Origin of the sequence: Brevundimonas sp. UBA5713 (assembly GCF_002419815.1) — a bacterium.
Lineage (GTDB): Bacteria > Pseudomonadota > Alphaproteobacteria > Caulobacterales > Caulobacteraceae > Brevundimonas.
In genome coordinates this window covers 1-57,493 of sequence record NZ_DIGV01000049.1, presented here as the reverse complement: position 1 = coordinate 57,493, position 57,493 = coordinate 1, and the positions used below count along the sequence as shown (strand labels likewise).

Below are 57,493 nucleotides of genomic sequence, written 5' to 3'. Positions count from 1 at the left end.
CCCGGCCCGCTAAGGCACAGCGCAAATGACCGATCTCGCTCAACTCGAACTCGAACTTATCAATGCCATCGGCGCGGCAGAGACAGTCGCCGCGCTGGAAGAGGTGCGCGTCGCCGCCCTTGGCAAATCCGGTACCATTTCCGGCCTGCTGAAAGGCATGGGCCAGCTCAGCCCCGACGAGCGCCGCGAGCGCGGTCCGGTGCTGAACGGCCTGCGTGACCGTGTGACCACGGCCATCGCCGCCAAGAAGGCAGAGCTGGAAGCGGCTGAACTGAACGCCCGCCTGCTGGCCGAGCGCGTGGACCTAACCCTGCCGTCGCGCCCGCGCCGCAAGGGCGGGGTTCACCCGACCATGCAGGTGATGGACGAGATGATCGCCATCTTCGCCGAGATGGGCTTTGCCGTGGCCGAAGGTCCCGACATCGAGGACGACTTCCACAATTTCACCGCGCTGAACTTCCCGCCGAAGCATCCCGCGCGCGAGATGCACGACACCTTCTTCCTGAAGCCGGATGCCGAGACGGGCGAGCGCAAGGTTCTGCGCACCCACACCTCGCCGGTTCAGGTGCGCACCATGATGTCGCAAAAGCCGCCGATCCGTATCATCGCGCCGGGCCGCACCTTCCGTAAGGATTCGGATGCGACGCACACGCCGATGTTCCATCAGATCGAAGGTCTGGTCATCGATCGCGACATCAATATGGGTCACCTGAAAACGACCCTCGAGACCTTCATGGCCCGCTTCTTCGAGCTGGATGATGTGCAGGCGCGTTTCCGCCCGCACCACTTCCCGTTTACCGAGCCGTCCGCAGAGATGGACATCCGCTGCGACCGTTCTGGCGGCAAGCTGGTGCTGAACACCGGCGAGGACTGGCTGGAGATTTTGGGCTGCGGCATGGTTCACCCGAACGTGCTGATCGCCTGCGGCCTCGATCCGAACGAGTATCAGGGCTTTGCCTTTGGTATGGGCGTCGACCGTCTGGCCATGCTGAAATACGGCGTGCCGGACCTGCGTCCGATGTTCGATGCCGACACCCGCTGGCTGGCCCACTATGGCTTCTCGGCTTTCCAAGCCCCCAATCCGGCCTCGGGCCTGAGCTGAGGCACTGACGTTCATGACTGATACCCAAGACATCACCATTCCGGCCATCGGTGCGGGCCCCGAGTACGAGGGGCTGAATATCTGGCTTCCGGCTCTGGCCATCGAGGCCGCCCGTCGCGGCGAAGCCATCATCGAGGGCAAGACCTATCGTAATTGCGTGATCGAAGGTCCGGCGGTTCTGCTGCCTCTCGGTGCCTGCAATTTCGACGGCTGCAACATGGGTGACGCCCAGGGCGACATCCGCAACCTGCTGCTTCAGCCCATGGGCCCGCAGCGCGTAACCGGCACCATCGCCTTCAAGGACTGCCAGTTCATCAACTGCCAGTTCATGCGCGTCGGCTTCACCGGCACGCCGGAGTTTCTGGCTCAGGTCCAACAGGTTCTGACCGGAGGGGCCGTCCAATGAAATTCACCCTTTCGTGGCTGAAAGACCACCTCGACACCACGGCGGATGTGAATGCCGTGGCCGAGGCCATGACCATGGCCGGTCTGGAAGTGGAAGAGGTCGCCGATCCGGTGTCGAAACTGGCACCGTTCAGTGTTGCCAAGATCGTTTCGGCCGAGCGTCACCCCAATGCCGACCGCCTGCAGGTCTGTCAGGTCGACACTGTCGATGGCCGCAAGGAAATTGTCTGCGGCGCACCGAATGCCCGTCCGGGCCTGACCACCATCTATGCCCCGATCGGTGCCTATGTGCCGGGTCTGGACGTGACGCTGGTTGAAAAGCCGGTGCGCGGCATCGTCTCCAACGGCATGCTCTGCTCGGGTGGCGAACTGGAACTGCCGGACCAGAATGATGGCGTTCTGGAACTGTCGGACGATCTGGCGGTCGGCACCTCGGCTGCCGAGGTATTCGGCCTCGAGCCGGTCATCGATTTTGAAGTCACCCCCAACCGTCCCGACTGGCTGGGCGTTGCGGGTATTGCCCGCGATCTGGCTGCTGCCGGTGTCGGCACGCTCAAGACCCCTGCCATCGAGCCTGTAGCAGGCAAGAGTGCATTGAGCATCAGCGTGCGTATTGATGCGCCGGAACTGTGCCCGACCTTCGCGGGCCGCGTGATCCGCGGTGTGAAGAACGGCCCGTCGCCCAAATGGCTTCAGGACCGCCTGACCGCTATCGGCCTTCGCCCGATCAATGCGCTGGTGGATATCACCAACCTGATCTCCTATGACCGCGCCCGTCCGCTACACGTCTATGACATCTCCAAGCTGGAAGGCTCGGAGATTGTCGTGCGCGGCGGCCAAGAGGGCGATGCCCTGCTGGCGCTGGACGGCAAGGAATATGCGCCGCAAGCCGCTGACTGCGTGATCGCCGACAACGGCGGCGCTCGCGCCATCGGCCTTGGCGGCGTGATGGGCGGCGAAAGCACCGGCTGCTCGGAAGAGACGGTCGACGTCTTCGTCGAAAGCGCATGGTTCGAGCCGATTGTGATCGCTCAAACCGGTCGCTCGCTCGGCATCAACTCTGACGCCCAGTACCGTTTCGCCCGCGGCGTCGACACCCACTCAGTCGTTCCGGGTCTGGAACTGGCGACCAAGCTGATCCTCGACCTGTGCGGTGGCCAGCCGTCGGAAATCGTGGTGGCGGGTGAGGCTCCGGCTGCGCCGCAAGGCTTTGCCTTTGATCCGGCCTTTGTGAAGCGCCTGTCGGGTATGGACCTGACTGAGGACCGCATTGCCGAAATCCTGACCGCCCTTGATTTCAAGGTCGAGCGCGGCAGCCCGTGGACCGTCACCCCGCCGACCGCGCGCCGTGATGCCCATGGTCCGGCGGATCTGGTGGAAGAAGTCGCCCGCATCGAAGGCTTTGCCTCGCTGCCGTCGACCCCTCTGCCGGTGCAGGCTCCGCCCGCTGGCGGCATCCTCAGCGCACGCCAGTCGCGTGTGCGCACCGCCCGTCGCGCACTGGCCTCGATGGGCTATGCCGAGGCTGTGACGTGGTCGTTCACCAAGCAGTCCAAGGCGCAGCTGTTCGGCGGCGGCGACGACAAACTGGTGCTGGAAAACCCGATTGCGTCGGACCTCGACTGCATGCGTCCGTCGGCCCTGCCGAACCTGATCGAAGCAGCGGCCCGCAACGCCGCGCGCGGCCATGCCGATGCAGCCCTGTTCGAGATCGGCCCGATCTATCTGGGCGATGGTCCCAAGGACCAACGCACCACCATTACCGGTCTTGTGGCCCCGCATGCGGACCGTCACTGGCAAGGTGCGGGCGATGATGCCCTGTTCACCCTCAAGGGCGATCTGGTCGAACTGCTGGAACTGATCGGTGCACCTGTCGGCTCGCTGCAACTGGTTCAGTGCCAGAACCGCGAATGGTGGCACCCGGGTCGTTCGGCCCGTCTGCAACTGGGTCCGAAGAACATCATCGTCGAGTTCGGTGCCCTGCACCCGTCGGTCCTGAAGACGCTGGATGCCGATGCACCCATGCTGGCCTTCGAGATCGTTCTCGACAACGTGCCCGAGCCCAAAGGCAAGGGTGGCAAGGCGCGTGGTGCGGCCAACCTGTCGAACCTGATGCCGCTGACCCGCGACTTCGCCTTTGTGGTGGATGAAGACAAGGCTGTCGGTGATCTGGTGCGTGCTGTGGCGGGTGCCGACAAGGCGCTGATCACCGAGGTGCGTGTGTTCGACGTCTATCGCGGCAAGGGCGTGCCGGAGGGCCAGAAGTCGATCGCTCTGGAAGTCGAACTCCAGCCGCGTGAAGCCACCCTGACCGACACCGAGATCGACGCCGTCATGGCCAAGATCGTTGCCGCCGCCACCAAGGCCGGCGCGGTCCTGCGGAGCTGATATGACCGAGAAGAAACCTTGGGCAGAAACCGCCTTCGAGCGGAACCTGTTCCGTGCTCGCTGGCTCATGGCCCCCTTCTATCTGGGGCTGGTACTGGCGCTGGTCATGCTGCTGTCGGTCTTTGTGCAGGAAGTGGCCTACTACCTGCCCAAGGCCTTTGTGTTTGGCGAAGGCCGCATGACGGCCGATCAGGCGATCCTGGCCCTGCTGACGATGGTGGACCTGTCGCTGGCCGGTAACCTGCTTCTGATCGTGCTCTATTCGGGTTACGAGAATTTTGTCTCCAAACTCGATCTCGACGAGAACCATGTGGACCGTCCGCCGTGGATGGGCACGGTGGATTTCTCGGGCCTGAAGATGAAGCTGATCGCCTCTATCGTGGCGATCTCGGCCATCTATCTGCTGAAGTCTTTCATGAACATCGGCAAGCCGGGCTATGTGGTGGACGAAGCCGCCATGCTCTGGGGGGTGGTCATTCACCTGACTTTCGTCGGCTCCGGCGTGCTGCTGGCGCTGATGGACTGGATCGCTTCCAAGACCGACAAGCACTAGGGATCACATCCTTTTGCAAAGGCCGGAGCCCCGCGTTCCGGCCTTTTTTACGTCTGAAGGCCGATGTTTTGCGCAGTTGCAATGTTTGGTTAACCAAGAGGCCCCAAGTCTGCCGCAAAAGGTCGTGACGGTTCAGTCCCTCGCCCGATAAGTCGGGCTCCGTCCAGCCTTCGGGAGTTTGACGACATGCATCGCCGCCAACTGATCCGCACCAGCATTGGCCTTGCTGCCACCAGCGCCCTGCCGCTGGGTCTGGGTGCCTGTGCAACCCGTGGCCAACCGGCCAACCCCAACTATCCGATAGCCTCTGACCAGACGGCCAACGCCTATTCGTTCGACGAGCTGGTGGCTGCCGGTTCGCGCGAGCTGGGTATCGCTTCCGAAGCCATCGGCGGGGCCATTGAACGTATCTTTGCCGATCAAGGCGGTGCGCCCACGGCCTATATCGCCGGTGAAGAAGGTGCGGGTGCCGTGGTGGCCGGTCTGCGATATGGCCGCGGTGCGCTGCACATGAAGGACCTGTCGGCTTCGCAGGAAGTCTTCTGGCAAGGCGCGTCCATCGGTTGGGACTGGGGTGGCAATGCCAGCCGTGTCTTTACCCTGGTGTACGGCCTGTATCATCCGGACATGCTCTACCGCCGCTATCCGGGCGTGGAAGGCTCGGCCTATGCTATCGCCGGTCTGGGCGTAAACTATCAGCGCGCCGACGGCATTGTTCTGGCCCCGATCCGCACCGGCGTGGGCCTGCGTCTGGGGGCCAATGTTGGCACCATGAGCTACAGCCGCCAGCGCAATATTCTGCCGTTCTAAGTCGATCTGGATCGCTAAAGAACAAAAGGCCGGAGGCGTCTCCTCCGGCCTTTTTCTATGACAGGGTCGGGATCAAGGCTTCCAGCCCCTCGCGGAAGCTGGGGTAGGCCGGTCTCCATCCCAGTTCGGCCTTGGCGCGGGCGTTGGAGACGCGCTTGCTGTCCAGATAGAAGCGGCGCATGCCCTCGCTGACCGACGGGTCGGTCCATTCGACCTCCGGCGGTGCAGCCACGCCCAGCCGCTCGGCAGCCCATAGGGTCTGGGCTTCCGCGCTGGAGGGGTGGTCGTCGGTCAGATTGTAGATGCCACCGGGGCGCGGGCGGGCCATGGAGGAAAAAAGGCCCGACACCACATCATCGACATGGATGCGATTGAACACCTGGCCGGGCTTGCGCACCAGACGGGCGCGGCCATCCTTCAGGCGCTGGAGGATATTGCGGCCCGGACCGTAAAAGGCCGGCAGGCGAAACACTTGCACCGTCAGCCCCATGCCCTGACCGCTGTCGAGCCAGTCACGCTCGGCCTTCACGCGTCGGGCACCCTCGAGTGAAGCCGCATATAGGGCATCGCCCTCAAAAGCCCACCCGCCCGCGCGGTCACCATAGACGCCGGTCGAGGAAATATAGCCGATCCAGTCGGGCCAGGCGTCGGCGGCCCGCAGGTGCGACAGGGTGTTCAGGCCCGGACATCCCTTCGCATCCGGCGGGGTGGTGACCAGTACACTGTTGGCCCTAAGACCCGCACTGGACAGAGCCGCCTCGTCGTTGGGATCAATGGCGGTAAACCCAAGACCTTCAAGCGCCTGACGGCGCTGGGCATCGCGTGATGTCGCCGTCACGCTCCAGCCGCGCCGAAGGGCCTCGCGCCCCGCCGCCTCCCCCAGATAGCCACCGCCAAAGATCAGCAAATGGTTGGAGGCAGAGGTGGTCATCATGATCGGCGGGGGCTTTCTTTGGATAGGTCAGCGTGGCAGTGCGCCGTCGCCCTGTTCGAGTGCTTGGGCGCGGCCTTCGTTCCATGCCGAAACGCACGGAATGGCCGAGCGGTCGCATCGATCGGCAAAGCGGCGGGCGATTTCGGTCACATCGGCCATCAGACCCTCTTGCAGGGTGATGGGTTCAAGCCCGAGCGCCCTGAAACCGTCATTGGCCACGACCAGCTCGTTCTCGTCTGCTTCCTGACGCGGGTTGGGCAGGTTGGCGATAGTGGCACCGGTCATGTCCGCAACCATTTGGGCCAGATCACGCACGCGGCGGCTCTCGGTCATCTGGTTGAGGATTTTCACGCGGTCACCGCGCGCAGGCGGGTTGTTCAGCGCCAGCTCCACACAGCGCACCGTGTCCTGAATATGGATGAAGGCTCGCGTCTGTCCGCCTGATCCATGTACCGTCAGCGGATAGCCGACAGCGGCCTGCATCAGGAAGCGATTGAGCACGGTACCGTAATCACCGTCGTAGTCGAAGCGGTTGATCAGACGCTCGTCCAGGCGGGTCTGCTCGGTCTGGGCCCCCCAGACGATGCCCTGATGCAGGTCGGTGATCCGCAGCCGGTCGTTCTTGGCGTAGAACTGGAACAGCAGGGCGTCCTGCGTCTTGGTCATATGATAGATGCTGCCGGGGTTCGGCGGGAACAGGATTTCCTGCTCGGTCGGGCCGAAATCAGTATCGACAGTGACCTTCAGATAGCCCTCGGGGATTTTCAGCCCGGCGGTTGTGTAGCCGTACACTCCCATGGTGCCGAGATGGGCCAGATGGATGTCCAGCCCGCTGTCCACCATGGCGGCCAGCAGGTGATTGGTCGCGTTCAGATTATTGTCGACGGTATAAAGCTTGTGGCGCGCCGACTTCATCGAATAGGGGGCCGCACGCTGCTCGGCAAAGTGGACGACGCTATCAGGCTTCCACGATGTGATAAGTCCCAGCAGGCGCTCATAGTCCTTGCCGACCGTCAGGTTCTCGAAGTGGATGGTGCGGCCAGACACCTCTTCCCAAGCCTTGAGGCGCTGCTGGATCGGCAAAATGGGCGTCAGGGACTGGATGCCCAATTCGTTGTCGATGTTGCGGCGGCTGAGGTTGTCAACGATCAGAACGTCCCAACCCTTAGCCGACAGGTGCAGGGCCGTGGGCCATCCGCAAAAGCCGTCGCCGCCCAAAATCATTACGCGCATCTGGTTAGCCTTTACTCGTCCGATGGAGGGGAGAGGGGGTGCGCGCCGCAAGAGCCCGCCTTGCCCGTGACGATGGCAGTCCGTCACAAGGACAGTCCATCACAGGGGTAGGGCGCGGCTCTACGCGACGGATAGTCACAGAAGCAGTGTCGCGACAGCCTCCCGTGCCGCGTCGCCCAGATCGGGGCGTTTCAGGGCCAGCGCCACATTGGCGCGCAGCAGTCCGATTTTGTCGCCGCAGTCGTGGGTGACGCCTTCGTACTCATAGGCGGTGAAGGCCTGATCATTCATCAGGCGGGCCATGGCGTCCGTCAGCTGGATCTCGCCGCCCGCACCGGCTTCCTGCGTGGCCAGCAGGTCGAAGATTTCCGGCTGAAGGATATAGCGGCCCGAAATCGACAGATTGGACGGGGCCGTGCCCTGGGCGGGCTTTTCAACCATACCCTTCATGGAGATGCGACGCCCGTCGCGTTTGGCAGGATCGACAATGCCGTATTTGTGGGTCTGGCTGTCCGGCACCTGCTCGACGCCGATGACATTGCCACCCACCTGGGCATAGACCTCGGCAAGCTGTTTCAGGGCCCCCGGTTGGCCGTCCACAATGACGTCCGGCAGGATGACGGCAAATGGCTCGTGGCCGATGATATCACGCGCGCACCAGATGGCGTGGCCCAAGCCCTTGGGCTTCATCTGACGGGTGAAACTCATTTCACCGGCGCGGGCCAGTTCGGCATTCATCATGTCGAGAATGTCGTGCTTGCCCTTGGCCTCCAGCTGCGCCTCGAGCTCGATCTGGTGGTCGAAATAGTCCTCAATGGCCTGTTTGGCGCGGCCCGTGACGAAGACGATGTGCTCGATACCTGCCTCACGCGCCTCTTCGACGATGTAGGACAGAATGGGCCGGTCGACGACGTTCAGCAGTTCCTTCGGGGTGGTTTTGGTGCCGGGCAACACGCGGGTGCCCAAACCGGCAACAGGAAGAACCGCCTTGCGAAGGCGCGCGTGGGAGGTCGACATGAGGTATCCGAAAAAGCCTATGATGGGGCAGTCATAGGCATATTTCCGGTTGCGTCCAACGACTGTTGTTAGTCGGGCGCTATTCGACGGTCACCGACTTGGCCAGATTGCGCGGCTGGTCCACGTCTGTGCCCTTTTGCACGGCGGTGAAATAGGACAGCAACTGCATCGGCACCGCATAGACCAGAGGGGCCGCAATCGGGTGAACAGCGGGGGCTGCAATACGCTCTATGCCTTCACCATGCAGTTCAGGCGCATCGGCGGGCGCGATCATGATGACCGGACCGCCACGAGCCGCCACTTCCTGAAGATTGGACGCGGTCTTCTCGTAAAGCTCGTCCAGCGGGGCCAGGGCGATAGTCGGCGTGTATTCGTCGATCAGGGCAATCGGGCCATGTTTCAGCTCGCCGGCGGCATAGCCTTCAGCGTGGATGTAGCTGATTTCTTTCAGCTTCAGCGCGCCTTCCATGGCCAGCGGATACATGGCACCGCGGCCGAGGAACAGCACGTCGCGGGCCTTAGCCAGTTCCTGAACCAGCTGGCGGATCGGCTTGTCCATATAGAGGGCTTCGGAGATCAGGCGGGGCGCTTCGAACAGGGCGCGGACCAGTTCGGCCTCTTGCGCCTCGTCGATGCGGCCACGGGCCACACCGGCGGCAATCGCCAGCGATAACAGGGCCGCGACCTGAGCGGTGAAGGCCTTGGTGGAGGCCACGCCAATTTCCGGACCGGCATGGGTCGGCCACAGAATCTCGGCCTCGCGTGCCATGGAGGAGGTGTGGACGTTGACCACGGCGGCGGTCTTGAGCCCTTGCGCCTTGCACCAGGTCAGGCCCGCCAAGGTGTCGGCGGTCTCGCCCGACTGGCTAACGGCAACGGCCAGCGTGCCCGGGGTCAGGGCCGGATCGCGATAACGGAATTCCGAGGCGATTTCGACATCGCACGGCAGGCCCGCATATTTCTCGAACGCATAGCGACCGATCTGGCCAGCGTAGAAGGCGGTGCCGCAAGCGATGATTTGGATGCGGTCGATATGAGCGAAGTCGACAGAGGCAGGCTTTGCTTTGCCCTTAACCAGATCGAGGTACTCTGACAGGGTGTGCTGGACGCTGTCCGGCTGTTCATGGATTTCCTTTTCCATGAAGTGACGGAAGCTACCCTTTTCGACGAGGGCGCTGGAGGCCGCGACCTTGACGATGGGGCGGTTGGCCAACTGACCTTCGGCGTTGAAGATGCGGGCGTCATCACGCGTCATGGCGACATAGTCGCCTTCTTCCAGATAGGAAATTTTCTGGGTGAAGGGGCCCACCGCCAAAGCGTCCGAGCCGAGGTACATTTCGCCCTCGCCCCAGCCAACCACCAGCGGGCTGCCGCGGCGGGCAGCGAGGATCAGCTCGCGCTCGCCCTCGATCAAAACCGCCAGCGCATAGGCACCGGTCAGACGATCCAGGGTGGCCTTGAAGGCCTCCAGCGGTGCCAGACCCTTGGACAGGTTGTGATCCATCAGGTGGGCGACGACTTCGGTATCGGTCTGGCTTTCAAAGACGTGACCGGCAGCGACCAGCTCGGCCTTCAGTTCCGCAAAGTTTTCGATGATGCCGTTGTGCACCAGACAGACGCGGCCCGACTTGTGCGGGTGGGCATTGGACTGGGTCGGCGCACCGTGGGTGGCCCAGCGGGTGTGGCCAATGCCGACGGTGCCCGCGATGGGATCTTCGGCCAGAACAGCTTCCAGGTTGCGGATCTTGCCCTTGGCGCGACGGCGACGGATGCCAGTCTCGTCCTGAACGGCAACGCCTGCCGAGTCATAGCCGCGATACTCCAGCCGCTTCAGGCTGTCGATCAGACGGGGAACGGCCGGTCCGTTACCGACGACACCAATGATACCGCACATGGGATTACTCCGACGGAGCCGGACGCCACTTTGCGTCTACAGCCAGAAATGGGTAAGCGAGAGGATTGCTCTTCTCGCCGTATAGCTTCCATCTAGGCATTGTGTGGGCGTACGGCATCAAAAAATGGGTTTCGGAAGGTTTCGAAATCCCGATAGTTCGAGGACACGCCTTTGGGCGAAAGAAAATATTTCGGCACTGACGGCATTCGTGGACGCGCCAACAGCCACCCGATGACAGCCGAGGTGGCCCTGCGTGTCGGTCTGGCCGCAGGACGTCTGTTCCGTACCAGCGATGACCGTCGCCATCTGGTGGTGATCGGCAAGGATACCCGACTGTCCGGCTATATGCTCGAGCCTGCCTTGGTGGCGGGTCTCGCCTCGGTCGGCATGGACGTGCGCACCTTTGGTCCGCTGCCGACGCCGGGTGTCGCCATGATGACCCGTTCCATGCGTGCGGATCTCGGCATCATGATTTCGGCCTCGCACAACGACTATGCCGACAACGGAATCAAGCTGTTCGGCCCTGACGGCTATAAGCTGTCGGACGAGATCGAGATGAAGATCGAGGCCATGATGGACGAGGCCCTTGGCGAGGATCTGGCACAATCCGATAAGCTCGGTCGCGTCAAACGTATCGACGACGCTCCGCCGCGCTATATCGAAATCGCCAAACAGGCCTTCCCGAAACGCTTAAGCCTCAAGGGTCTGCGTATCGCGATCGATTGCGCCAATGGTGCAGGTTACCGCGTGGCACCAACCACCCTGTATGAACTGGGTGCCGAGGTCTTCTCGGTGGGCGTTGAGCCGAATGGTCTGAACATCAACGCCGACTGCGGTTCGACTCATCCGCAGACTGTGTCGGATGCGGTGAAACGCTATCGTTGCGACATCGGTATTGCGCTGGACGGAGATGCCGACCGCGTCATCATCTGTGACGAAAAGGGTCAGGTCGTTGACGGCGACCAGATCATGGCACTGATCGGTCTGGACTGGGCCAAGCGCGGTAGTCTGAACGGCAATGGCGTGGTCGCAACAGTCATGTCCAATCTGGGCTTGGAGCGCCGCCTGCAAGCCGAAGGGCTGAAGCTGGAGCGTACCAAGGTAGGCGACCGATATGTGATGGAGCGTATGCGCGAGGGCGGCTTCAACATCGGCGGCGAGCAGTCGGGCCACATTATTTTGAAGGACCACGCTACCACGGGTGACGGCTTGATGGCGGCTCTGCAGGTGCTGGCGGTCTTGGTCGAAAAGGGCGTGCCCATGAGCGAACTGGCCCGCCAGTTCGAACCGGTGCCGCAACTGTTGAAAAACGTTCGCTATAGCTCCGAAGCACCGTTGGAGACCGATAACGTCAAGGCGGTGATGGCCAAGGCTGAAGCCGACCTGAACGGTTCGGGCCGACTGCTGGTGCGTAAATCGGGCACAGAGAAACTGATCCGCGTCATGGCCGAGGGCGATGACGAGGCTCTGGTCAAACGCGTCGTCGACGACGTGGCCGAGGCGGTCGCCAAGTCGAGCTGAGTTCAAAAGGCGGCTCCGTGCGGGGCCGCCTTTTCCTCTATTGGCTCAGCCGGTCCGCCAGGTCTTCGATACGCACACGCAGATCGGGCACAGCGATAGTTTCCCAGAAAGCCCCGCGCGCTGGCGGTCCCAGTACGTGGATAACCGGATCGGTTTGGCCGGTATCCGATAGGGCCTGACCGGTTTGTGAAACCCGCAAGCCCAGTCCCAGACTATCGACAGACAGACGCCCCGTTACGACCAGCGGGGCTGTCAGAGCATCGCGCGCGGGATCGTGCCCAGGGCCGGTACAATCAATCATCCAGTGGGCCTGATGGGAATAGAGGCCCGACTGTCCGCGCGGCTGATAGGTGATGGACAGCTGCGTGTCCTGATCTTCGACTGACCGGATACGTCCTGCTTTCAGTCTCAGGCGATCGGCGGCGACCAAAGCATCCAGTTCGGCGGCGATTTCGGGAGCAATCCGGTGGCGATGCACATCCCACCACGGGCGCAGGTGGCGCAGGAAACGTCCGCGCTCCTCCTCGCTAGCCTCCAGCCAAAGCTCTGCCGTGCGCGAGCGAAACGCATCCATGATGTCTCGCCAGTCCACTGTGCGGGCCAGTCGGCGAACGGCGCGAAGGCGGCGCGACAGAGGACCAGACAGGGATTCGGGCGACAGGGTCGCCGGAGCATGGCGACCATAGATATGGGCTCTGGGGGCCAGCCCGCGACGAGAGAGGGCCACGGCCTTTCCCTGCCATCCTGCCGCGCTCAGCGACAGCAGAACGTCCACCATGGTCAGGCCTGTGCCAAGGATGAGGATATCGTCATGGACCCCGACCTGCTCCAGCGCGCCGCCTGCCCACGGGTCCGAGATGCGACGTGGACTGTCATGGGGTGCAGGCTGACGCGGTGGTGGATTGCCGCTGGCCAGCACGATGGCGGCTCCCTCAAGCGGTTGTCCGTCGTCGAGGGTGACGGTGGCCCCGTCGATCTTTACCGCCTTGGCGTTGATCCAGCGGATGAGGCCATGGTGGTGCGCCTGAACCTGTGCCAGCCGGTCCTCCACATAGGCTCCGTAAAGGCGGCGCGGAGCAAAGCCCTCGGGGTCGGCCTGTTCGGGGTGGTGCACGGCCAGCCATTTAGCAAAGTGGGCGGGATCGTCAGCCAAGGCCCCCATATTGCCGGTACGCACATTCAGGCAATGCGCAGGCTCGGTGGTCGTATAGGCGACACCCAGAGCGCGGTGGGGACCTTTTTCGATGACCACGCTGGCCTTGCCCTTTTCTGCCAACCGCGCCGCCAGCATGGAGCCGGAGAAGCCGCCGCCGATAATCAGGACAGGAAGGTCAGCCGTGGTCATCAAAGGGTCCGATCAGATTTCCTGATTGAATGCCCCGATTTCAGGATGGTTGGCCAGACGCGGCTTCACCTCCTCACGGAACAGTGCGCGCATGTCGTCTTCAGAGCGCATGCTTTCGACCACCACGACCAGCTCCGGCTTGTTCGAAGAGGCGCGGACCAACACCCAAGAGCCATCTTCCAGATGCACGCGCACGCCGTTGACGGTGATGACCTCGACGATCTTGCGGCCAAGGATTGAACCGCCATTAGCCGCCAGCTCCTCGTATTCTTTCACGATGCGGGTCAGCACATCATACTTCAGCTCGTCATCGCAATGGGGCGACATGGTCAAGCTGGTATAGGCGGGCGGCAGGGCCTGTTTCAGCTCCGACAGTTTCTTGTCGGGGTTGCGGTCCAGCATGGCCAGAACGGCAGCGGCAGCGACAAGGCCATCGTCATAGCCATGGCCCAACTCGCCCGCCATGAAGAAGTGGCCCGACTTTTCAAAGCCCGCCAGAGCGCCGATCTCGGCGGTCTTGCGCTTGATGTAGGAGTGGCCGGTCTTCCAATAGACAGTATTGGCTCCATTGGCCTTCAGCACCTCGTCGGTCTTGTACAGGCCGGTCGATTTCACATCGACCACGAAGGTCGAGTGCGGATAGACCGCCGACAGGTCACGCGCCAGCATCAGGCCGATCTTGTCGGCGAAGATTTCCTCGCCCGTATCATCGACAACGCCGCAGCGGTCGCCGTCACCGTCGAAGCCGAGCGCTAGGTCGGCACCGGTTTCTTTTACCTTGGCCGCCATCTGCACCAGCATGGCGTGGTCTTCGGGGTTCGGGTTATATTTGGGGAAGGTGTAGTCGAGATCGGTATCCATCTCGATCACCTCGACACCCATGCGGCGCAAGGCCTCGGGCGCAAAGGCACCGGCGGTGCCGTTGCCACAGGCGGCCACGACTTTCAGCGGGCGCTTGATCTGCGCCTTGGTGGCGACATCGGCGATGTACTGCTCGGCGAAGTTTTCAACGCGGGTCAGGGTGCCGCCCGCGCGCTCCACGCCCAGACCGTTCAGCACGATCTCTTTCAGGCGGGTCATCTCGTCCGGACCAAAGGTCAGCGGCTTGTTCGCGCCCATCTTTACGCCGGTCCAGCCGTTTTCATTGTGGCTGGCGGTGACCATGGCCACGCACGGGGCATCCAGCGCAAACTGGGCGTAATAGGCGGTCGGCGACAGGGCCAGACCGATATCCAGCACTTCCATCCCGCCTTGCAATAGGCCGATAGTCAGAGCCTGTTTGACCGACAGAGAATAGCTGCGGAAATCGTGACCGATGACGATCTTCGGCGCGATGCCCTGTTCATGCACATAGGTCGCCAGACCCAAACCCAGTGCCTGAATACCCAGCAGGTTGATTTCTTTTTCCAGAATCCAGCGCGCATCGTATTCGCGGAATCCGGTGGGCTTCACCAGAGCTTGGGTCTCATAGGTCGCCGTATTCGGCTTGAGGTCCTGTCGCGGTTTCAACATCTCGGGTCCGTCGTTGACTTTTAGGGGAAGCAGCACGCGCGCGCGCCATGGGTCGGCTGTCTTAGACCATTGGCGACCATGGTCATGCAACCGCTTGTCACATCCGTCGTAAAGCGAACCTTTGTGACCAACGGCGAATACAGCCTTGACCCGAAGGGTGACGCTGCATAGCCATGCCTTTGAATAACGGAGTGCTCAATGTCTCGTCTGATCCTGCTTCGCCATGGCCAAAGCCAGTGGAACCTTGAAAACCGCTTCACCGGCTGGGTTGATGTCAACCTGACCGAAGAAGGCGAAGCACAGGCCCGCAAGGGCGGCGAACTGATTGCCGAGGCCGGTTTCAAGCCGTCGGTCATGTTTACCTCGGTGCTGACTCGCGCCATGCGCACGGGCGCGATCGCGCTGGAGACCGCAGGCTATAACGATGTCGAGACCATCGCCGACTGGCGTCTCAACGAGCGCCATTATGGGGGGCTGACCGGCCTCGACAAGGCCGAAACCGCTGCCAAGCACGGTGACGATCAGGTCAAGATCTGGCGCCGATCCTATGATGTGCCGCCGCCGCCGCTGGCCGCCGACAGCGAATACAGCTTCGCCAATGACGAACGCTATGTCGGCAAGGCTATTCCGGACACCGAAAGCCTGAAAACCACGCTGGACCGCGTGCAGCCGTACTGGGACGCCGAAATCGCTCCGCGCCTCAAGGCTGGCGAGAATGTCCTCATCGCGGCGCACGGCAACTCGCTGCGTGCCATCGTCAAGCTTCTGTTTGGCCTGTCGAACGAAGAGATCATCGATGTGGAAATCCCGACCAGCAACCCGCTGGACATCGAGTTGGACGCTGATTTGAAGCCGGTGTCGGCGCGTTACCTCGATGCGGGCCGCGCCAAGCCGCTCCCTTCCATCGCCTAGGACCTCGCCTGATCATGACCACTGCCGGAACCGCACAGGACGCCCAATTCATGCGCCGCGCCATTGAGTTGGCGAAGCAAAACATGGGGCGCACCTGGCCGAATCCGGCAGTGGGCTGTGTCATCGTCAAGGATGGCGAGATAGTTGCCGAGGCGGCCACTGCTCCGGGCGGTCGTCCCCATGCCGAGGAACAAGCCGTTCCTGCGGCGGGCGAAACTGCCAAGGGCGCAACCGCCTATGTGACGCTGGAGCCGTGCGGGGCACGCTCTTCGGGGCGCAAGTCCTGCGCTCATTTCCTGACCGAGGCGGGTATCACCAAGGTGGTTATCGCTGCCTTTGATCCCTCGCCCTTTGCTTCGGGCCGAGGGGTAGAGCGCCTTCAGTCCGAAGGGCTGGACGTGGTCGCCGGTGTGCTGGAAGACGACGCTGCTGTCCTGTCCGAAGGCTTCCTCCACCGCCTTGAAACGGGGCGGCCCATGGTGCGCATCAGCGCCGACGGGCAGGGTTTTGATGCCCGATTTGCCGCCTCTCCGCGCGCCGATCTGGCCGGCGAACTGGCTCGCCTTGGCGAGGCGGGCTACACCCGCGTCTGGACTGCCGAGGGAGAGCTGGCTGAAGCCCTTCGCGCACAAGGCCTGCTGACCGAATAGACGAACCTTAAAGCAAAGGTTCCTTAATCGGCATCGTGCGATCATTAACCCTATGAACGATACGGTGTCTTCGACCCGAAAAAAGCTGAGTCAGGCCGAAGCCGACGCTATCTGCCTGCGCCACGACCGGCTGTGGCAGGCCCGCCCCGGTGGGGCGCGGGCTGTTTTTGCATGGATGGATCTGAGCGGGCTTGACCTGCGTGGGCGCAATCTGGCCGACGCCGACTTTACGGCAGCCTGTCTGATCGGCACTCGCCTGAACGGGGCCAAGCTGGACAATGCCACGTTTTTCGGGGCCGACATGCAGGATGTCGACCTGACCGACGCCAGCCTGCGCCGCAGCGATCTGCGCGGGGCCTGTTTGCGCGGTGCCGACCTGTCGGGGGCCGACATGTTCGAGGCCGATCTGCGCGAAGGCACGATTGCCGCTTCCGATGCCAAATTGGGTTTTCGCGTCATCGAGGCGCAGAAACGCTCGGATACCCAGGCCCAGGGGGCCAATCTGTCCGGCGCCAATCTCCAGCGCTCGCGCCTGACCGGCATCGTCGCCATCGCCGCCGACTTTACCGACGCAGTCATGAGGGACTGCAAACTGGTTCGCGCCAATCTGAAGCAGGCCACGTTCAAGGGCGCGGATCTGGCCGGTGCCGACCTGTCGGGGGCCGATCTTTCGGGAGCCGACCTCACCGACGCCGTACTGGTGGGTGTGACGGCCACCATGTGGCGGACCGACGGAGCCAATATGGACGGGGCCCTGACCGATACATCGTCCGCTGGTGAACCTGTCGATGCCCTGCCCGCCGCGGACATGCTGCGCGTCCACGCCCTATGGTGCGAAACGGGCGGTCGCGAGGGGCAACCCTCCGTGTTCGATGGCGTAGACTTGCGGCCGCTGGATTCAATCGCAGGCCTGAACCTGACCGCCCTCTCGGCTAAACGGGCCATCTTCTATGGCCTCGACATGGAAGGCGTACAGATGCAGGGAGCCCAGTTGGAAGGGGCCGACCTGCGTGCCGCCAATCTGCGGCGCGCCGATCTGCGCGGGGCACGTCTGGCGAGGGCGCGTCTGAATGGTTCGGATTTGCGCGAGGCCCAGTTAGGGCCTTTGTTGCTGGCCGCCGACCGTCTGCTGCCTGCGGACCTGACGGGGGCAAACCTACGCGGTGCCGATCTGTCAGGGGCCGATTTGAAACGCGCCGGATTGAACGATGCCGACCTTAGCCGGACCACCTTGCACGGGGCCCAACTGCGCGGTGCCGATCTGACCGGTACCAAGCTGGAAAGCCTGAGGGGCCTATCGGCGGCGCAGGTTCACGCCATGGCTCAAGGCTAATGCAAAAGAAAAGGCGGTCCTCCCGAAGGAAGGCCGCCAGTCTTTTACGCGGGGGAGAAAGAGGAGGGACGGCGCGCCTTAAGCGGCCTTCTTGCTCTCGACCGTCTTGGCTTCGATCAGCGACGAACCGTCAGCGATCTCGATGCGGCGGGGCTTCAGGGCCTCGGGCAGTTCGCGTTGCAGTTCGATGCTGAGCAGACCGTTGTTCAGGGCTGCGCCCTTCACGACCACATAGTCGGCCAGTTGGAAGCGGCGCTCGAAATCGCGTTCGGCCAGACCGCGATGCAGGAAGGTGCGCTCGACGGTTTCGTCTTGCGGAGCCTTCTTGCCGGTGACGGTCAGCAGGTTTTCCTTGGCCTCGATGATCAGTTCATCGGGGCTGAAACCGGCGACAGCGACTTCGATGCGATAGGCGTCTTCACCCAGAGCTTCGATATTGTAGGGGGGCCAACCGGTTTCCTGGCTGTTGCGGGCAGCCGACTCGATTTGGCGGGCCAGACGGTCAAAACCGACGGCGGTGCGCATCAGCGGGGTGAAATCATAAGTACGCATCTGCAATCCTCCTGATGGATCAGCAAGGTTGAGCCAGCCGGCGATTTGCCCCGGCTAGCGGTGGGTGTCAGCGCCTGCGGTCCGTGCTCGGCCCCGCGGGAACTGGAAGGCCCGACAGCGGCGCCTTCACGAATGAGTTAGGAAGCCGTTTTTCGCGCGCAAGAGGTCGAAATGCGGTTTTCTGCGCCTTGCTGTCAGCGCAAAGCGGCTTAACAATCGTCACTGAATGAAAACGTCACTCACGGAGCCGGTTGTGCGATCCATCCTTTTAGGTGCCTGCGCCCTCACCCTTACCGTGACCGCTCCTGCGGTGGTTTCGGCTCAAACGCCGCCTACGAGTTTTCCGGCCAATCTGCCCCAGCGGCAGGGCCTGCAAATGGAGATGCCGCAGTATTCCGAAGATACAGTTCTGCAGTCAGTGCTGGCGGCAGAAACCCGCCCGGCCGCCGACAAGGCGCGCGACGCCCATCGCCATCCGCTTGAGACACTGACCTTCTGGGGCCTGCAACCGGGGCTGACGGTGGTCGAGATCGAGCCGGGTCGCGCAGGCTGGTGGCGCAATATCCTCGAGCCTTATGCCGCACAGACAGGCGGCACCTATGTACCGGTGAACCGCCCGCTGGAAGGCATGGGCGTGGACGACAACACCGCCGACATGGTCGTGGTGGCGCGCGCCTTTCACAACTGGCACCGTGCCGGTGTGGTGGATGGCTATCTGCAAGCCTTCTTCAAGGCGTTGAAGCCGGGCGGTGTGCTGGCCATCGAACAGCATCGCAGCCTCGATGGCGTAAACGTCGCCGATGTGGTGGCGACCGGCTATGTGCCGGAAAGCTGGGTGATCCATCAGGCCCGCCAGGCGGGCTTTGAGTTGGTTGGCCGCAGCGAAATCAACGCCAATGCGAAGGATACAAAAAACCATCCGTTCGGCGTCTGGAGCCTGCCGCCGGTTCGCCGTAGCGGACAGGACGGGCGCACCCTGAGTGCAGACGAACGCGCCGCTCTGGACGCCATCGGCGAGAGCGACCGAATGACGCTATTGTTGCGGAAACCCGCCACCGCACAGTGATCGGGCAATGGGCTTCGACCTCTGGGGTTTTGACGCCTCGGCAGAAGCGTTCTAGTCGGGAGCCCGAACTATGGTGATTACGAGTTTTCTGGGCGGAGAGACGCGATGATCGAGTGGACGTCACGGCGCCTGTTTCTAGGCGGGGCCGCAGCCTGTGCACTGATTGGCACGTCAGCCTGTGGTCGCAAAAAAGAAGCCGAGCCGGCACCAGAGGCGCTGGATGCGCCTGAGGAACCGGTGTCGACCGCACCCGAAGGGTCGCTGGAATGGGCGGTCGAGGGACCGTGGCGTAGCGCCGCCGACAAGGCTCGCGACCAGTACCGCCATCCGATGGAAACCCTGCGCTTCTTCGGCTTGCAGCCGACGATGAAGGTGGTGGACTTCTGGCCCGGTGGTGGATGGTACACCGACATCATCGCCCCCTATCTGAACAAGGGGCGCGGCAAGATGGTGTGCGCCGGCTTTGCCGAGGGCGAGGGGGCAGACCCCGCGCAGGTGGCCGTCAATAACGCACTGAAGGCTCGCCTTGAATCTGACCGCAAACTGTATGGCACGGTCGAGTTTACCCATTTCGGAGCCACGACGGGATCGGTGGTTGAAGTTCCCGGTACGGCCGATCTGGTACTGTTCATGCGCTATATTCACGTTTGGATGGCGGCGGGCCTTGCCGAAAAGGCGTTCGACGATGCCTTTGCGGCCTTGCGTCCCGGCGGTATTCTGGGCGTTGAACAGCACCGTCTGGGGCCGGACGAAGATCAGGATCCGGCAGCGGCCAATGGCTATGTGCAAGAAGCCTTTGTGCGCCAGCTGGCCGAGGAGGCAGGGTTCGTCTTTGTCGAATCCTCCGAGATCAACGCCAATCCGGCAGACACGAAAGATCACCCGTTCGGAGTGGATACCCTGCCGCCGACCCGTCGCTCTTCTGCACCGGGTGAGCCGCCGAACCTCGATTTTGACCATTCCAAATATGACGAGATCGGCGAGTCCGACCGCATGACCCTCAAATTCAGGAAGCCCGAGTGACCCGCCAAGCTGGTTTTGCCGCCCAAGCGCCGTTGATGGGGGTCCCCGGTGCCACGCCTCCGCCCGGAGGTCAGGCCGACTGGTTTCGCGGAGCAGGCGGATTGCGTTTGCGCGCGGCCTTCTGGACGCCGTCGGTGCTTCAGGCCCAAACCCCGCGCGGCACCGTCATCATCAGTCCCGGTCGCACCGAGCCGATCGAGAAATACTATGAGCTGATCGGCAATCTGTTGGCGCGCGGCTTCTGCGTGCTGGCGCATGACTGGCGCGGGCAGGGGCTGTCGGCGCGCTTATTGCCGGATCGCCTGCGCGGCCATGCCCGTGCTGTCGAAGAGTTTCTGGACGACTATTCACGCCTGCTGGATGCCTATGAACAGCAGGCCCCCAAGCCGTGGATCATGATCGGCCACTCCATGGGCGGGGTGCTAAATCTTCTGTCGCTGCAATCGGGTGACGAGCGTCTGGCGGGTGCTCTGCTGAGCAGTCCCATGCTGCGCATCAAGACCGGGAAGCGGTCGATGTGGTCGGTGAAGCTGGCGGTGCGCTGGGCCCTGCGTAACGGCAAGGGTGGTGACTATGTGCTGGATGAGGCCGAAGATCCGTTCGACACCACTTTCGAGGATGACGCGCTGACGTCCGACCGCGCCCGTTACGACCTTTGGCAGCAGCAGTTGTTTGCCTGTCCGCACCTGGCTATCGGTGCGCCCACTTGGGGCTGGCTGGGTTTTGGGCTGGACGCGGGCGAGCGGGCCTTGAAGCCGAGGGCGCTCAAATCGGTGAAGGTGCCTGTCTGTGTGGTGCAGGCCTGCGACGACGTACTGGTATGGAAGCACACCGCGCGCTGGGCCGCCCGCCGTTTGGGGCGCGGTCGTTATGTCGAGATCGATGGTGCCAAGCACGAAATCATCATGGAACGCGACGAGCTCCGGAATGTATTCCTGAAGGAGTTCGATGAAATGGCCGACTATTTGGCACCGGCCAAAAAGTGAACTATAAGTGCCGAAACAATATTCTAAATATTGGCGATTTACGCTTCCAAAATAGAATATAATTCTAACTTAGCTATATAGATCGCGATTTCATCATAATATAAATGCAAAAGATCCATAAATAACCACGGCTCAGCTTGCCTTATTTTTGATTTAATACCCTCACTACGCGAACGCGCTTTGTCGTGTTCAACTCTTTGGAGGGTAAGCTTTGTTTCACTACAAGAAGCTTCTGATGTCGGCGGTGGCCAGCACTGTATTGCTGGCGGCGGGCAGTGTGGCCGCCCAGGACGTGCCAGCCGAGCTGCCATATGTGATGGCGGATGGCACCCGTACCTCGGACTATGAGGCGGCTATTCAATCGTGGCGCGAAGATGCGCAGTTCGCCGTCGACTATTCCAAAGGTTATCTTGGTCTGGAACACGCCTATGCGCGCGGCCTGAGCGGCAAGGGTGTCACTGTAGGCGTTAACGATAGTGGTGTGTACTGGGACCATCCCTTGTTTCAGGGACGCAACAACGGGTTGGATACGGAGACCAGTGACGCCCTGGGAAACTTTGGGTCAATCTCCAGCGAGGAACCATGGCACAACCATGGGACGCACGTAGCGGGCACCGCTGTCGGGCGGCGCCTCGCAGACCAGCCCATGTTCGGCAATGCCTATAACGCTGATATATACTCGTCCACCATCCATTTTCTTGGACAGAACTATGCGTTCTTGGAGGCGTTATTCAAAGGCGAGCCCATCGCTGGCAGCGTGGACAATCTGGTCAAGATTGCAGAAGGACAACACGCGCGGATTATCAACAATAGTTGGGGCGTTCCGATCAGAAGCTCCGACTTTCCCAACTTGAGATATGACGCATCTCTCGAAGACATGGAGGCGCGATTTGCAGGCGTTGTGCCGACCATTACGAGGCAAAACTGGCAAGCCGTCGTCGATTCAGACGCCATTGTCGTGTTCTCGGCGGGTAACGAAGGACAGCTCCACGCGACCCAGTGGGGGATGACCCCGCATTTTGTACCCGAAGTGAAATCGAACTTCCTGACTGTCGCAAACTACGATGCGCAGGACATACAAAATGGTAGCAATCTCTGCGGACACGCCGCGACGTGGTGCCTGGCGGGTCCGGGCACGGATATCGTATCAAGCATAACCGACTACGATTTCGATAATGCCCAATGGGCGGCTGATTTTCCCTATCAGACTCTCGTTACCTATCCGGCATTTATGGCGGGGTATCGTCAGAGCACAGCCCTCGGCCTGGCGACCCAAATCTATGCGTTCTTTGAGGACTTTGCGGTCGCCAAGGCGGATGCAGAGGCAAATGGCGTCGAGTTTGATGCAGAGGCCGAAGCCAACCGCATTGGCCGGGAAATGTCCGAGTTCATGTCGGTGTTTTACGCATTCTATTTAGACCCGGGCTCGATGATCGGCGTAGAAGTCGATTTCATCTACGAGATGGGGGTGGGTGCTCTGGAGTTCATGGAGCAAGCTGACGCTGCGGCGATCATCGAAGCCTACCGCGCTCAGTTCCTGCCGACCTATCGGCAGTACATGAGCGAGGTTAGGCCCGGTTATGCGGCTTTCAGTGGCACCTCTATGGCAGCGCCGAACATCTCGGGGTTTACCGCTCTACTGATCGAACAGTTCCCGGAATATGGGTCAGGCCTCATCACCGACATTCTGCTTTCCAGCGGTCGCGATATCGAAGAAGAAGGTGTCGATATCCGTGCGGGATGGGGCGTGCCGCAAATGGGCGACGCTCTGAACGGCCCCAGCGCGCTGCGGGCTGTGCGCGAAGTGGCCGTGGCCGGTGGTACAAAGGATGTCTGGTCCAATGATATTACCGACGCGATTGATCACTATTCGGCCATCGTCCGCGAACGTAATCCGGACGACATCGGTGGGCTGACCAAGGTCGGCGGCGGCGAGTTGCAGCTGACCGGATCGCTCTCCTACACCGGACCGACACGTGTCGAAGGAGGCTTGCTGACGGTTGACGGGGAGATCACTCGTTCTGTGTCGACCGTGGCAGCGAACGGTATCATCGGCGGCACCGGTTCGCTGGCATCCCTGGTGGCCGACGCGGGTGGTGTTGTCGCGCCGGGTAACAGCGACAATCCCTTTGGCACCCTGACGGTCACGGGTGACGCTGAGTTCTTGCCGGGGTCCTATCTCTGGGTCCGCTCCGGCGTGAACGGCACCCCGCATTCCAAGCTGGCGGTTCAAGGGGCGACCACGCTGGAAGGTGGCAGTGTCATCCTCAAGGCTGACCAAGGCGTATGGAACCTGCGCGTCAAGGACATGGAGATACTGACTTCGGCCGGTGGCGTGACGGGCCAGTTCGAAGGCGCGACCAGCGATCTGGCCTTCCTGACGCCGTCGCTTAGATACACAGACGATGCTGTCTATATGACGCTGCTGCGCAATGACGTCAGTATCGCCTCGGCTGGCGAAAACGCCAACCAGCGCGCCGTGGGCACAGCGCTCGACGCCATGACGGCGGCGAACAGCAGCGGCAACCTGGCCCTTGAGGATGCCATTCTGGACGGCAGCTTTGAGGCCGTAAGCCGGGCACTCTATAGCCTGACCGGCGAGGTTCACGCCTCACTGGGCGCTGTGGCGACGGCAGATACGCAGTTGATCCGCGATGCGATGCTGGATCGTGGTCGCGGGGCACCGGTGGCCGGTCTTTCGACCCCGCTCAATGCCCGCGGCCTGAACTTCTGGGCATCGGGTGTTCATAGCGAGGGACGATTTGACGGCACGACGGAACATGCGCGCTTCCGCAGCGAGGGCAACGGCTTTGCCGTCAGCATCGACAAGACGGTGGAGCGCGGCCACTTCGGTATCGCCTATGGCGAAAACACCTCTGAGCTGGATCGTCACCGTCTGAGCAGCAGCGCCAAGACCCGTTCTCGTCATGTGGGTGTGTATGGCGGTGCGACGCTAGGCGAGTTTGCCCTGCGCGCCGGTGGCTCGTGGTTCGAAACCAACTCTGACACGCGCCGTGGTGTGCAGCTCAACGCCTTCTCCGAACGCCTGACCGGTGACTATGACGGTGATGGCTGGCAGGCCTATGTAGAAGGGGCATGGAGTCGCAACATCGGCTCGACCGCGCTGGAGCCCTATGTGAACTACACGCGCGTCGACTACAGCGCCGATGTGCGAGAGACAGGCGGCGATGCGGCCCTGTCAGGTGACTTCAGCGAAACGGCAGACCTGCTGACGGCCGGTATCCGCAGCCGCACCTTGGTCGCGGGGGGCAATGGCCGTCCGGCATTGACGCTGGTGGGCCATTTGGCGTGGACCGAGAACCTGAACGACGATGGTGCGGTGTACAAAGCCCGCTTCGCCGATGGTCCGGTATTTGATGTCACCGGACAGTCTCTGGCCGGAGACGCCCTGCAAACCTCCGTGTCGGTCAATGTGCAAACCACCGAGCGCACGGCCTTCGATATTGGCTACGCCGGCACTCATTCGTCGGACTACTCCAACAATCGCCTGTTCGGTCGCTTCAGCGTCAAATTCTAGGCGCTGGACACAAGTTGGCCCCCTCGGATCCTCTCCGGAGGGGCGCTTCTTGAAAGTCCCAAGAAAAAAGGACCAGCCATTGGCTGGTCCTTTTGCTTTGCGGCTTGGGCCGGAAAATCAGGCGTCGACGGCGGCGTCGAGGGCGTTTTCCTGAATGAACTCGCGACGGGGTTCCACCACGTCGCCCATCAGTTTGGCGAACAAGTCATCGGTTTCGTCTGCGTGGTCGACCTTGACCTGCAGCAAGGTGCGGGCGTTGGCGTCCAGCGTGGTTTCCCACAGCTGGTCGGGGTTCATTTCGCCCAGACCCTTATAGCGCTGGATGGCAATGCCCTTCTTGCCGGCGTCGAGAACAGCGGCCAGCAGGTCCAGCGGACCACGCACGATCACCGTCTTGTCCTTGCGGCGGAAAGTGGCGGGCTTGGCGAACAGGCCGTCAAAGGCGGCGGCACGTTCACCGAGGCGACGCGCGTCCATCGAACGGCCCAGCACTTCATCCAGCACCACAGTCTCGTTCACGGCGCGACGTACGCGGCTGAAAGCCACGCCGCCCTGAGCGGCCAACTCGCCCGACCACGGGCCATCGCCATCTTCGTTATAGAGGTCCAGACGCGCTGCAGCGCGCTGGGCGCGTTCCAGCAGCTCGCCGTTGTCTTCATCGAACAGACCCGACAGCGCGCCTTGCTCGATGGCAAAGGCCGGGGCGCGGGTGGCCAGACGGTCCACACCGGCCTTGAAGGCCTTGGCCTCACGGACCAGTTCCTGCAGGTCGCGGCTGGCGCGAACCTCGCCATTTGCCGTTTCCAGCGTGGCGTCGGCACAGCCTTCATCGATCAGATAGGCGTCCATTTCCGCCTGATCCTTGATGTAGCGATGCTGCTTGCCCTTGGAGACCTTATAGAGCGGCGGCTGGGCGATGTAGATGTGACCGCGCTCGATCAGTTCCGGCATCTGGCGATAGAAGAAGGTCAACAAAAGCGTACGGATGTGCGCGCCGTCGACGTCCGCATCGGCCATCAGAATGATCTTGTGATAGCGCAGCTTGTCGGCGTTGAAGTCATCGCGGCCAATGCCGGTGCCCAGCGCCAAAATCAGCGTGCCGATGGTGTCTGACGACAGCATGCGGTCAAAGCGGGCGCGCTCCACGTTCAGGATCTTACCGCGCAGCGGCAGGACGGCCTGATTTTCGCGGTTACGGGCCTGTTTGGCCGAGCCACCTGCGGAGTCACCCTCCACGATGAACAGTTCGGCCTTGGCCGGATCGCGTTCCTGACAGTCTGCCAGCTTGCCCGGCAGGGAGCTGATTTCCAGCACCGACTTGCGGCGGGTCAGCTCGCGCGCCTTGCGGGCGGCCTCACGGGCGGCGGCAGCCTCGACGATCTTGGACACGATCATCTTGGCTTCGGTCGGGTGTTCCTCGAACCAGGTCGACAGGCCTTCCGAGCAGAGATTTTCCACTGCGGGGCGCACTTCGGACGAGACCAGCTTGTCCTTGGTCTGCGAACTGAACTTCGGATCGGGCACCTTGACCGACAGCACGCAGGTCAGGCCTTCGCGGGCGTCTTCACCCGAAACCGAGACCTTTTCCTTTTTCGCCGCACCGGCTTGGTCGATGTAGCTGCCCATCACGCGCGTCAGCGAGGCACGGAAGGCTGAAAGGTGGGTACCGCCGTCACGCTGGGGGATGTTGTTGGTGAAGCACAGCATCGTCTCGTGATAGCTGTCGTTCCACCACAGGGCGCAGTCGACCTCGATGCCGTCCTTTTGGCCCTGAATGGTGATGACATCCTTCAGGATCGGGTTCTTCGACTTGTCGAGGTGACGCACGAAGGCTTCGACGCCGCCTTCATAGTGCAGCACGCTCTCGATCGGCTCGGCGGGGCGATTGTCGCGCAGCTTGATCAGCACGCCGGAGTTCAGGAAGGCCAGCTCGCGCAGGCGGTGTTCCAGCGTTTTGAAATCGAATTCGATAAAGCGGAAGGTGGTGACCGACGGATAGAAGGTGACCTCGGTACCCGTCAGCAGTTGGCCGGCCTTGGCCCCTTCGGTGCGCAACGGCGCATCGCCGACGACTTCCAGCGACTTGACGGTGTCGCCGCGCTCGAAGCGCATGTGGTGCTTCTTGCCATCGCGATAGATGACCAGTTCCAGATAGTCCGACAGGGCGTTCACAACCGAAACGCCCACACCGTGCAGACCGCCCGAAACTTTATAGGAGTTCTGGTCGAACTTACCGCCCGCGTGCAGCTGGGTCATGATGACTTCTGCCGCCGAGACGCCTTCTTCCTCGTGGATGCCCACCGGAATGCCGCGACCGTTGTCGGTCACGGTGCACGAACCGTCGGCGTTGAGGGTGACAGTCACCAGATCGGCGTGGCCCGCAAGCGCTTCGTCGATGGCGTTGTCCACCACCTCGTACACCATGTGGTGCAGGCCCGAACCGTCATCCGTGTCACCGATGTACATGCCGGGGCGCTTGCGCACGGCATCCAGGCCTTTGAGAACCTTGATGGAATCGGCGCCGTACTCTGGCGCGGGAGCAGTCTGTTCGGTCATGAAAACGTCGGCTCAGGGTCCGCGGTGCGGACAGGGAAATGACAACCCGAAGGCCGTCGGCATCGCTTGGCAAATCACTCTGCGGCGAAGCATGTCATATATAGGAAATTGGGCAGGAAAAGCCAGCTTTTGAAGGCTTTTTACGGTCTGTTCGCGCGGGGGGTCAGTCCAGTCCTTGCGGGCTAACGGCCACGAACTGGGCGCGGTTTTCCAGCGCGCTGAATAAAGGCCGCTCCGTGCCGGTCATGAAGGCCTGAAGGCCAAGCGCTTCGATCTCGTCGAACAGGGCTGCACGGCGGCCTTCATCAAGGTGCGCGGGGGCTTCGTCCAGCAGCAGAACGGGCTTGGCCGTCCCTGCGGCCAGACGTGCGGTCTGGGCCAGAATGAGGTTCAGCACCAAGGCCTTTTGCTCACCCGATGACCCCTCGGCGGCAGGACGGTTCTTTTCGCGGTGGAGCGCGGTCAGATCGGTGCGATGGGGGCCAAACAGGCTGCGACCGGCTGCGCCATCACGCGCGCGGGCGCGGGCAAATCCCTCACCCAGCATGGACAGGATGTCGGCCTCGTCGGCCCCGTCCTTGGCCATTTGCTCGGCAGGACCTTCCAGTCCCAAATCCGCCTGCGGGAAGGGTCGGTCGGCGCGGGCGTCAATACCGTCCTGCAAGGCCTTCAGCGCAGACACGCGAGAGACGGCGGCGCGCGCACCGGCCTCTGACAGGCGGGCCTCCAGCGCATCCAGCCACAAAGGATCGGCGGCGCGATCCTCGTCGGTCAGCAGACGCAGACGCTCGCGCAGCGCCTTTTCATAGTTGGAGATGGTCGCCGCGTGGTCGGGATTGGCGGCGAATACCAGCCGGTCGAAAAACTTTAGCCTGTCGCCACGCGCGTCTGAAAACAGCCGGTCCTGTTCGGGCGTGGCCCAGACGGGGCGCAGGTGGTCCAGCATCCGTCCCGGCGGGGCGGTCTCGCCATCGATACGTACGATCCGGCGCGCGGACGGGCCCATGGTCTGGACGCCCGTACCGATCTTCAGCTCGCCGTCTGTGGTCTCCAGTGTCGCCGCCACGCCCCATGGACGACCCATAGCCTCGCCCGGCTCGCGCCGGCCCATCTCGGCGGCTGTCGCGCTACGCAGTCCCTTGCCCGGCGTTAGCAGGCTGATCGCCTCCAGCAGATTGGTCTTGCCCGAACCATTCGGTCCAAACAGCACAACCGGCCCGCCGGATAATTCCAGACGGGCCGCGCTGTAAGAGCGAAAGTCGGTAATGGCGAGGGAGGTTATCAAATGTCAGGGTTACCGAGACGGCGCAGGCCGGGGGCTATTAGGAAGCGTCTATAGCCTAATGCTGCGCGCCCCTACCAGATGCAGGCCCGTGCTCTGTAATGGACATGTGGAGAGCAAGTCGAACCCACCAAAACTGTCGGGCATTGGATTGGTCGAGGAGACCATCATGGCCCAGACATTTCATCGCCCGAAACTGCCGATCCCGCTGCTCGCGATTGTGGCACCTTCCTTGGCGCAGATATCAGCGTCCTGTTTCGAAGGGTCAGCGATGTATTATTGTAAGCGCGATCAATGAGCGAGATCGGTGCCAATGTCGTGGGCACAGCGGCCGCTTTGTGCTCGATAGCAAGCTTCGTGCCCCAAGCTTTCAAGATTTGGAAAGAGCGCGACGCTTCCGCCGTCAGTTTGAAAACCTACGCCCTTACCGTGACGTGCTTCAGTCTGTGGGTTGCCTACGGACTTATGACCGAGGCCTGGCCTGTGACTTTTGCCAATGCCTGTGCCCTCGTCATGGCCGCAGTCGTTCTGTCGATGAAGTGGAAATTCAGGAACCGGCACTCATAAAACAAAGGCCCGTCCGGTTTGGACGGGCCTTTAAGGATCCTTACGCGGGGCGACTATACCCGCAGCGGCATCAGCACGTATTGAACGCCAACGTCTGCCGGATCGAGGACCAGCGTCGGGCTGGCCGGATCGGCGAATTTGAAGGTGGCGATCTCACCGGTGATCTGACCAGCCACGTCCAGCAGATAGCGGGCGTTGAAGCCGATTTCGAACGGCTCGTCCGAATAGCCGATTTCGACCTCTTCCTCGGCCTGACCGGCTTCCATGTTGCGGACGGTCAGTTTCACGCGGTCGTTGTCGAAAGCCAGCTTCACCGAGCGGCTCTTTTCAGCCGAGATGGTGGCCACGCGGTCGACGGCCTTGGCGAACAGGCTGTTGTCTATGTCAGCTTGCTTGTCATTGCCCTTGGGGATGACGCGCAGATAGTCGGGGAAGGCGCCGTCGATGACCTTGGAGGTCAGGCTGGCTTCACCGAACTCGAAACGGATTTTCTGCGCCGAGACCTGAACCTCGACAGGGCCTGCGCCATCGTCCAGCAAGCGGCGGACCTGATCCACGGTCTTGCGCGGTACGATCACACCCGGACCGCCCGCAGCGCCTTCCGGTGCCGGGGTTTCGGCCAGCGCCAGACGGTGGCCGTCGGTGGCCACGGCGCGCAGCAGCGGAATGCCGCCATCGGCCACGGTGTGCAGGTACAGGCCGTTCAGATAATAGCGCGTCTCTTCGGTCGAGACGGCGAAACGGGTCTTGTCGATCAGGCGGGCCAGATCTTCCTTGGGCAGGGTAAAGCGTGCGCCCGAGGCCTCGTTGGACATGACTGGGAAGTCACCGGCGGGAAGCACCGGCAGATTGAATTTGGAGCGACCTGCAGCGACCACCAGACGGGGATCATCGCCCGAATAGCTCAGGCTGACCTCGGCACCATCGGGCAGCTTGCGGACGATTTCATACAGGGTGTGCGCCGGAGCCGTGATCTGGCCCTCGACATTCACCTGCGCTTCGGCCTCGTCGACCATTTCCATGTCGAGATCGGTAGCCGCGAAAGACAGGCGGTCGCGACCCGCCGTCAGCAGCACGTTCGACAGGATCGGAATAGTGTTGCGACGCTCGACAACGCTCTGGACGTGGCCCAGAGCCCGGAGAAGCGCGGAACGTTCGATGGTCAGCTGCATGTGGTCTCGCCCGGTCGCGATCAGGATAGACGCCCCTGATCGAAATATATGGACGGTGACACTAGCGGATTGAGCGCAAGGAGCAACGGTTCAGCCGCCCTGCTTGTCCGCTTCGCCCCCAAAAGACGCTGAAAATCCACAGGACCAAAGAAAAAGGCCGCGCCTTGGACGGGCGCGGCCTTCATCGGGGTGGGTTCAGCCTTAGCCGCGCAGTTTACGCGACATTCCAGTCTTATCCGCGCAATTTGCGCGTCAGGGCTTCCACGTCGCGGGCGATCTGTTCGTCTTGCGACAGCAGTTCCTCGATCTTGCGCACACCGTGCAGCACGGTGGTGTGGTCACGGCCACCGAAGCGACGGCCGATATCCGGATAGGAACGGGTGGTGTGCTGCTTGCACAGATACATGGCGATCTGGCGCGGGCGGGCGATGGCGCGGGTGCGACGCTCGCTCAGCAGGTCCGCCTGTTTCAGGCTGAAATGCTCGGCGACAGTCTTCTGGATCTCGTCGACGGTGATGCGACGCTCCGGACCACCGCGCATGGAGGTGCCCAGCAGGGCCTGAACTTCATCCGTGGTCAGGGTGGCCAGACGGGCACCGGCCACAGCGGCCAGAGTGTTTACGGCACCTTCCAGCTCGCGCATCGAGCCGGGGGTGCGATCCACCATATGCTCCAGCACTTCCGGACGGGCCTCGCCCGAGACGACACCCAGCTTGGCCAGCGCGCGCAGGCGGTTCTGGGCCACGGCGACCTTCAGGGTGCGGTCGGCGGCTTCGACAGGGCAGGTCAGGCCGGCGGCCATGTGGCTGCGCAGGCGCGGCTCGATATCGGTCAGGGCCACCGGCGCGCGGTCAGCCGACAGAACGATACGCTTACCGTCCTCGATCAGGGCGGTCAGCGTGTTCAGCAGTTCTTCCTGGGTGGAAGCCTTGCCGCCCACGAACTGGACGTCGTCGATCAGCAGCATGTCTGCCGAACGCAGGCTTTCCTTGAAGGCGTTGGTCGAACGGTCCTGCATGGCGCGCACGAAGGTCGACAGGAAACGCTCGGCGGTCAGGTAGACCACCTTGGCGTTCGGGCGCAGGCGCTGGGCCTCCCAGGCGATAGCGTTCAGCAGGTGGGTCTTGCCATAGCCGTACGGGCCGCAGAAGAACACCGGATTGAAGTGGCCATCGGCCCACGAGGCAACCTGTTTGGCGATCGCCAGGGCAAAGGCATTGCCGTGGCCTTCGACGAAGGTGTCGAAGGTCAGACGCTCTTGCAGGCCTGCGGCGCGGACGGCGCGGGCGCTGTCGGCAGAGGCGGCAAAGGTCGGTGCGGTCGTAGCGGTTGCCGGAGCCGTGCTGATGGAGTTGAGGCGCGGAGCCTCGCGAGCGACCGACGGCAGGATCGAACCCACCTCGGCGCGGCAACGAACGTCCAGACGACGCGACAGGCCGTCCAGGCCCAGCCACAGTTCATTCATGCGACGCAGTGCGTTTTGACGGACCCAGTCGCGCGCATAGGCGGTGGGGGTGACAAGGATCAGGTTCCCTGCCGAGTCCACACGCACAGCCGAAGGCGCGATATAGGAGCTGTAGGGACCGTCGCCGATTTCGGCCTTCAAGCGGTCTGCCGCTTCCGTCCAGATACGATCTGGATCGGTCATCTGTCCCATTGCAAGGCCCCCGATCATCTTAGAATTCACCCGCCAGAATTGTTTATCGTTCACCGTCGCAACGCGGGCTTCAGGTGCTGACATCAGGGACGACTTCTCCTATCGCGCCAAACAGGGGTTTGACACGTGGGGCCGTTCTCACAGACAGACATCACCGCCGAGGGAAATCCTTGATTTCCTTCGTCTTCATCCTTGGGGATGGAAGTGCGTTACCCCTTGAACTTACTCAGAGCGGGGCGGGAATCAACGCAGATTCGAGTCGCGAAATGCACTTAAATTTGTTGACTCGCGCAAACCCCGATGGGGCTTGAGGAAAACGGATTTCTGAGCCGGAAATTAATCGCGGCTCTGCAGAAAACCACTTAGCGCCAAAAGCAAGAAGGCGAGGCAACTGTCGCTGCCTCGCCTTTGAAATCGTTCGATTTTCTTGCAACACCCGTAACGCGGGTGTTTCACTTAAGGTCCAAACCGTACGCTGAAAACGTCTGTAAAAAGACGTCCGCGACAGGAAGGAACTTAGGCGGCCGACAGCTTCTTCAGCTGGGCGGCCAGACGGCTGACCTTACGAGCGCCGGTGTTCTTATGAACCACGCCCTTCGAGACAGCGCGCATCAGTTCCGACTGAGCGGTGATGAAGGCTGCCTTGGCAGCTTCGACGTCGCCGCCGGTGACAGCTTCTTGGAACTTGCGCAGGTAGGTGCGCACGCGGGTACGGCGAGCCTTGTTCACTGCAGTCCGCGCTTCGATCTTGCGGATCGCCTTGCGGGCGCCGGCGTTGTTAGCCATTTCAAAAACCTTCGAACGATAAGCGCCACGAGCGAGAAGAGCCCACGGCGATGAAATCTCAAGAGCGCGCGGCTATAGCGGAAACCCAGTAATCGGTCAACGCAAGGCCGCTCGAATTGAGTCGGGACGGGGATTCAAGTCCCGCCGCCCCGACAGGTGTGGAGCGATCAGCGACCCGTAAAGGCCGGCTTACGCTTTTCGACAAAGGCCGCCATGCCTTCCTTCTGGTCGTCAAAGGCGAACAGGGAGTGGAACAGACGGCGTTCAAACTGCAGACCCTGCGCCAGGGTGGTCTCGAAGGCCGCATTGACCAGTTCTTTGTTGGCCATGACGGCCAGCGGCGACTGGGAGGCGATCTTGGCGGCAGCCTTGCGGGCCTCGTCCAGCAGTTCCTCGCCGGACACCACGCGCGATACCAGACCGGCACGCTCGGCCTCGGCGGCGTCGATCATGCGGGCGGTCAGGCACATGTCCATGGCCTTGGCCTTGCCCACGGCACGGGTCAGGCGTTGCGAGCCGCCGATGCCGGGGGCGACGCCCAGATTGATTTCCGGCTGGCCGAACTTGGCCGTGTCGGAGGCGATGATGAAGTCGCACAGCATGGCCAGTTCGCAGCCACCGCCCAGTGCATAGCCCGAAACCGCCGCGATGATCGGCTTGCGGAAGTTCGCTACACGGTCATGAGCGCGGGCGAAGAAGTTTTCCGTATACATCTGGGCGTACGACTTGTCCGACATCTCCTTGATGTCGGCACCGGCGGCAAAAGCCTTGGCCGAGCCGGTCAGGACGACCGCGCGAATGGCATCGTCGGTCGCGGCGGTTTCCAGAAAGTCACCCAGCTCACCCAGCAGCTGCGAGTTCAGCGCATTCAGTGCCTCGGGGCGGTTCAAGGTCACCACGGCATAACCGTCGGCGTGACGCTCGACCAGCAGGGTGGAATAGGTGTCGGCCATCAGGCGCTCCTTTGAACTTCAACAGGTCGGGACAAGGTCTAGACCCTCGCCATGCCGGTGGAAAGGGCCCGATCGGTCGCGGCTATTTCTGGCAGCGGGGACAATAGAAGGTGGATCGTCCGCCCTGCACAATACGGGCGATGGTGCCGGTGCAGGCTTCGGTGCGGCAAGGCTGGCCCTCGCGGCCATAGACGTCGAAACTGTGCTGGAAATAGCCCTGACCGCCCTCGACATTGGCAAAGTCCTTGAGGGTCGAGCCACCCGCCCGAATGGCATCGTCCAGCACATGGCGTACCTCGGTCGCGAGGCGGTTCAGGCGCGGCTTGCTGACCTTGCCCGCCGCCGTCAGCGGTGAAATGCCGGAGCGGTAAAGCGCCTCGCAGACATATATATTGCCCAGACCCGCGACGATGGTCTGGTCCAGCAGGCTGACCTTGATGTTCTGTTTGCGACCCGCAAAGGCTTCGATTAGGTGCGCGCCCGAAAACTGGTTGCCCAGCGGCTCCGGCCCCAGATGGTTGAACCACGGGTGGGCCTCCACCTCGTCGGTCGGGATCAGGCCCATAAAGCCGAACCGCCGCGCGTCGGCATAGCCCAAGCGCGTCAGTCGTCCGCCCAGATCGGCACAGGCGACGAAATGCTCGTGCTTGCCGCCCGTAGGTACTTCATCTTCGAACTGGCCGGTCGGGTCGCCATCCAACGTAAAGCGTCCGGTCATCCCCAGATGGGTGATCCACGTCTCGCCCGTCGACAGCCGCAGCAGCAGGTATTTGGCGCGCCGGTCGATACGCAGCACCGTCGCCCCTTCTAGCCTCTGAGCGAAGTTCTCGGGGAAGGGAAAGCGCAGGTCGGGACGGCGCACTGTGACCCGCGACAGGGTGGCTCCCTCCAGAACGGTTGTCAGGCCACGGCGGACGGTTTCGACTTCGGGCAGTTCAGGCACGAGACAGAAGGTAGGGTGTCGCTGACAAAAGAAGAAGGCGTCGCTTTTAACGACCGTTGTCACGCCGGCCTATTCGCGGTTAGCGTGCATGGACATTCGTCGAGGATCGCGCCGCACGAGAGCGCGACGGGAGAGGGACAACCATCATGAGCGATGCACCGGTGACGGGGGCCAAGCCTCCGGTCGGTAAACGGGTCGAACTCACACTCAGAGCCCTAGTGCTGGGCTGTGTGCTGGCCGCGGTGTTCACGGCAGCCAATACCTATCTGGGCCTGAAGGTCGGTCTGACCTTTGCCTCGGCCATTCCGGCGGCGGTCATTTCGATGGCCCTGCTGCGGGCGTTCAAGGGCTCGACCATCTGGGAAAACATGACCGTCCAGACCGTGGCTTCGGTCGGCGGGGCGATGAGCGCCATCATCTTCGTGCTGCCCGGCATGGTGATGATCGGCTGGTGGATGAACTTTCCCTTCTGGGAAAGCGTGGCCATCTGTGCGTTGGGTGGCGTGCTGGGCGTCACCTTCTCTATTCCTCTACGCCGTACGCTGGTGACCAAGGGCGACCTGCCCTATCCCGAAGGCGTCGCCGCCGCTGAAGTCCTTAAAGTCGGCTCGCCCGGTGAAGGGCAGAGCGAAGCGGCTGTCCGCGAGAACAAGTCCGGCCTGTGGGTGGTGATCGGCGGGGCCTTGGCCTCGGCGGGTTTTGGCCTTCTGGCCGCCGCCAAGGTGCTGGCCGAGCAGACTGCCGCCTTCTTCAAACTTCCGGCGGCGCTCGGAGGCGGAGCGACGGGCGTGGGCTTTTCCATGCAGTTCGCTTTGCTGGGGGCCGGTCACCTGATCGGTCTGGCCGTGGGTCTGACGCAGTTGTTCGGTCTGGCGCTGGCGTGGCTGGTGTTTGTGCCGATCCTGACGTCTCAGGGCTATGTAGACTGGGCCACCGCCAACGGCGCCGTTTCGGTGGCCGCAGGCGTACCTGCCGACGCCGGTGCCGAAGGTCTGGCCATGGCGGTCTGGTCGCAGGAAGTGCGCTTTATCGGCGCGGGCGTGATCGGCGTGGCGGCCATCTGGACGCTGGCCAAGCTGGCGGGGCCGCTGGTATCGGGTCTGGCGTCGGCCTTTGCCGCTCAGGACAAGCGCGCCCATGGCGAGGCGCTGGACCTGACCGAGCAGGATATTCCGATCAAGACGGTCGGCCTGCTGTCGCTGGCGGCGCTGATCGGTATCGGGGTGCTGCTGGCGGTGTTTGCACAAGGCACGGTGCTGGCCGACCAGACGGCGCTGCTGGTCATCGGCGGTCTGCTTTATGTGATCATCATCGGCTTCGCCGTGGCGGCCATTTGCGGCTACATGGCCGGTCTGATCGGCTCGTCGAACAGTCCGGTGTCGGGTGTCGGCATTCTGGCCATTGTGATCGCGTCCCTGCTCATGCTGGGCGTGCTGGCAGTGGCGGGTGTACCGGCCGATCCGTCGGTGATCGCCTTTGCTCTGGTGGTGACGGCGGTGGTGTTTGCTGTGGCCGTGATCGCCAATGACAACCTGCAAGACCTCAAGACCGGCCAGCTGGTCGAGGCCACCCCGTGGCGCCAGCAGACGGCTTTGATCGTGGGTGTCGGTGCCGGTGCGCTGGTCATCCCGTTCGTGCTGGACATGATGAACCGCGCCTTTGGCTTTGAAGGTGGCCCGCCCGCCATCGTCGAAGGCTCGCAGACGCTGGCCGCGCCGCAGGCGACGCTGATTTCGGCGCTGGCGCGCGGCGTGATCAGTGGCGATCTGCGTTGGGACCTAATCGGTATCGGTGCGGCCATCGGTGTGGCCGTGATCGTGCTGGACATGATCCTGCGCAAGGTGACGGCGGAAAAGATCAAGCTGCCGCCGCTGGCTGCGGGTATCGGTGTCTATCTGCCCGCCTATGTGACGACCATGCTGGTGATCGGCGCCGTGTGCGGCTGGCTGTATGACCGTGCGCTGAAGACCACCCGCTTTGCCGATGTGGGCCGCCGTATGGGCGTGCTGCTGGCATCGGGTCTGATCGTGGGGGAAAGCCTTTTTGGCGTGTTCACCGCGGCGGTTATCGTCGGTACAGCCAATGATGCGCCGTTTGCTGTGATGGAAGAAGGCGGCGCATGGCCGGCTATGTGGGTGGGTCTGGTGAGCTTCTTCGTCCTGACCTTCGTGCTCTATCGCTGGACGCTGAAGCGCGCAGCCAAGGTCTAGGACGTGAGGGCGGCGATGAAAGCTTCTGCCGCCCGACTGGCCCCGCGTTCGCGGTGGCGCAGGTGATAGAAGGGCCGCTCGGGCAGATCCAGCGGCAGTTGAACAAGGCGGCCTGCCTCGATTAGGGGGCGGGCCGCCAGTTCCGAAATGGCCGTCACCAGATGACTGGTCGCCACAACCGTCAACAAGGCCTCGTTGGAGGGCAGGGTGAGGGCCACGTTTAGCTCATCGGCCTTTATGCCCTCGGGCAGATGCGCCTCGAACTCGCTGCGGGTACCCGATCCGATTTCGCGCAAAGCCAGAGCCAGTTGGCCGATATCGCTGGCCGTCAGCGGCTGGCGGCGTCCGGCCATTGGATGATCGGGCGCAGCGGCCAAAATCAGACGGTCCGATCCGATGGCGCTTCGCTCCAGTTGCGGCGCATCCTCGGCACCCTCCACCAGACCCATTTCCACCTGTCCTGCGCTGAGCGCCTCGATCACCTGATGGGTGTTGCCGATGCGAAGGCTGAGTTCGATCTCGGGATAGGACTGGTGAAAGCGTGCCATGTGCGGCGGCAGCCAATAGGCCGCGATGGTCTGGCTGGCATATATAGAGAGTGAGCCACGCTTCAGTCCGGCCAGATCATCCAGTAGAGACCTCGCGGCCTCGGCCCGTGCCAGCACGGCGCGCGCTTCCGGCAAAAAGGCTTCGCCCACACTGTTCAGGGCCAGCCCGCGCCCGACACGATCAAACAGCTTCATCCCGTATCGGGTCTCCAGCGCCGTCACCGCCGCGCTGACCGCCGACTGCGTCAGATGCAGATGCTCCGCGGCCCGCGTCATGTGCAAGCGCTCGGCCACGGCGACAAAGATGCGCAGCTGTTCCAGTGTCATGACGCAATAATCGATCTCTTCGATTATTAAGTCAAAAACTATGCGTTGGATCGATGAATAGCTGTGGCGCATAGACCCCGACCATGGCGCACACTCCCCCTCTGGCCCCGTCTGTTTCTGGTTTGCACCTGCCGCTGGCTGTCACCCGCCTCCTGCCGGGTGTGGCTCTGTGCGCAGCGGTGGCGGGCTCGGCGATGGGCTTGCAGTGGTTGGAAACCTCTGTGGTCGGCTTTGCTTGGGTCGAGGCTCTGGTGCTGGCCATTCTGACCGGAGCGGCGATCCGCCTGTTCTGGACGCCCGGCGCCTATTGGATGGCGGGCATTAAGTTCAGCGCCAAAACCCTGCTCGAGGTCGCCATTGCCCTGCTGGGCGCAACGGTCTCGGGGGCTGCTGTGGCGGCGTTGGGGCCTTGGCTATTGCTGGCTATTATGGCGGTGGTCGCTCTGGCCATCGTGGGGGCCTATTTGATCGGACGCGCCTTCGGCCTGCCGCATGCCATGGCGCTGCTGGTGGCCTGTGGCAATGCCATTTGCGGCAACTCGGCCATCGCTGCCGTCGCTCCCGTCATCAAGGCTGAGGGCGAGGATGTGGCAGCGGCCATCGGCTTTACCGCCGTGCTGGGCATTGCCGTGGTGCTGCTTGTACCGGTGGTCGGGGCTATGCTGGGTTATCAGGCGACGGGCGTCGGCGTGTTGGCGGGCCTGACGGTCTATGCCGTGCCACAGGTTCTGGCTGCGGCGGCTCCGGCAGGGTCTGCGGCCATTCAGATGGGCGCGGTGGTCAAGCTGGTACGCGTTCTGATGCTGGGGCCGGTCACGCTGGTTTTGGGTCTAATGCAGGCCAAACAGGAAAGGGCGCTTAATGGCGATACGGCCAGCCGCCCCAAGCTGACCCAACTGGTGCCGTGGTTTATCGTCGTTTTTCTGGTGCTGCTGGGCCTGCGCTCGGCGGGGGCCATCCCCGAGGGAATTCTGGCTCCGCTGGAGGGCGCGGTCACGGCCATGACCCTGATGGCCATGGCGGGGCTGGGCCTGATGGTTGACCCCAAGGCGGTGGCCAAAGCCGGCGTGCGCGTGGCCACGGTAGCGGCCCTTTCGGCCCTGATGATCGGCCTCATGGCGGTTGGGGCCATCGCCATTCTGGGTATGGCTTAATATGCGCACGCGGTTCGCTTGGTGTGCCTATCGGGGGTGCTGCACTAGCCTTTTGCCGCGTAGGGCTGTATGAGGCGCACCGAAATCCTTCCCAACATCTGCAGCTAGGTTTGCAGCGGCGCGGGCCCCCCGTGACCGAACACAGTCCGCCCGAGCCCGAAATGAACCTTCGTAACGTCGCTATTATCGCACACGTTGACCACGGCAAAACGACCATGGTTGACGCCCTTCTGGCCCAGTCGGGCATTTTCCGCGCCAACGAGGCGACCACGGAACGTGCCATGGACTCCAACGACCAGGAGCGCGAGCGCGGCATCACCATTCTTGCCAAGTGCACCTCGATCCTGTGGAACGGCAAGTCGGGCGAAAGCCGCATCAACATCATCGACACCCCCGGCCACGCCGACTTCGGCGGTGAGGTCGAGCGTATCCTGGGCATGGTGGACGGCTGCGTTCTGCTGGTTGACGCCGAAGAAGGCGTGATGCCGCAGACCAAATTCGTTCTGACCAAGGCCCTGCGCATGGGCCTGCGTCCGATCCTCTGCATCAACAAGGTTGACCGCGCCCACGCCGATCCGGATCGCGTTCTGAACGAAACCTTCGACCTGTTCGCCGCTCTGGGTGCTACCGACGAACAACTGGACTTCCCGGTGATCTACGCATCGGGCCGCTCGGGCTGGGCGTCGCTGGACCTGAACAAGCCGACCGACAACCTGCACGACCTGTACGAGCTGATCGTCGACCACGTTCCGGCTCCGGCCGCTCAGGAACGCGCCAACGAGCCGTTCCAGATCCTGAACGTGCTGATCGAGTCCGACCCGTTCCTGGGCCGCATCCTGACGGGCCGTATCCACTCGGGTAAGGCTGTCCCGGGCATGGCCATCAAGGCTCTGGACCGTGACGGCAAGCAAATCGAGCAAGGCCGTATCACCAAGGTTCTGGCCTTCCGTGGTCTGAAGCGTCAGCCGGTGGACGAAGCCGAAGCAGGCGATATCGTCGCCATCGCCGGTATGTCCAAGGCCACCGTGGCCGACACCCTGTGCGCTCTGGAAGTGACCGAGGCCCTGCCGTCGCTGCCGATCGATCCGCCGACCATCTCCATGACCGTGGGCGTGAACGACAGCCCGCTGGCTGGCCGTGAAGGCGACAAGGTCCAGTCGCGCGTGATCCGCGACCGTCTGCTGAAGGAAGCCGAAGCCAACGTGGCTATCCGCATCACCGAGACCCAGGGCTCGGACGCCTATGAAGTCGCCGGTCGTGGCGAACTGCAACTGGGCGTGTTGATCGAGAACATGCGTCGCGAAGGCTTCGAACTGTCGATCTCGCGTCCGCGCGTGGTGTATCAGAAGGACGAGAACGGCCAGCTGATGGAGCCGATCGAAGACGTCATGATTGACGTCGACGAAGAGTTCTCGGGCATCGTCATCGAAAAGCTGTCGGCCCGTAAGGCTGAAATGACCGACATGGGCCCGTCGGGTGCAGGCAAGACCCGCATCCAGCTGAAGTGCCCGTCGCGTTCGCTGATCGGCTATCAGGGTGAGTTCCTGACCGACACCCGTGGCTCGGGCGTGCTGAACCGCGTGTTCTCGCACTATGAAGCGCACAAGGGTGCCATCGAAGGCCGCCTGAAGGGCGTGCTGGTGTCGAACTCGGACGGTGACACGGCGGCCTATGCCCTGTGGAACCTTGAAGAGCGCGGCGTGATGTTCGTCGGTGCGGGTGAAAAGACCTACCAAGGCATGATCATCGGCGAGAACTCGCGTTGGGACGACCTCGACGTCAACCCGATCAAGGGCAAGCAACTGACCAACGTGCGCGCCTCGGGCAAGGACGAAGCCGTCCGCCTGACCCCGCCGCGCAAGATGTCGCTGGAACAGGCCATCGCCTACATCGAAGAAGACGAACTGGTTGAGGTGACCCCGAAGAACATCCGTCTTCGCAAGGAAATCCTGAACCCGTCGTTCCGTAAGAAGCGTCAAAAGCCGGAGTAATCCTTTCGGCACTAAGAAAAGGGCGGCTCGAACGAGCCGCCCTTTTTCGTGCCTCCGTTTCCTTGCTTTGCCTCTTAGGCGCGCCGCTTTGCGGCTCGCTACCAGAGGCGTTTGGCCCCTAACGCTCGCCCCGCGGGGGCGAGCTGCTTGAGGGGCAGCTGAAGGCGTTGGGTCATGCAAAAAGGCCAGCGATTTGGGTGCCGCTGGCCTTTTTGCGTGGAGCTTTGGGTCTTCTACTTCCTCAGGCCCAGCAGGCCGCGCCAGCCTTTGCTGGTGAGCAGGGCCACGTCGAGGAGGGCGAGGGGGAGGGGCGTTGTCGTAGGGGCGGCGATGAATTTCGGACGCCAGACCGGGCCGAACTTGCTCTTATAAGATCGCAGACCCTGAAAGCCGTAGATGGCATTGGCCTCCTCGAACACGAGGGCACCCACGCGGGCGAAAACCGGCGAGGTCCTGCGGTCTTCTAGACCCGACAGCGGGGCCATGCCCAGATCGAGATGATCGACGCCGGTCTCGCGGCACCATTTGGCGATGCAGGTGAACATATAGTCCATCACCCCGTGCGGCCCGTCAGGCGTATAACGCATCAGGTCGATCATCGCCTCCTTGCCGCCCGCTCCCATCAACAGGTTGGCGAAGGCGATCAGGCGACCATTCTCCCGCACAATGGCGACGGGGCAATCGTTCAGATAGTCGACGTCGAACCGGCCCATGGAGAATTCCTTCTCCGTGCCCTCATGGTGGTTGATCCACGCATCGGACACGGCACGCAGTTCATCGGCGACGGCGGCGACCTCACCGGGCATCAGCACCGAGAAGATCGAGCCTTCGCGCTCGGCACGGTTCACTGCGGTGCGCAGGTTCTGTTTGCCCTTGCCCTCGGTCGAAAAGCTGTGGGTCGGTACCACGGCGGCCTCGCCCACCTTGCGCATGGCCAGACCCATGGTGGCCAGATCGGCCAGCAGGCGCTCCGACACCGAATAGAAGACCGGTGCCCCCCCATAGCTGTCGGCCAGCTCGGCAAAGGTCCACAACAGTTCCAGACGCTCGGACACCAGACCGGCAGGCTCGCTCATGGCAATCCAGCGACGCCCGCGCACGCGATAGGCCAAAAAGCTGTACCCCGACGGCGAAAACAGCAGCGCCTTGTCACCCAGTAAGGCGAGGCGCGCTTCGGGCGGGGCAACCTCGGCCTGTTCCAAGGCCTTGCGGGCGCGCTCTACCTCTTCGGGTGTTGCGGGCCCGTGCGTGCGGGCCCCGGGCGCGGTCAGCAAGGAGCGCACCGCCACGGCCAGTGTCAGCACCGACAGCACTGCGCCTGCGCGCAGGAAACCTGATGCCTGACTGTCGGTCAGCAGGGTCCACCACAGTTCGTCGTGATAAGGAATCTCGCGATAGGCAAAAAAGCCCAGCCACAGCATGGCGATCACGGCGGCAGCCAGCATCAGCAGCCAGCCGGGGCGAAGGGGCTCTCCCAGACGCGACCGGCGGTTGAATGCCGAGCGACACGGCCACAGCAGAGCCGCCGCCAGCACCAGCTCGAAGGCTTGCAGATAGTTCAATCCCTTGAGGATGGAGAACACAGCCCCGCCCAACAGGGCCGTCAGCGCCAGATAATAGGCCCCGCGACGACGCCGCCACAGACCCGCTGATACAAACAGGAGCAAAAAGCCCGTCACACTGGCCGCGAAGTGGCCCAGATCGATGACAAATGGCTCGGTCCAGCGGCCCAGCGTTTGCAGCCGGTCATTGAACTCCGGCGTCACGGCAGACAGCAGTATGGACCCGCCTAGCAGGAAGCTGGCGACTGCGAACAGCTGGGGGGTCAGTTCATAGGCCAGACCGCCGAGGCGGCGCAGGATGCGGGGCATGGTCCGGCTTTTCTTTTGGGTCATCTCAGGGGGCTAAGCGAAATTACGACATACTGCCGCGCTTTAGGGCCAAAGTGGACACGCATAAGGTCATTTCAGGGCGCGTGAAACAAACCATTACACGAGGTGTTCACCTTTTTGCGAGCGGCAAGCTCGCCAAATCGAGGAGTTCGACATGATCCGCAAGACCGCCCTGCTGTATAGCCTCGCTGGTGCCCTGATGGTTGCCGCTCCTGCTATGGCTCAAGATCAAGTTCAAGACGCTGCTCCGGCTGAAGCTGCTGCCGAGCAACCGCAAAGCCTGACCCTTACCCCGGGCGCTACCGTGAAGAGCGCCGACGGCTCGGTTCTGGGTCAACTGGTTGGTGTGCAAAACGGTGCCAACGGCCAGGAACTGACCGTACGTGGCTCTGATGGCCAAGTCCGTCCGGTGTCGCTGATCGGTATTCGCCAAGACGGCGCTGACGTGGTTGTCGATGCCACGCAAGGTGATTTCCAGTCGGCTACCCCGGTCGCTGGCGAGCAGCCTGCTCCGGTCTCTGACGAACTGACCGATCCGGCTCAACCGGCCGATGCTTCGGAACCGACCCCGGACACGCCGGCGGACGAGGTGACCGAGCCGAAGGAAGAACCGGCTTCGGACGAACCGCGCTAAGCTGCTAGATCAGTGGATGCCAAAAGGGCGACCCGCAAGGGTCGCCCTTTTTAATGTCCAAAAGCTGCGGATCAGCCGCGCTTTTTGATCAAACCCAGAATGAACAGAAGGATCACGGCGCCCACAGTGGCGACCACAGTGCCCCAGATCCAGCTGCCAGCGGCGTCGAAGCCGAGCAGGTTGTTGGCGATGAAACCACCCAGCAGGGCACCGATGACACCCACCACCAGATTGGTCAGCAGGCCGTGATCGCGCTTCATGATCTTCTCGGCCAGCCAGCCGGCCACGATGCCGATGATGATCCAGGCAATAAACCCGAAACCACTCATATTCGTCTCTCCATTATCGTCGGAGCCCGATGCCCCTTTGCGACTAATGCACGGCAAGCCTTGGGGTTGCAGCGTTATGCAAGCTTTGCTGTTCGCGCATCCGGTGAGTATCGGCACCGATATTGCTGCTTCCGTCCCTGCAAGTGCCGATTCGGCACAGGCTTCGGCCAAGGCTTGGAGGGCTTGGAAATGGCTACGGATATCGATTTGCACATCGGGCGCCGCCTGCGCCGCCGTCGTCGTCTGCTGGGTTTGACCCAACAGCAGCTGGGCGACCGGCTGAACATCCGCTTCCAGCAGGTGCAGAAATACGAGTGCGGGGCCAACCGTGTGTCGGCTGCGCGTTTATGGCATCTGGCGACGGCGCTGGAGACGGATGTTTCCTACTTCTATGACGGCTTTGACCCCGCCGAGAGCGTCAAGGATCCATCCGAACCGGCCAACCACAGCGACAACCGCGCAATGGCGTGAATATTCCGCGTCACCTCTCGTTGTTCTGTGCGAGCCGGTGTAGACGGAGCGGATGACCGAATTCGAAGCTTTCGCCGTCGAGCTGTCGCGCATTGCCGCGGGTGTGGCCCTGCCGTTTTTTCGCGCAGAGTTTCAGCAGGTGAACAAGGCGTCCGGCGGGGCATTCGACCCCGTGACCGAAGCTGACCGCGCCGCAGAACGCGCTATCCGTGATCGTATCAAGGCCGTCTACCCGCACCACGGCATCATCGGCGAAGAGTACGGCGAAGAGAACGCTACCGCTGAATACGTCTGGATTCTGGATCCCATCGACGGCACGCGGGCCTTTATCTCGGGCCTGCCGACGTGGACCACATTGGTCAGCCTGCGCCATCAGGGCCAGCCCGTCATCGGGGCCATCGGACAGCCCTATATCGGCGAAATCTTTTTGGGTGGTCCCTCCGGTGCGCGCCTGATCCACCGCGATGGCGAGCGTCCGCTCAAAACCCGCGCGTGCAAGGCTGTCCCGGAGGCGTTGTCCGCCACGACCGACCCCGGTATTTTTCAGGGTCCTGACCGCGAGGCATGGGACCGCGTTCAGGCCGCCGTACGGTTGGCCCGCTTTGGCTGTGACGCCTATGCCTATGCCATGGTGGCCGACGGGCGACTGGATCTGGTGGTCGAAAGCGAACTGAAGGTCTGGGACTGGTCGGCTCTGATGCCGGTGGTGACCGCTGCGGGCGGGGCCTTTACCGGCTGGGACGGACAGCCGCCGTCAGCAGCAGATGGTCGGGTGGTTGCGGTCGGTGATCCCGACATGATCGCGCCGGTTCTGGCGTTCCTGCACCCACGCTGAGAGATTAGAAAGGGCGGCTTCACAAGAGCCGCCCTTTCTCTTTGCGGGGACTTAGCGATTAGGGCGTCCCGCCTGAATGAAGGCCGCGATGGAGGGATAGCGGGCGGTCGAGCGATCACCGTCGCAAACCATCGTCTTCACGTACGAATCCAGACTGTTATCCGGAATGCGGTCGAAGTCGTAGCCGTCGTTGATGCGGTCCTCGACCGAACCATCGGCACCAATCAGCACTTCTTCGCCCGGGCGCGATTGATTGGCCGAGCATCGAAAATCGATCGTGCCGTGGGAGTGGGTCAGGTCGCCCGCCTCGCCCGAGGCGGGTACGCGCGCCAATTTGGCCGACGTGATGCCGCCTTCGCTTTTGATCGACTGCACGTCGACCAGGAAGACGGTGGCGCTGCTACGCGACACCACGTGCCAGTCTTCGGCACCGACGGCAGGCGGAGCTTCGGTCGTGTTCTGGACAAGGCCTGCGGGAACCATGGCGAGGGTCATAGCGCTCACCAAGGCGGAACTGATGATCGAACTGAAGAACATTATTTTGTCTCCTCCCGTGAAGATTGCATTGTCGCCTTTGCGCTGTGCTTTTCAATCCAGAAATCGTGATAACGCTGTCTCGGTTTCGCCCTCTTCCCTTCCCAAGGTCGTGGCATGCGAAACCTGCTGATTTCATGCGTGATCTTGTCGGCCCTGGGCAGTGCTGCCCCCGCTGTGGCGCAGGTGCGCGGGGTCGTTCCAGCGATTGTGCCTGTGCCTGATCAGGGCAGTTTCGAATCCCGACGCATCGTGGTGGAGAGACGCGGCAATGTCGGCGGCCCGCCGGTCATTCTGCTGCCCGGTATGGCGTCCACGTCGGCGGTCTGGGAGAAGGTGCTTCCGGCGCTGGAGCGTCGCTATGATCTGCATCTGGTCACGGTGCGCGGCTTTGGTGAATACGAAGCGGGCGCCAACGCCGCGGGCTTGATCAGCGCCCCTGCCGCCGATGAGGTCCGCCGGTATGTTCAGGAACAGGGTCTGCAACGTCCTGCCCTGATCGGTCACTCCATGGGCGGCCAGATGGCCCTGCGTATCGCTGCTGATGGCGGCGAAGAGATCGGCCGCGTGATGGTGGTGGACTCGTCGCCCTTCTTCCCCGCCTTGATCGATCGCGGCATGTCGGTTGGCGATGTCGAGCCGTTCGCACGCCTCGCTTTCCAGATCGTATCCATGCTGGGCGACGAGGTGTTGCGTAGCCGCGCGCCCAATATGGGGCTGGACCTCAGTGGTGCGGCAGGCAGCGTCTTCGATGGCCTGGGCTGGCAGGGCGGTGATCGACGGGTTCTGGCTCAAAGTCTCTATGAGGTACTGACGACCGATCTGCGTCACCGACTGCCGGAAATCGTGGCACCCGTCACGGTCGTGTACGGTTGGAGCGAAGACTCCGAGAACCCGCGCGCTCAGGTCGACGGGGCTTTCCGCTATAGTTTCATGAACCTGCGCGCGCCCGCCCGCTTTGTGCGTATGACGGGGGCGGAGCACATGGTGATGATCGATACGCCGCGTCAGTTCGAGCGTGCGGTGATCGAGTTTCTCGGCCAGCGCTGACGCCCGACTGCGCGTCAGTAAGCGACGTTCAGCGCCTCGAGCACGGCCTTGCCATAGCGGTCCAGTTTTCCTGCCCCCACGCCATTGATGCGGCCCAGTTCCATCTCGTCACGCGGGCACTGGATGGCGATCTCCACCAGGGTCTTGTCCTGGAAGATGACATAGGGCGGCACGCCCTGTTCCTTGGCGCGGTCGCGGCGCCATGCTCGCAGGGCATCGAAGCGGGCGCGCACATCCGTATCGAGGCTTTCGGCGGGCAGGTTGCGGCCAATATTCTTGCGCGGCTTTTCGACGATGTTGCGCGCAGGCGGGCGTTTGACCCGTACCTCGCGCTCGCCGCGATAGACCGAACGCACCGCCTCGGCCTCGCCCAGCTTGATGATCGGATAGCCTTCGGTGGCCTCTTCGACCAATAGGCCCTCGAACATCAGATGGTCGATCACATCGCGCCAGCCCAGAATGGACAGATCAGCCCCGATGCCGAAGGTGGACAGCGAGGTCTCCCACGGCTGGCCATCCTTGGACTTGCCGATCAGGTGGTCGACCACGCGGGTGCGCCCGAACCGTTCGCCCAGACGCTGAACCGCTGCCAAGGCTTTTTGCGCAGGCACCAAGGCGTCATAGGTCTGGGGCGGATCACCACAGATGTCGCAGTGGCCGCAGGGCTGGGCATCGGCTTCCCCGAAATAGCGGCGCACCGCCTGCGGGCGGCAGGTCGAGCCATCCAGCATGGCGAACAGCTGGCGTACCTTGCGCACCTGCACGCGCTTGACCTCTTCGGCCATCGGGCGGCCTTCGAGGCGGCGCAGTGACCAGGCGATGTCGGACGGACCGAACAGGGTGATGCCCTCGGCCGGTTCGCCGTCGCGGCCTGCACGGCCCACTTCTTGCCAATAGGCCTCAAGGCTACCGGGCGGGTCGGCATGGATCACATAGCGCACATCGGGTTTGTCCACGCCCATGCCAAAGGCGATGGTGGCGACCATGACGGCGTCTTCCTCGTTCAGGAAGCGGTCCAGCCGCACGTCGCGCTCGCGGTTGTCGAAACCGGCGTGATAGCTGATGGCATTGATGCCGTTATCGCGCAGCAGCTGGGCCAGACGGTCACAGCCGTCGCGGCTGCCGCAATAGACCACGCCCGAACGGCGCGGACGCTCGGCCACCAGTTCGACCACGCGGGTATCTGTGCGGGCGCGTGATCCGTTGATCTTGCGCTCGGCGCTCAATTGCAGGTTCGGGCGGGCAAAGCTGTCGACAAAGACCTCGGCCCCCTGAAGGTGCAGGGAAGCGATGATGTCATCGCGCGTCCGAGCATCGGCAGTGGCGGTGACGGCAATGCGCGGCACACGCGGAAACACCTCGGCCAGCTTGCCCAGGGTGCGATAGTCAGGGCGGAAGTCATGGCCCCACTGCGACACGCAGTGCGCCTCGTCGATGGCGATCAGGCTGACCGGCAGTTCGGACAGACGCTCCAGCATGGCCCCCGTGGCCAAGCCTTCCGGCGAGACATACACCAGGTCCAGCTCGCCATTGCGGGCCGCGCGCCAGACGGCGCTGCGCTCATCGGCGGACAGGCCGCTGTCCAGTCGGGCCGCCGCCACGCCCTGCTGTTTCAGCGCCTCGACCTGATCGGTCATCAGGGCGATCAGGGGCGAGACGACGATACCGACGCCTTCACGCAGAGTGGCGGGCACCTGATAGCAGACGCTCTTGCCGCCGCCGGTGGGCAGGACGGCCAGCACGTTCTTGCCCTGCATCACCTGTTCGATGACGCCAGCCTGAAGTCCGCGAAAATCCTTATGGCCCCAGACCCGCTCCAGCAGGACCCGCGCATCACTCATCGTGGGCGAGTTGTCGGGGTAGGGGGCGTAATCCAGCATGGGCGGCTGTGTGCCACTATTCGGCGCGGCCTGTCATCCCGCACAAAGGGCCAAGGACGCAGATGTGATCGCCCTTTTGTCCCTGTCGCCTAATGGATGCGAACCCAGTATAGGAGCGGCCATGACCAGCCTGATTTATGGCCGCCCGCCGGCAGTGTTCGATCCTCCCCAATCCGCCACCCAGACCTCGCCCCTGATCCCGGGGTCACAGGCACTGGAAGCCATGGCGGATGGATCGGCCGAAGAAATCACCGTCTATGCGCCTCCGGGTGCCGTCGAGCGCCGCTATGTGCTGGCGCAGGCGCTGCGGGTTCTGAAAGTGGGCGGGCGACTGGATGTCATGGCCCCCAAGGACAAGGGCGGCTCGCGTCTGGCCAAGGAGCTGAAGAGCTTCGGCCTGACCTTTAGCGAAGAGGCCAAGGCTCACCATCGCCGCGCCAAACTGGCTCGCCCCGAACAGGTCGAGGCGCTGGACGAAGCCATCAAGGGCGGTGCACCGCGCATCGTGCCGGGTCTGGAAGCGTGGTCGCAGCCGGGCATATTCGCATGGGACCGCATAGACACCGGCACGGCCCTGCTGGCCGACGCCTTGCCTGCCTTGAAGGGTAAGGGGATCGATCTGGGCTGCGGCTATGGCGCGCTGGCGACGGTGGTGCTGCGTAGCACAGCGGTGACCAGCCTGCGCATGGTTGATCTGGACCGCCGCGCCATCGACGCTGCCCAGCAGAACGTCAGCGATGAGCGCGCCAGCTTTGAATGGGCTGATGTCCGTACGCTGGAAGCTGATGGCACGCTGGACTTTGTCGTCTCTAATCCGCCCTTCCACGATGGCGGTATCGAGGACAAACGTCTGGGCCAGAAATTCATCCGCAAGTCGGCGGAGCTGTTGAAAAAGGGCGGCGTGGCGTGGATCGTCGCCAACCGACACCTGCCGTACGAGAAAGACCTGAACGAGGTCTTCAAGCGCGTGACCATGGTTGCTGACCAAAACGGCTTCAAGATTTTTGAGGCAGTGAAGTGAGCCTCCCTCAAGCAGTGAGCCGCCGCGCGGCGAACGGTAGGGAGAAATAAGATGGCGAAAGTTCCCACCAGCCGCCTCGACAAACTCCTGTCCTCCATGGGCTATGGCTCGCGCAACGAGATCGCGCGTCTGGCCAAGGTCGGCGGGGTGACGCTGGATGGCGAGGACCTGACCGACGCCACCAAGCGCATTCCCGTCACGCCGGACCTGCCGACGCGCATGGAGATTGACGGCGAGCCTTTGGACCCCGTCGCGGGCATGGTCATCCTGCTGAACAAGCCCTTGGGCATGACCTGTTCGCACAAGGAAGACGGCGCGCTGGTCTATGACATCCTGCCCGACCGCTGGCGCAGGCGTGATCCGGCCATCTCCACCATCGGTCGGTTGGACAAGCAGACCTCGGGCCTGTTGCTGCTGACCGATGACGGCGACCTGCTGCACCGTGTCATCAGCCCCAAACGCCATGTGAAAAAGGTCTATCGCGCCAAGCTGGCCCGTCCGCTGAACGGCACCGAAGGCGATCTGTTCGCATCCGGCCAGATGATGCTGGAGGGCGAGGACAAGCCGCTGTCTCCGGCCCAGCTTGAAGTCATCTCCGAGACCGAAGCCCTGCTGAGCGTGACCGAAGGCCGCTATCATCAGGTACGCCGCATGTTCGCCGCCGTGGGCAACCACGTCGAGGAACTGCACCGCGAACGTCTTGGCGGGCTGGCCCTGCCCGACGATCTGGCCCCCGGACAATGGAAGCTGCTGACGCCTGAGGAGATCGCTTCGATTTTCGAGGGGAACTGAAAAGGGCTACCGGAACGTCCCGATCTGTCGCACGCTGTTCTTTAAGGAGAAACACAGGAAACGACGGATATGAGTTCATCTTCTACCCGCCCGCTGGACCAGATCGAACAGATGCTGGTTGATCAGACCCGCTCCCTCGACGGCTTTACCCATCGTGAACTGACCGAGTTGGCCCAACAGTTGCGCAGCCGTCGCGAGCGGGCCCAACGGACCATCCGTCAGCGCAATCGTGACGCGCGCCTGACGGGCAAGCCGTCAGCTGACAAGTCTCTGCAAGAGAAGAAGGCGGCACTGAGCGAGGCCATTGAGCGGCTGAACCTTGTGCTCGACGAACGGGCTGCCAATCGCACCGGTCCCAGCGCTTCGGCGGCCTCCAAGCCTGCAAAGGCACCTGCAAAAGCACAATCCAAGGCGGCTGCGGCACCCGAGGCCGAAAAAGCTGCCAAGCCTAAGGCTTCGGCTAAGGCCGCCACAAAATCGGCGGATAAGACCGCATCCAAAGAGGCACCGGCCACCAAAAAACCGGCTGCCAAAAAGACCTGATCCTGACAACGGGTCCAAAGCGACCTTGACCTTACGCTCAGGGTCGCGCACCCCCTTTCCTCATGACCGAGGTAAAGATCTGCGGGCTGAGCACCCCCGAGACACTGGCTGCCGCGCTGGATGAAGGCGCGGCCTATGTCGGGGCGGTGATTTTTCCCAAGAGCCCGCGCCATATCGAGCCCGAGGCTGCCGCTGAACTGTTCGCGGCTGCGCGTGGCCGGGCGGGCATTGTCGCCGTGGTGGTCAATCCGGACGATGCCGTGCTGGCTCATATCAGCCAGACCTTGAAACCCGACTATATCCAGCTGCACGGCACCGAGACGCCGCAGCGCGCGCGTGAAGTCCGCGCACTGACGGGCGCAAAAATCATCAAGGCCCTGTCGATCCGTACCGACGCGGATGTCGTAGGATGGCAGGACTGGACCGATGCTGCCGATATCCTGCTGTTCGATGCCAAGCCGCCCGAGGGGGCCAGCCTGCCCGGCGGGGTGGGGCACAGTTTCGAGTGGTCGCTGATGACCGGCCGCGCACTTCCGGCAAAATGGTTTCTCGCAGGGGGGCTGGATGCGGCCAATCTGGGTGAAGCCTTGCGCCAAACGGGCGCTCCCATGGTGGATGTCTCCTCTGGCGTCGAGCGTGCGCCGGGTGTTAAGGACATTTCCCTGATCCGTGATTTTATGAAGGCCGCGCGCCGGTCCTGATTTCGACGTTTTCCTCCCCTGTAGATTGCAGCCGTGAACGCACCCCTGACCAACACCTACGCCTGGCCCGATGAACAGGGTCGTTTCGGTCCCTATGGCGGACGCTTTGTGCCCGAAACCCTGATGCCGCTGATCCATGAACTGGACGCGGCCTATAAGGCAGCCAAGGCGGACCCGACCTTTCAGGAAGAGCTGGACGGCTATCTGAAATACTATGTCGGTCGCGAAAGCCCGCTCTATCACGCAGAGCGCCTGACCGAGCATTTTGGGGGCGCGCGTATCTGGCTGAAGCGCGAGGACCTGAACCACACCGGCGCGCACAAGATCAACAACTGCATGGGCCAGATCCTGCTGGCCCGCCGCATGGGCAAAACGCGCATCATCGCCGAGACCGGTGCCGGTCAGCACGGCGTGGCCTCGGCCACCGTCTGCGCGCGCTTTGATCTGCCGTGCACGGTTTACATGGGCGCTGTCGACGTCGAGCGGCAGCAGCCGAACGTGTTCCGCATGAAGCTGTTGGGTGCCGAAGTGAACGCCGTCACAGCGGGTGCGGCGACCCTGAAAGACGCGATGAACGAGGCCATGCGTGACTGGGTCACGAATGTCGCCAATACCTATTACATCATCGGCACGGCAGCCGGTCCCGCGCCCTATCCGGAGATGGTGCGCGACTTCCAGTCGGTGATCGGCAAGGAAATTAAGCAGCAGTCGATGGAGCAGATGGGGCATCTGCCACAGGCCGTTGTGGCCTGCATCGGCGGTGGCTCCAATGCCATCGGGGCCATGCACCCCTTCGTCAACGACGAAGAGGTTCGCCTGATCGGTGTCGAAGCCGCAGGGCATGGCCTTGATGTCGATAATGGCCATGCGGCCTCGCTGAAGGGCGGTCGTCCGGGCGTGCTGCACGGCAACCGCACCTATCTGTTGCAAGACGATGATGGCCAAATCCTCGAAGGCCACTCGATTTCGGCGGGCCTCGACTATCCGGGCATTGGCCCCGAACACGCTTGGCTGAACGATTTGGGGCGCGGTGAATACCGCTCGACCACGGACGCCGAAGCGCTGGAAGCCTTCCAGATGATCTCCAAGCTGGAAGGTATTATTCCGGCGCTGGAGCCATCGCACGCTCTGGCCCGTGCGGGCGAGATTGCGCGTGAAGTGGGCAGGGGCGGCGATGTGGTCGTCGTTCTGTCCGGTCGTGGCGACAAGGACATCTTCACTGTCGCCAAACACCTTGGTGTGGAGCTTTAACCCATGATGGTTACCCTGATGGCCGCCGCCCTGCTGGCGGCCCCGCAAGACGCGCCGGTGACGACGGCCCCGCCCGTGGCCGCCGAGGCCGTAGCCATCCCATCCGATATTCCGGTGCTGGCTCCGGCCACGGCGTCGCCCGACTGTGGTGGCCTGCTGCGCGCTCCCGCCTTCTGCGTGACGGCCCGCATGGATCAGATCGCCACCCTGGCCGACACCTATCTGGCGCAGCTGGCCGAGAAAGACTGGCTGGCGGCTGACGGTGACGACAACCGCGTCATTCTGGTCAAGCGCCGCGAGAGCGGTGGCTGCGATGGCATGCAGATGCTGGCCTTCTTCGATACCAACCTGCCACAAACGGCAGAGGCCACGGCCTATCTGGGCTTTGCCAACATCCCGGGCGACGTCTGCGCCGCTCCGGCGGGAGGCACGCCCCAGTGACGACGGTCCGTATCGATGCCCGCTTTGCCGCGTTGAAGGCTGAAGGCCGCGCGGGCTTTGTACCCTATGTAATGACGGGTGACCCTTCGCGTGAAGAGGCGCTGGAAATCCTCAAGGGCTTGCCCGGTGCCGGTGCTGACATCATCGAACTGGGTCTGGCCTTTTCGGATCCGATGGCCGAGGGCCCGCCGATCCAGCGCGCGGCTCTGCGTGGTCTGGCCTCGGGTATGACCCTGCGCGGCACGCTCGATCTGGTGGCCGAGTTCCGTAAGAGCGACGACGCCACGCCGCTGATCCTGATGGGGTATCTGAACCCCGTGGAATCCTATGGCTATGACCGCTTTGCCCGCGATGCCGCCGAAGCGGGTGTCGATGGCTTGATCGCCGTGGACTGCCCGCCCGAAGAGGCTGCCGATCTGGCGGCGGCCATGGATGCCAACCAGCTGTCCCTGATCCGTCTGGCCACGCCGACGTCTGACGATGCGCGTCTGGCCACCATTGTTCAGGGCACCTCGGGCTTTGTCTATTATGTCTCGGTTGCGGGCGTAACGGGCGTGAAGGAAGCGCAGGCGGCTTCGGTGGCTCCGGCGGTCGAGCGTGTGCGCAAGGCATCCGGACTGCCGGTCGCGGTCGGCTTTGGCGTGAAAACGCCAGAGCGCGCTGCCGAGATCGCCCGCGTGGCCGATGCTGTCGTGGTCGGCTCGGTTCTGGTGGACGAAGTGGCCGCCGCGCTGGAAGCCAACCAGTCCGCGGCTCAGCGTGTGTTGGACAAGGTTCGTCAACTGTCTTCGGCCGTTCGCGGTGCGCGCACTAGTGCTTCCGCTGCGGAAACCGTTTAAAGAGCCCCCATGGTCGATAAGAATTCCGAGAACAAGGGCCGCGGTGGCTGGCTCTCGCGCTTTGCCCCCGGCGTCCGCAAGGTCGTTAAAGACACCACGGACACGCCTGACAATCTGTGGGTGAAAGATCCCGACACGGGCGAGATGATCTATCGCTCGGACCTCGAGGCTGCCCTGTGGGTCACGCCGTCGGGCCGTCACATGCGCATCAATGCGCCGACCCGCCTGAAGGCGACGTTCGATGACGGCCAGTTCGAGCCGATCGACACCCCCGCTGTGCCGGAAGACCCGCTGAACTTCTCGGACGGCAAGCCCTATAAGGAACGTCTGGTCGCCGCCCGCAAGGCGGCCGGTCGTCCGGACACCATGGCTATTGGCTATGGCACCATTGACGGCACCCCCGCCGTGGTCATCGTTCAGGACTTCACCTTCATGGGTGGTTCGCTGGGCATGGCTGCGGGTGAAGCGTTCATCACGGCCGCTCAGGAAGCCGTGAAGCGCGGCGTGCCGCTGGTCTGCTTCACCGCTGCCGGTGGTGCCCGTATGCAGGAAGGGGCCCTGTCCCTGATGCAGATGGCCCGCACCACCTTGGCCATTCAGGACCTGAAGGCTGCGCAACTGCCGTATGCTGTGGTGCTGACCGACCCGACCACGGGCGGCGTCACCGCCTCCTACGCCATGCTGGGCGATGTGCATCTGGCCGAGCCGGGTGCCCTGATCGGCTTCGCCGGTCCGCGCGTCATCGAGACCACCATCCGCGAAAAACTGCCGCCGGGCTTCCAGCGAGCCGAATATCTCAAGGACAAGGGCATGGTGGACAAGGTGGTGACCCGTCACGACCTGCCGCAAACCCTTGGCCGCATCCTGTCCATCCTGATGGACGGCAAGCGCAAGGCTGCTTGATCATTTGAGGGGCGCGTCGCGTCTTGGACCCGATTTCCGAACGTCTGAAGGCGCGACACCCCCAGCGCATTGACCTGTCGCTGGGCCGTATGCAGGCCCTGTGCAAGGCTCTTGGCAATCCGCAGGACCGCCTGCCGCCCGTCATCCACGTGGCGGGCACCAATGGCAAGGGATCGACGGTGTCGTTGATCCGCGCCATTGCCGAGGCCTCGGGCCTCAAGGTTCACACCTATACCTCGCCGCACCTGGTGCGCTTTAATGAGCGCATCCGGCTCGCGGGCGAGCTGATTTCCGATGAGGTGTTATCGGCCATTCTGGATCGCGTTGAAGCGGCCATGGCTGAGCATGACATCGAGGCCACCGTCTTCGAAAGCACCACGGCGGCGGGCTTCCTCGCCATGGCTGAAACGCCCGCAGACCTCGCCATTATCGAGGTGGGTCTGGGCGGTGTGCTGGATGCGACCAATGTGATCGAGCGTCCGCTGCTCAGCGTCATTACGCCCGTCGATCTGGACCACGCCGAGTTTCTGGGCACCGATCTGGCTGGCATTGCGCGCGAAAAGGCGGGCATCATCAAGGCCGGAGCCCGCTGTGTGGTCGCCCGCCAATCCGAGCCTGTCATGGCCGAGATCGAGCGCCGCGCGGCGGAGGTCAACTCTCCGCTGACGGTTGCGGGTGTGGATTTCGACGCTTGGGCTGAGCGCGGTGGCTTGGCGTTTCAGGACCAGACGCGCTTCCTCGATCTGCCCGCACCGGCCCTTTCGGGTGCGCACCAGTTCGACAATGCGGGCGTGGCTGTGGCCGCAGCGCTGGAACTGGACCTGCCCGAAGCGGCCATCGCCAAAGGCTTGCAGTCCGTTTTTTGGCCCGCGCGCATGCAGCGGCTGACGGCGGGCAAATATGCCGAACAGGCCAAAGCCGTTGATGCCGAACTGTGGCTGGATGGCGGGCATAACCCCCATGCCGCCCGTGCGCTGGCCCGCGTGCTGGCCGAGCGTCAGGCCAAGGCTCCGCGTCCCACGGCCATGATCGTGGGCATGCTGGGCAATAAGGATGCAGGCGGTTTCTTCGAAGCGCTGAAAGGCATCGAGGCGCAGGTCATCACTGTGCCGTTCGAAGGCGCAGCCGCCGAGCCGGAAGCCTTGGCCACCGTCGCGCGCGGTCGCGGCTTCGGGGCCATGACGGCGGGCTCGGTCGATGAGGCTATGGCCCGCGCCATCGATCTGGGGGCCGGTCGCATCCTGATCTGCGGCAGTCTTTATCTGGCAGGCGAAGTGCTAGGGGCCTCGCCCGAGACCCTGCCGAAATAGCCAGCAAAAAGGGCGGCACCGTCCGACGGGCCGCCCTTTATATTTACCGGATCGGATCGATCAGCTGACGCCGGACTCGGCCAGCCATTCGACGATCTTGCCCTTCGGCATCGGACCGACCTTGATGGCGGTCATCTGGCCGTCCTGGAACAGCATGAGGGTCGGGATACCCTTTACACCCAGTTTCGACGGGGTCATGGGGCTGTCGTCGATGTTGACCTTGGCGATGGTGACCTTGTCACCGATCTCGTCGGACAGTTGCTCCAGTGCCGGACCGATCTGTTTGCACGGACCGCACCACTCGGCCCAGAAGTCCACCAGCACGGGCTTGTCGGCCTTCAGGACGTCGGTTTCAAAGCTGTCGTCGGTGACCTTGAGAGTGGCCATAATCGTCTCTTTCTTTGTGTCGGCATGGACCACGGCCATGCGCCTTCCCCGTTGATGTGGGGCAGTTCCGTCTTTGAATCAATGGCCGCTCAGGTCAGGACCTTCATCAAAATGTCGTTCGGTACCGGCATCAGCTTGGGCCCATCGGTCCAGACCAGAGCTGCCTCGACCGTGCGATCACGGTAGAGTTGACGCAGCACAGCCGCATAGACCGCCAGCTGTGTCAGATAGGCCGGATCGACATTATCCAGATCATCGGGCGCAGGACGGTTGGTCTTGTAGTCCACCACCAGAACCCGCTCGGGGGTGATGACCAGACGGTCGATCTGGCCGTTGATCTTCACCCCTGCGGGCAGTTCGGGCGCGGTGCCGGTCAGGGCCACTTCGGCGCGCGAGCCGGGGCCGAACACAGGCGCAAAGCGCGCATCATCCAGCACGCTGAACGCCGCCGTAATCATCTCGGCGCGCTGGTCATCGTCCAGATCGGTTTCCTTGGACAACAGGCGCTCGGCCATAGTGCGGCGAAGATCGGGGGCAATATCGGGCAGGCGCTCCAGCAGGCGGTGGATCAGATCACCACGACGGAAACGGCCCAGCGCTGCGCCACCGGTCGGGGCCGTGGCCAGAGGGGACGGGGCCGGGATGCGCTTGGTCTTGCGTTCGGCCTCCATCTGCGACGGGGCGGCAAAGCGGGCCGAGGCGTCGGCGGCGGGGCGGGTGATGGCCCAGTCCGGTATCTGAACCGCCTCTGCGGCCACGC

The 57,493-nt window shown here is 62.8% G+C and carries 50 protein-coding genes and 1 pseudogene; 30 read left to right on the top strand and 21 right to left on the bottom strand.

Features of this window, described 5'->3' with window-relative positions; genetic code table 11:
- The first annotated feature begins 25 nt into the window (after positions 1-25).
- From pheS to B3B04_RS12275, 5 genes are all read left to right on the top strand, one after another.
- Entirely contained in the window at positions 26-1,102 is a 1,077-nt protein-coding gene (gene pheS / locus B3B04_RS12295; protein WP_292043311.1) for a phenylalanine--tRNA ligase subunit alpha, read from the top strand.
- Between the two features lie 13 nt (positions 1,103-1,115).
- A complete protein-coding gene (locus B3B04_RS12290) occupies positions 1,116-1,508 on the top strand; it encodes a hypothetical protein (protein WP_292043310.1) in 393 nt (130 codons plus the stop codon).
- On the top strand, positions 1,505-3,895 hold the full coding sequence (gene pheT, locus B3B04_RS12285) for a phenylalanine--tRNA ligase subunit beta (RefSeq protein ID WP_292043309.1): 2,391 nt from the start codon (positions 1,505-1,507) through the stop codon (positions 3,893-3,895). Before B3B04_RS12290 ends, pheT begins: the two co-directional genes overlap by 4 nt.
- Position 3,896: 1 nt before the next feature.
- Positions 3,897-4,448: a TIGR00645 family protein gene (locus B3B04_RS12280; protein WP_292043308.1), complete on the top strand. Its 552-nt coding sequence runs from the start codon at positions 3,897-3,899 to the stop codon at positions 4,446-4,448.
- A 186-nt stretch (positions 4,449-4,634) separates the two neighbouring features.
- Positions 4,635-5,258, top strand: coding sequence for a DUF1134 domain-containing protein (locus B3B04_RS12275; protein ID WP_292043306.1), 624 nt, complete (start codon positions 4,635-4,637; stop codon positions 5,256-5,258).
- Positions 5,259-5,313: 55 nt separating this feature from the next.
- Here the strand turns inward: B3B04_RS12275 and B3B04_RS12270 are convergent, their stop codons facing one another.
- From B3B04_RS12270 to glmS, 4 genes are all read right to left on the bottom strand, one after another.
- Positions 5,314-6,192, bottom strand: coding sequence for an SDR family NAD(P)-dependent oxidoreductase (locus B3B04_RS12270; protein ID WP_292043305.1), 879 nt, complete (start codon positions 6,190-6,192; stop codon positions 5,314-5,316).
- 27 nt (positions 6,193-6,219) lie between these two features.
- Positions 6,220-7,425 (bottom strand): NAD-dependent epimerase/dehydratase family protein, encoded by a 1,206-nt coding sequence (locus tag B3B04_RS12265; RefSeq protein ID WP_292043304.1) that lies wholly within the window; start codon positions 7,423-7,425, stop codon positions 6,220-6,222.
- Positions 7,426-7,560: 135 nt separating this feature from the next.
- Positions 7,561-8,442, bottom strand: coding sequence for a UTP--glucose-1-phosphate uridylyltransferase GalU (galU, locus tag B3B04_RS12260; protein WP_292043303.1), 882 nt, complete (start codon positions 8,440-8,442; stop codon positions 7,561-7,563).
- A 79-nt stretch (positions 8,443-8,521) separates the two neighbouring features.
- Positions 8,522-10,336, bottom strand: a complete 1,815-nt coding sequence (gene glmS, locus B3B04_RS12255; RefSeq protein WP_292043302.1) for a glutamine--fructose-6-phosphate transaminase (isomerizing) — start codon at positions 10,334-10,336, stop codon at positions 8,522-8,524.
- Between the two features lie 171 nt (positions 10,337-10,507).
- Between glmS and glmM the strand changes: the two genes are divergently transcribed.
- A complete protein-coding gene (glmM, locus tag B3B04_RS12250; RefSeq protein WP_292043301.1) occupies positions 10,508-11,857 on the top strand; it encodes a phosphoglucosamine mutase in 1,350 nt (449 codons plus the stop codon).
- Positions 11,858-11,894: 37 nt separating this feature from the next.
- Here glmM and B3B04_RS12245 read toward each other — a convergent pair whose 3' ends face one another.
- Both B3B04_RS12245 and B3B04_RS12240 read right to left on the bottom strand, forming a co-directional pair.
- Positions 11,895-13,202, bottom strand: coding sequence for an FAD/NAD(P)-binding protein (locus B3B04_RS12245; RefSeq protein WP_292043300.1), 1,308 nt, complete (start codon positions 13,200-13,202; stop codon positions 11,895-11,897).
- A gap of 12 nt (positions 13,203-13,214) precedes the next feature.
- Positions 13,215-14,714 carry a phosphomannomutase/phosphoglucomutase gene (locus tag B3B04_RS12240; protein ID WP_292043299.1) on the bottom strand — a complete coding sequence of 500 codons (1,500 nt, stop codon included), beginning with the start codon at positions 14,712-14,714 and terminating at the stop codon, positions 13,215-13,217.
- Between the two features lie 198 nt (positions 14,715-14,912).
- Between B3B04_RS12240 and gpmA the strand changes: the two genes are divergently transcribed.
- Genes gpmA through B3B04_RS12225 form a run of 3 tightly spaced genes read left to right on the top strand, consistent with a single transcriptional unit; the run spans position 14,913 to position 17,609 of the window.
- The gene (gpmA, locus tag B3B04_RS12235) at positions 14,913-15,626 is read left to right on the top strand and encodes a 2,3-diphosphoglycerate-dependent phosphoglycerate mutase (protein ID WP_292043298.1); all 714 of its coding nucleotides are present in this window, start codon (positions 14,913-14,915) and stop codon (positions 15,624-15,626) included.
- 14 nt (positions 15,627-15,640) lie between these two features.
- Positions 15,641-16,276, top strand: coding sequence for a bifunctional diaminohydroxyphosphoribosylaminopyrimidine deaminase/5-amino-6-(5-phosphoribosylamino)uracil reductase RibD (gene ribD, locus B3B04_RS12230; RefSeq protein WP_292043297.1), 636 nt, complete (start codon positions 15,641-15,643; stop codon positions 16,274-16,276).
- A gap of 52 nt (positions 16,277-16,328) precedes the next feature.
- Positions 16,329-17,609: a pentapeptide repeat-containing protein gene (locus B3B04_RS12225; RefSeq protein ID WP_292043296.1), complete on the top strand. Its 1,281-nt coding sequence runs from the start codon at positions 16,329-16,331 to the stop codon at positions 17,607-17,609.
- A 78-nt stretch (positions 17,610-17,687) separates the two neighbouring features.
- Here the strand turns inward: B3B04_RS12225 and B3B04_RS12220 are convergent, their stop codons facing one another.
- Entirely contained in the window at positions 17,688-18,161 is a 474-nt protein-coding gene (locus tag B3B04_RS12220) for an Hsp20 family protein (protein ID WP_292043295.1), read from the bottom strand.
- Positions 18,162-18,387: 226 nt separating this feature from the next.
- On the opposite strand from B3B04_RS12220, the gene B3B04_RS12215 reads away from it, so the two are divergent.
- The 4 genes from B3B04_RS12215 (at position 18,388) to B3B04_RS12200 (ending at position 24,774) form a co-directional block, all read left to right on the top strand.
- On the top strand, positions 18,388-19,227 hold the full coding sequence (locus tag B3B04_RS12215) for a class I SAM-dependent methyltransferase (RefSeq protein WP_292043293.1): 840 nt from the start codon (positions 18,388-18,390) through the stop codon (positions 19,225-19,227).
- Positions 19,228-19,332: 105 nt separating this feature from the next.
- The gene (locus tag B3B04_RS12210) at positions 19,333-20,250 is read left to right on the top strand and encodes a class I SAM-dependent methyltransferase (RefSeq protein WP_292043291.1); all 918 of its coding nucleotides are present in this window, start codon (positions 19,333-19,335) and stop codon (positions 20,248-20,250) included.
- Positions 20,247-21,236, top strand: a complete 990-nt coding sequence (locus B3B04_RS12205; protein WP_292043290.1) for an alpha/beta fold hydrolase — start codon at positions 20,247-20,249, stop codon at positions 21,234-21,236. The genes B3B04_RS12210 and B3B04_RS12205 overlap by 4 nt, the downstream gene beginning before the upstream one ends.
- Positions 21,237-21,471: 235 nt before the next feature.
- The gene (locus tag B3B04_RS12200; protein ID WP_292043288.1) at positions 21,472-24,774 is read left to right on the top strand and encodes an autotransporter domain-containing protein; all 3,303 of its coding nucleotides are present in this window, start codon (positions 21,472-21,474) and stop codon (positions 24,772-24,774) included.
- 117 nt (positions 24,775-24,891) lie between these two features.
- Here the strand turns inward: B3B04_RS12200 and gyrB are convergent, their stop codons facing one another.
- Together gyrB and recF are read right to left on the bottom strand one after the other, a co-directional pair.
- Entirely contained in the window at positions 24,892-27,330 is a 2,439-nt protein-coding gene (gyrB, locus tag B3B04_RS12195; RefSeq protein WP_292043287.1) for a DNA topoisomerase (ATP-hydrolyzing) subunit B, read from the bottom strand.
- 163 nt (positions 27,331-27,493) lie between these two features.
- Entirely contained in the window at positions 27,494-28,615 is a 1,122-nt protein-coding gene (recF, locus tag B3B04_RS12190; protein WP_292043285.1) for a DNA replication/repair protein RecF, read from the bottom strand.
- Between the two features lie 291 nt (positions 28,616-28,906).
- On the opposite strand from recF, the gene B3B04_RS12185 reads away from it, so the two are divergent.
- Positions 28,907-29,179 (top strand): SemiSWEET family sugar transporter, encoded by a 273-nt coding sequence (locus tag B3B04_RS12185; RefSeq protein ID WP_292043283.1) that lies wholly within the window; start codon positions 28,907-28,909, stop codon positions 29,177-29,179.
- A 53-nt stretch (positions 29,180-29,232) separates the two neighbouring features.
- Here B3B04_RS12185 and dnaN read toward each other — a convergent pair whose 3' ends face one another.
- The 5 genes from dnaN to mutM all read right to left on the bottom strand — a co-directional run bounded on the left by dnaN (position 29,233) and on the right by mutM (position 34,690).
- On the bottom strand, positions 29,233-30,351 hold the full coding sequence (dnaN, locus tag B3B04_RS12180; protein ID WP_292043281.1) for a DNA polymerase III subunit beta: 1,119 nt from the start codon (positions 30,349-30,351) through the stop codon (positions 29,233-29,235).
- Between the two features lie 232 nt (positions 30,352-30,583).
- Entirely contained in the window at positions 30,584-31,999 is a 1,416-nt protein-coding gene (gene dnaA, locus B3B04_RS12175) for a chromosomal replication initiator protein DnaA (protein WP_292043279.1), read from the bottom strand.
- A gap of 525 nt (positions 32,000-32,524) precedes the next feature.
- Complete coding sequence (gene rpsT, locus B3B04_RS12170; protein ID WP_292043277.1) at positions 32,525-32,794, bottom strand: 30S ribosomal protein S20; 270 nt, start codon at positions 32,792-32,794, stop codon at positions 32,525-32,527.
- Between the two features lie 167 nt (positions 32,795-32,961).
- A complete protein-coding gene (locus B3B04_RS12165) occupies positions 32,962-33,747 on the bottom strand; it encodes an enoyl-CoA hydratase (protein WP_292043275.1) in 786 nt (261 codons plus the stop codon).
- An 82-nt stretch (positions 33,748-33,829) separates the two neighbouring features.
- Complete coding sequence (mutM, locus tag B3B04_RS12160) at positions 33,830-34,690, bottom strand: bifunctional DNA-formamidopyrimidine glycosylase/DNA-(apurinic or apyrimidinic site) lyase (RefSeq protein WP_292043273.1); 861 nt, start codon at positions 34,688-34,690, stop codon at positions 33,830-33,832.
- Between the two features lie 146 nt (positions 34,691-34,836).
- On the opposite strand from mutM, the gene B3B04_RS12155 reads away from it, so the two are divergent.
- Complete coding sequence (locus B3B04_RS12155) at positions 34,837-36,900, top strand: OPT family oligopeptide transporter (protein ID WP_292043271.1); 2,064 nt, start codon at positions 34,837-34,839, stop codon at positions 36,898-36,900.
- On the opposite strand, the gene B3B04_RS12150 is transcribed toward B3B04_RS12155, so the two are convergent.
- Positions 36,897-37,775 carry a LysR substrate-binding domain-containing protein gene (locus B3B04_RS12150; protein WP_292043270.1) on the bottom strand — a complete coding sequence of 293 codons (879 nt, stop codon included), beginning with the start codon at positions 37,773-37,775 and terminating at the stop codon, positions 36,897-36,899. The genes B3B04_RS12155 and B3B04_RS12150 overlap by 4 nt on opposite strands.
- 83 nt (positions 37,776-37,858) lie before the next feature.
- Here B3B04_RS12150 and B3B04_RS12145 point away from each other — a divergent pair, with 83 nt between their 5' ends.
- Positions 37,859-38,929: a YeiH family protein gene (locus tag B3B04_RS12145; RefSeq protein ID WP_292043269.1), complete on the top strand. Its 1,071-nt coding sequence runs from the start codon at positions 37,859-37,861 to the stop codon at positions 38,927-38,929.
- A 161-nt stretch (positions 38,930-39,090) separates the two neighbouring features.
- Complete coding sequence (typA, locus tag B3B04_RS12140) at positions 39,091-40,920, top strand: translational GTPase TypA (RefSeq protein ID WP_292043268.1); 1,830 nt, start codon at positions 39,091-39,093, stop codon at positions 40,918-40,920.
- Positions 40,921-41,153: 233 nt separating this feature from the next.
- Here typA and B3B04_RS12135 read toward each other — a convergent pair whose 3' ends face one another.
- Entirely contained in the window at positions 41,154-42,815 is a 1,662-nt protein-coding gene (locus B3B04_RS12135) for a phosphatidylglycerol lysyltransferase domain-containing protein (protein ID WP_292043266.1), read from the bottom strand.
- A 151-nt stretch (positions 42,816-42,966) separates the two neighbouring features.
- Here B3B04_RS12135 and B3B04_RS12130 point away from each other — a divergent pair, with 151 nt between their 5' ends.
- Positions 42,967-43,446 carry a superoxide dismutase gene (locus tag B3B04_RS12130; RefSeq protein ID WP_292043264.1) on the top strand — a complete coding sequence of 160 codons (480 nt, stop codon included), beginning with the start codon at positions 42,967-42,969 and terminating at the stop codon, positions 43,444-43,446.
- A 71-nt stretch (positions 43,447-43,517) separates the two neighbouring features.
- Here the strand turns inward: B3B04_RS12130 and B3B04_RS12125 are convergent, their stop codons facing one another.
- Positions 43,518-43,775, bottom strand: coding sequence for a GlsB/YeaQ/YmgE family stress response membrane protein (locus B3B04_RS12125; RefSeq protein ID WP_292043263.1), 258 nt, complete (start codon positions 43,773-43,775; stop codon positions 43,518-43,520).
- Positions 43,776-43,964: 189 nt separating this feature from the next.
- On the opposite strand from B3B04_RS12125, the pseudogene B3B04_RS12120 reads away from it, so the two are divergent.
- Together B3B04_RS12120 and hisN are read left to right on the top strand one after the other, a co-directional pair.
- Positions 43,965-44,174, top strand: a pseudogene (locus B3B04_RS12120) (helix-turn-helix domain-containing protein); the annotation flags it as partial.
- A 124-nt stretch (positions 44,175-44,298) separates the two neighbouring features.
- Positions 44,299-45,081 carry a histidinol-phosphatase gene (hisN, locus tag B3B04_RS12115; protein WP_292043259.1) on the top strand — a complete coding sequence of 261 codons (783 nt, stop codon included), beginning with the start codon at positions 44,299-44,301 and terminating at the stop codon, positions 45,079-45,081.
- Positions 45,082-45,132: 51 nt separating this feature from the next.
- Here hisN and B3B04_RS12110 read toward each other — a convergent pair whose 3' ends face one another.
- Positions 45,133-45,618 (bottom strand): hypothetical protein, encoded by a 486-nt coding sequence (locus tag B3B04_RS12110; protein WP_292043257.1) that lies wholly within the window; start codon positions 45,616-45,618, stop codon positions 45,133-45,135.
- A 138-nt stretch (positions 45,619-45,756) separates the two neighbouring features.
- Here B3B04_RS12110 and B3B04_RS12105 point away from each other — a divergent pair, with 138 nt between their 5' ends.
- Positions 45,757-46,665, top strand: coding sequence for an alpha/beta fold hydrolase (locus B3B04_RS12105; protein ID WP_292043255.1), 909 nt, complete (start codon positions 45,757-45,759; stop codon positions 46,663-46,665).
- A gap of 14 nt (positions 46,666-46,679) precedes the next feature.
- Here B3B04_RS12105 and recQ read toward each other — a convergent pair whose 3' ends face one another.
- Positions 46,680-48,545: a DNA helicase RecQ gene (gene recQ / locus B3B04_RS12100; protein ID WP_292043254.1), complete on the bottom strand. Its 1,866-nt coding sequence runs from the start codon at positions 48,543-48,545 to the stop codon at positions 46,680-46,682.
- A 121-nt stretch (positions 48,546-48,666) separates the two neighbouring features.
- On the opposite strand from recQ, the gene B3B04_RS12095 reads away from it, so the two are divergent.
- The 9 genes from B3B04_RS12095 (at position 48,667) to B3B04_RS12055 (ending at position 56,346) form a co-directional block, all read left to right on the top strand.
- Positions 48,667-49,566 carry a class I SAM-dependent methyltransferase gene (locus B3B04_RS12095; protein WP_292043252.1) on the top strand — a complete coding sequence of 300 codons (900 nt, stop codon included), beginning with the start codon at positions 48,667-48,669 and terminating at the stop codon, positions 49,564-49,566.
- A 51-nt stretch (positions 49,567-49,617) separates the two neighbouring features.
- Positions 49,618-50,358, top strand: a complete 741-nt coding sequence (locus B3B04_RS12090) for a pseudouridine synthase (protein WP_292043251.1) — start codon at positions 49,618-49,620, stop codon at positions 50,356-50,358.
- 69 nt (positions 50,359-50,427) lie between these two features.
- Entirely contained in the window at positions 50,428-50,901 is a 474-nt protein-coding gene (locus B3B04_RS12085; protein WP_292043250.1) for a hypothetical protein, read from the top strand.
- Between the two features lie 62 nt (positions 50,902-50,963).
- Positions 50,964-51,602, top strand: a complete 639-nt coding sequence (locus B3B04_RS12080) for a phosphoribosylanthranilate isomerase (RefSeq protein ID WP_292043249.1) — start codon at positions 50,964-50,966, stop codon at positions 51,600-51,602.
- A gap of 33 nt (positions 51,603-51,635) precedes the next feature.
- Positions 51,636-52,853 (top strand): tryptophan synthase subunit beta, encoded by a 1,218-nt coding sequence (trpB, locus tag B3B04_RS12075; RefSeq protein ID WP_292043248.1) that lies wholly within the window; start codon positions 51,636-51,638, stop codon positions 52,851-52,853.
- A gap of 3 nt (positions 52,854-52,856) precedes the next feature.
- Positions 52,857-53,294 carry a hypothetical protein gene (locus tag B3B04_RS12070; RefSeq protein WP_292043247.1) on the top strand — a complete coding sequence of 146 codons (438 nt, stop codon included), beginning with the start codon at positions 52,857-52,859 and terminating at the stop codon, positions 53,292-53,294.
- Positions 53,291-54,133 carry a tryptophan synthase subunit alpha gene (trpA, locus tag B3B04_RS12065; protein ID WP_292043245.1) on the top strand — a complete coding sequence of 281 codons (843 nt, stop codon included), beginning with the start codon at positions 53,291-53,293 and terminating at the stop codon, positions 54,131-54,133. Before B3B04_RS12070 ends, trpA begins: the two co-directional genes overlap by 4 nt.
- 9 nt (positions 54,134-54,142) lie before the next feature.
- Positions 54,143-55,036: an acetyl-CoA carboxylase, carboxyltransferase subunit beta gene (gene accD, locus B3B04_RS12060; protein ID WP_292043244.1), complete on the top strand. Its 894-nt coding sequence runs from the start codon at positions 54,143-54,145 to the stop codon at positions 55,034-55,036.
- A gap of 23 nt (positions 55,037-55,059) precedes the next feature.
- The gene (locus B3B04_RS12055; protein WP_292043243.1) at positions 55,060-56,346 is read left to right on the top strand and encodes a bifunctional folylpolyglutamate synthase/dihydrofolate synthase; all 1,287 of its coding nucleotides are present in this window, start codon (positions 55,060-55,062) and stop codon (positions 56,344-56,346) included.
- Positions 56,347-56,406: 60 nt separating this feature from the next.
- Here B3B04_RS12055 and trxA read toward each other — a convergent pair whose 3' ends face one another.
- On the bottom strand, positions 56,407-56,733 hold the full coding sequence (gene trxA / locus B3B04_RS12050; protein WP_292043242.1) for a thioredoxin: 327 nt from the start codon (positions 56,731-56,733) through the stop codon (positions 56,407-56,409).
- 89 nt (positions 56,734-56,822) lie between these two features.
- Positions 56,823-57,493, bottom strand: a 671-nt coding sequence (locus tag B3B04_RS12045; protein WP_292043241.1) for a PD-(D/E)XK nuclease family protein, incomplete at its 5' end; no start/stop codon positions are given.

Coding starts and splice junctions, on each gene's coding strand:
- pheS (WP_292043311.1), top strand. CDS start 26: ATGACCGATCTCGCTCAACTCGAACTCGAACTTATCAATGCCATCGGC.
- B3B04_RS12290 (WP_292043310.1), top strand. CDS start 1,116: ATGACTGATACCCAAGACATCACCATTCCGGCCATCGGTGCGGGCCCC.
- pheT (WP_292043309.1), top strand. CDS start 1,505: ATGAAATTCACCCTTTCGTGGCTGAAAGACCACCTCGACACCACGGCG.
- B3B04_RS12280 (WP_292043308.1), top strand. CDS start 3,897: ATGACCGAGAAGAAACCTTGGGCAGAAACCGCCTTCGAGCGGAACCTG.
- B3B04_RS12275 (WP_292043306.1), top strand. CDS start 4,635: ATGCATCGCCGCCAACTGATCCGCACCAGCATTGGCCTTGCTGCCACC.
- B3B04_RS12270 (WP_292043305.1), bottom strand. CDS start 6,192: ATGATGACCACCTCTGCCTCCAACCATTTGCTGATCTTTGGCGGTGGC.
- B3B04_RS12265 (WP_292043304.1), bottom strand. CDS start 7,425: ATGCGCGTAATGATTTTGGGCGGCGACGGCTTTTGCGGATGGCCCACG.
- galU (WP_292043303.1), bottom strand. CDS start 8,442: ATGTCGACCTCCCACGCGCGCCTTCGCAAGGCGGTTCTTCCTGTTGCC.
- glmS (WP_292043302.1), bottom strand. CDS start 10,336: ATGTGCGGTATCATTGGTGTCGTCGGTAACGGACCGGCCGTTCCCCGT.
- B3B04_RS12245 (WP_292043300.1), bottom strand. CDS start 13,202: ATGACCACGGCTGACCTTCCTGTCCTGATTATCGGCGGCGGCTTCTCC.
- B3B04_RS12240 (WP_292043299.1), bottom strand. CDS start 14,714: ATGTTGAAACCGCGACAGGACCTCAAGCCGAATACGGCGACCTATGAG.
- gpmA (WP_292043298.1), top strand. CDS start 14,913: ATGTCTCGTCTGATCCTGCTTCGCCATGGCCAAAGCCAGTGGAACCTT.
- ribD (WP_292043297.1), top strand. CDS start 15,641: ATGACCACTGCCGGAACCGCACAGGACGCCCAATTCATGCGCCGCGCC.
- B3B04_RS12225 (WP_292043296.1), top strand. CDS start 16,329: ATGAACGATACGGTGTCTTCGACCCGAAAAAAGCTGAGTCAGGCCGAA.
- B3B04_RS12220 (WP_292043295.1), bottom strand. CDS start 18,161: ATGCGTACTTATGATTTCACCCCGCTGATGCGCACCGCCGTCGGTTTT.
- B3B04_RS12215 (WP_292043293.1), top strand. CDS start 18,388: ATGAAAACGTCACTCACGGAGCCGGTTGTGCGATCCATCCTTTTAGGT.
- B3B04_RS12210 (WP_292043291.1), top strand. CDS start 19,333: ATGATCGAGTGGACGTCACGGCGCCTGTTTCTAGGCGGGGCCGCAGCC.
- B3B04_RS12200 (WP_292043288.1), top strand. CDS start 21,472: ATGTCGGCGGTGGCCAGCACTGTATTGCTGGCGGCGGGCAGTGTGGCC.
- gyrB (WP_292043287.1), bottom strand. CDS start 27,330: ATGACCGAACAGACTGCTCCCGCGCCAGAGTACGGCGCCGATTCCATC.
- B3B04_RS12185 (WP_292043283.1), top strand. CDS start 28,907: ATGAGCGAGATCGGTGCCAATGTCGTGGGCACAGCGGCCGCTTTGTGC.
- dnaN (WP_292043281.1), bottom strand. CDS start 30,351: ATGCAGCTGACCATCGAACGTTCCGCGCTTCTCCGGGCTCTGGGCCAC.
- dnaA (WP_292043279.1), bottom strand. CDS start 31,999: ATGACCGATCCAGATCGTATCTGGACGGAAGCGGCAGACCGCTTGAAG.
- rpsT (WP_292043277.1), bottom strand. CDS start 32,794: ATGGCTAACAACGCCGGCGCCCGCAAGGCGATCCGCAAGATCGAAGCG.
- B3B04_RS12165 (WP_292043275.1), bottom strand. CDS start 33,747: ATGGCCGACACCTATTCCACCCTGCTGGTCGAGCGTCACGCCGACGGT.
- B3B04_RS12155 (WP_292043271.1), top strand. CDS start 34,837: ATGAGCGATGCACCGGTGACGGGGGCCAAGCCTCCGGTCGGTAAACGG.
- B3B04_RS12150 (WP_292043270.1), bottom strand. CDS start 37,775: ATGACACTGGAACAGCTGCGCATCTTTGTCGCCGTGGCCGAGCGCTTG.
- B3B04_RS12145 (WP_292043269.1), top strand. CDS start 37,859: ATGGCGCACACTCCCCCTCTGGCCCCGTCTGTTTCTGGTTTGCACCTG.
- typA (WP_292043268.1), top strand. CDS start 39,091: ATGAACCTTCGTAACGTCGCTATTATCGCACACGTTGACCACGGCAAA.
- B3B04_RS12135 (WP_292043266.1), bottom strand. CDS start 42,815: ATGACCCAAAAGAAAAGCCGGACCATGCCCCGCATCCTGCGCCGCCTC.
- B3B04_RS12130 (WP_292043264.1), top strand. CDS start 42,967: ATGATCCGCAAGACCGCCCTGCTGTATAGCCTCGCTGGTGCCCTGATG.
- B3B04_RS12125 (WP_292043263.1), bottom strand. CDS start 43,775: ATGAGTGGTTTCGGGTTTATTGCCTGGATCATCATCGGCATCGTGGCC.
- hisN (WP_292043259.1), top strand. CDS start 44,299: ATGACCGAATTCGAAGCTTTCGCCGTCGAGCTGTCGCGCATTGCCGCG.
- B3B04_RS12110 (WP_292043257.1), bottom strand. CDS start 45,618: ATGTTCTTCAGTTCGATCATCAGTTCCGCCTTGGTGAGCGCTATGACC.
- recQ (WP_292043254.1), bottom strand. CDS start 48,545: ATGCTGGATTACGCCCCCTACCCCGACAACTCGCCCACGATGAGTGAT.
- B3B04_RS12095 (WP_292043252.1), top strand. CDS start 48,667: ATGACCAGCCTGATTTATGGCCGCCCGCCGGCAGTGTTCGATCCTCCC.
- B3B04_RS12090 (WP_292043251.1), top strand. CDS start 49,618: ATGGCGAAAGTTCCCACCAGCCGCCTCGACAAACTCCTGTCCTCCATG.
- B3B04_RS12085 (WP_292043250.1), top strand. CDS start 50,428: ATGAGTTCATCTTCTACCCGCCCGCTGGACCAGATCGAACAGATGCTG.
- B3B04_RS12080 (WP_292043249.1), top strand. CDS start 50,964: ATGACCGAGGTAAAGATCTGCGGGCTGAGCACCCCCGAGACACTGGCT.
- B3B04_RS12070 (WP_292043247.1), top strand. CDS start 52,857: ATGATGGTTACCCTGATGGCCGCCGCCCTGCTGGCGGCCCCGCAAGAC.
- accD (WP_292043244.1), top strand. CDS start 54,143: ATGGTCGATAAGAATTCCGAGAACAAGGGCCGCGGTGGCTGGCTCTCG.
- trxA (WP_292043242.1), bottom strand. CDS start 56,733: ATGGCCACTCTCAAGGTCACCGACGACAGCTTTGAAACCGACGTCCTG.